We start from the raw sequence: 57671 nt of genomic DNA, 5'->3' as shown, positions 1-57671 counted from the left end.
AGTGCAGGCAACAATATCTTTTTCTTGCGATCAGAAATTGACGGGGAAGGTTATTTAGACCTAGAAGAGAATATTGAAGAAAGTATCGAAATTGACTTTAAGCCTTTTGCTGACCTGCTTAGCAGTGTTAAAACACCCATTTATCACTACGATTTTAATGATGAAGAGGCCGAGGTGGGAACTCACTTAATAGAGCAGCGGCATTATTACAACCTTGTTTTGGTCAGCGAAGACTTAAAAGGTGAGGAGCCTATCAAGGTGCAGCGCTGGAAGCTGACCTTGACGGCTGATGGCATTGTTAATTGTATTGTTGGCCGAGTGATTGAGCCTTCTAAAACCTAGTCTTATAAAGCCTAATTTTTAAAATCTAAGCTTTGGATGGGTCTTTAAGTAGGTAGTGAGCAAAAGCAGGTAGCAGCCAAAGTGCGCCAATCATATTCCACAAGAACATGAAGGTAAGCAAAATGCCCATATCTGCTTGGAACTTAATGGGTGAGAAAACCCAAGTACCCACGCCTATTGCTAGGGTTAAACCAGTGAAGCTAACTGCCTTACCTGTAGAGCGCAGCGTATGATAATAGGCATCTTGTAAGCTTTTACCTTCACCTAGGTATTGGCGTAGGCGTGAGTAAATATAAATGCCGTAATCCACACCTATGCCCACACCTAAAGCAATAACCGGTAGCGTTGCCACCTTTACACCTATGCCCAGTTGCGCCATAAGTGCCTGACAAAGCACTGAGGTTAAGCCAAGTGGTGCCACAATACATACCACGGCACGCCAAGAGCGGAAGGTAATAAATACTAGCGAAGCCACAACGGCATAAACAAAAATCAGCATAAAGGTTTGTGCACGGGCAATTTCTTCGTTGGTAGCCGCTTCAATACCCGCACTACCCGCCGCTAGCATAAAGCGCGCGTGCTCAGAGTTGTTTTCAATAGCAAAGTTTTCTACCGCCTTGGTCACTTCAACCAAGGTATTTGCTTTATGGTCTTCTAAATAAAGAATGACGGGTAAAAGATCGCAGCGGTTATTTATCATGCCAGCAGGTAGATTACTCATGGCTTGGTTAAGCACAAACTGATTGCGAGCAAGGGTTTCCCACTTCAAATTACCTTCATTAAAGCCTGCAATTACTCGTTTGGTAATGTAAGCAGGTGACAAGGTGCCTTGCACGCCCGCTACATTTTGCATTTGCCATTCAAGCCTATCAACAGCTTCTAAGGCTTCATAACCTACACAACCCTGTTCAGGTGTTTCTACCATAACGACCAATACATCGGCACTGGTGGCGTAGTTGTCAGTAACATAGGCGTTATCTAGGTTGTAACGTGAATCGGGGCGTAACTCGGGTGCGCCTTTATCTAGGTCACCAATTTTTAAGTCGGCACTGGCTATAAAGCCAAAAATACCTAAGAGTAAAGCGGCAGCTAAAGACCAGGGTGCAACCTTGGCATGAGTAAAAAATGACAAGCGGTGCCAAACGGGTGAGTGTTCTAAGCGCTTATTTTTAGCACGCATAATGCTGGTTAGGCTGACACCTAAATAAGACATCAGTAAAGGTAAGAGAATTAAGTTAGTCAGAATAATAACCGCTACACCTAAGGAGGCAGCAACGGCAAGCTCTTGAATAACTTGAATATCTATAAATAGCAGGGTCATAAAACCTATGGCATCTGACACCAAAGCTAAAATACCGGCTATGTATAAACCACGGAAGGCTAGGCGAGCTGCAGTAATGCGATCGTGACCAAAAGAGGCTTCTATTGCCATGGCATTGATTACTTGAACACCATGCGAAACAGCGATAGCAAAAACTAAAAAGGGTACTAGCATGGAATAGGGGTCTAAGCCGTAGCCCAAAAGGTTAAGCAGACCTAACTGCCAAGTAACCGCAACGACGGAACACAATAAAGAGATTAAAGCACTTTTAATGCAACGCGAATAAAGGAAGAGCAAAACAAAGGTGATTAGTAGTGCAACTAAAAAGAAGAAACCAACTTGCGTTGCACCATCAATCAAGTCACCAATAAGCTTAGCAAAGCCAATAATGCGCACATCAAACTGTTCATCACTAAACTGGTTACGTACTTCTTCTAAAGCAGCAGAGAAGGCTTGGTAGTCGAGCGGTTTGCCATCAACCATTTCTAATAATGGCGCTACAACAATGGTTGAGCGAAAATCGTTGGCAATCATAATGCCAACCTGACCCGATTTAAGCAGGTTTTCACGCAGCTCTTCTAGGCTGGCTGGGCTACCGTCGTAGGTATCAGGAATAACCGTACCACCTTCAAAGCCTTCTTCTGTTACCTGAGTCCAGCGCACAGCTGGGTCCCATAAAGACCTAACAGCTGACTGGTCAACACCTTCTAAATAACGAATCTCTTCATAAACATCTTGTAAGCGCTGCATATATTCAGCACTAAAAATATCAGCGCCTTCTTGTTTGGCTGTTACCACAATACGAACGGCATTACCAAGACCGCGCAAGTCATCTTGGCGATCCATAAAGTTTTCTATGTAGGGGTGAGAAAGCGGAATAAGCTTTTCAAAGCTGGCTTCAGGTTTTACTTGAATTGCTTGGTAGCCTAAAAAAAAGGTTAATACTAAAAAGAAGACTAACCAGATAGGTCGAAAGTTAAAAAAGGTATTTTCGATTAGGGGAGCTTGTTTTTTATTCATAAAGATAGTCCTTATCGACCCAAGGTTTCAGGTAAGGGCAGGTTGTGTAGACCACCACGCCCTACAGCAATAATTTCTTTGCCTTGGCGTGCTGCTGCTAATAAAGAGTAGCGTCCTGGCAGAGTGTGTAAGTTAAGTGCTTGAGCAGGACCAGTTAAGTACTCACCATTTTGACCTAAAAGAACAAGCTGATTATCCTCTAACACTAGGCCAGTATTTAAGGTTTGTTCCCCTGGGTGTTGAATGGCTTGCCATGAGTCACCGGAATCTAAACTCATAAATAAATTACCTCGCAAACCGCTGGCAATGACTTGTCCGGCTGGGGTGGTAGTTATACCAAAAAATGACCCATCGTAATCTAACTGTAAAGCTTCCCACCTAGTACCACCATTGGTTGAGCGATAGACGCTGCCACGCTCACCGGCAATAAATAGGTTGCCTTTTATGTCTTGGGTAATGGCATTGTTGTGATAACCCTCGGGGTTAGGTAAATCATCCATTAAGCTCTGCCAAGTTTTGCCTGAATCCTTGGTTGTAAGCAGTAATCCATAACCCCCCACTACAAAACCTTTTTGTTCAGAAGTGAAATAAACATCTAAAAGCGGCGCTTCTTCAAGATCGTGATGAATTAATTGCCAGCTAGCACCCGCATCTTCGCTTCGTAAAATCATCGCTTCGTGCCCTACAGCAAAGCCCACTTGGGGTGTAGGAAAGTAAACACTGGTTAGCTGACTGGTCACTGGTACTTGAGCCTGCTGCCATGCTTTGTCTAAATCACGGTAAATGATGTGTCCTCGTTCACCTACAGCAACTAATCGATTTCCAGCAGTAGTAATATCAAGCAGTAGAGATTGAGTGACCAACTCAGATTTAAGTGCTGGCCTAACTAAGGCAGAGTCTGCAACAAGGAAGGGTGCGTAGAGGATTAACGCCAGTAAAAGGTAAGTCATTTGCAGTCGAGAAGACCAGTAACTCGAAGCCATAGCAATCTCCATTGTTTTTATTTGCTGATGAAAACTAACTTTAGCACCAAGTTGCACATCAGACAAACGATCGTTTTAAATGAGTAGGGTTTTGCTGAGTTATTTTTAGACCACAAAGTCTAACAATACATTACAATGCACAAATAAAAGGCAGAAGAGGTTGCATTAATGTTGGCTAGAGGATTGAATTTCCTTTTATTAGGCTGTTGGTGTTTGCTGGCTCTCGAGGCTAATGCAGAAGCTAAAGGTATAGTAAGTTTGCAAGTTGAAAATGATGCATTTGTAGGTTTCGACAGGCATTACACTAGCGGTATTTTACTGAGTTACTTTCCGTTAAAACCCGCTCCAGACTGGGCTATTTCAGTAATGAATGATTTAGGGTTAAAGGTTGTTCCAGATAAGGTTGCATTAGAATATTCAATTGGCAATACCATCTTTACACCAAAAGACTTTGAAGCTAACCAGCCCTTGCCCGACGAGCGCCCTTGGGCAGGGCATACCTTTGCTAGCTTTGCCATTATGCGTAAACCTAAGCGGCTAGATAGCTTTATAAAGGTAGGGGATAAGCTGAATATTACCTTGGGGCAGGTAGGTCCTGCATCCGGTGGTGAGTGGGGGCAGAAAAAACTCCACGAACTGATAGGTTCGCCAGAGCCTGGCGGGTGGCAGTACCAAATAGGTAATGAAACAACTTTTAATTTGCATTATTTTAGAAAATGGCAAGTTTATCAGCAGCTTTCAGATGCTTATGAGTTAGAGTGGTCACCTTTATTTAGTTTGGCATTAGGTTCACCTTACACCTATAGCAGCCTTGGCTTTACTCTACGTTTAGGCCCTGATTTAAGGCAGGATTATGGCCCGCCATCTATTCAGCCTAACTACCCAGGATCAAGTTACTTTTTACCTGGTCACCCATGGAATTGGTATCTAGTCGTGGGTATGGAGTACCGCTATATGCATTACAACCTTTTTTTAGATGGTCCAGTATTTCGTGATGGCCCAAGCATAGAAAAATATAAAAATGTTGATGATTTTTTTATTGGTGGGGCTGTTAGTTATGAAAAGGTAAGGCTAGCCTGGACAGCAGTTACTCGTTCTATTGAATTTAAAGGACAGGCTAAACGAGATGTATTTGGCTCGCTTAACCTATCTTATTATTACTAAAACTAGCCAAACTGCTTGCTACCAACAAAAGGGTTGCTGCGTTTTTCTTCACCAAAAGTTGAATTAGGTCCATGGCCAGGAATAAATTGCACTTGATCACCCAAAGGAAAAAGCTTTGTTTTAATTGAGCTAATCAAATCTTGGTGATTGCTTTTAGGAAAGTCAGTTCGGCCTATAGAACCAGCAAAAAGTACATCGCCCACCTGAGCCATGTTGCTTTTTTGGTCATAAAAAACTACATGCCCAGGTGTATGCCCTGGGCAGTGTAAAACTTGCAAAATAGACTTTCCTAACCCTATTTGATCACCGTCATTTAACCACTGGTCGGGTGTGATAGATTGCGCTTCTGGGAAGTTGAACATACGGCTTTGCTGTCCTAAGCCATCTAGCCAAAACTGATCATCTTTATGTGGACCAATAATTGGAATGCCACAACGTGCTTTTAAATCAGCGGCACCACCAGCATGATCTATGTGACCGTGAGTTAACAAAATTTTAACTAGCTTTAGTTGCTTGTTTTCTACATGTTTTAAAAGTCGGTCAATTTCACCGCCTGGATCAATAATGGCAGCCTCTAATGTTTCATCGCACCAAACTAAGGTGGCGTTTTGTGCAAAAGGTGTAACCGGAACTACTTCAAACTTCAACATCTTTTTACTCCATTAACCTTTAGCTTTACCAATGAATAAGATAATATGCGCGAATAATCTTACCAAAAAAGCTTTAATTCCTTATGGTCAATTTTTTAGCAAGACTAGCCGCTTGTTTAAAAGCAGAGCGTAAAATCTTTTGCTTTTGCTGCTTGTTCAGTCTTTTACCGTTAAGTGGTTGCAGTGGCGTACAGTTTGCCGAGTTTTTGAAGCCTGTCAATGTAGACAAGTTATCGGCCTACGAGCAAAAGCGGCTCGGCTGCTCAATACAAACAGGCTTACAGTCTGAAACAGACTATGCCTTAATCGGTTCAGGTATTGTTAGCCTAGGGTTTCGTTTACCTTCTTCTGCTGATAAAGATATGAACTATGATCGCCGTTTTGACGATTACCATGATTGTTTGCGTTTAGCTGGACTTTAATTAATGCCCTACCTTGAGTATCTCCTTCCTGAGCAAATCAGTTCTTTCAGTAGTTTACTTTTAATTATTTTTGCTGGCATTACCTCAGCTATCACTGCCAGTATTGGTGTGGGTGGCGGTGTGCTATTGCTTGCCATTATGGCGATAATTCTTCCCCCAGCAGCAATTATTCCAGTTCACGGCATGGTACAGCTAGGCTCTAACCTTAACCGTGCGGTAATGACAATTAAGGACATTGATTGGAAGCTACTAGCCGCTTTTACTCCCGGTGCTTTTTTAGGTGCTGGTTTAGCAAGCTTGTTTTTAGTTGAATTGCCGCTGCAGCTTTTACAACTAACCATTGCCGGTTTTATCCTCTTTTTAACTTGGGGACCTAAGGTGCCTGCTTTAGCCTTAGGACGTTTAGGTACTTTTTTTGCAGCACTTATTACCACTTTTATCAGTATGTTTGCTGGTGCTACAGGTCCCTTGGTTGCCGCTTTTGTTAAGCAACAGCATAAGGGTGATCGTTTTCGCACGGTAGCCAACTTTGCTGCGGCTATGAGTGTTCAGCACCTACCCAAAGCCTTGGTTTTTGGTGCTGCAGGTTTTGTTTTTGCAGACTGGTTAGGGTTAATGGTTTTAATGATAGCAAGTGGTGCACTAGGTACTTGGCTAGGCTTGAGGCTACTAAGTAAACTTAGTAATCAAAGGTTTGCCCTAGTTATTAATACGGTTCTTACCCTGCTAGCCCTGCGTTTAATTTGGTCTGCTTTTTTCGGCTAGCCAAGGTTTCAAGCTAGCTCACTCAAAGTACGTGGATCTTTTTTCCAAAGCACTAGACTGATACCTAGGGTAAGTAAAAACACTAAGAGTGAACCTAGAATAACGCCCTGCCAATGCCAAGCCCGCCAGAAAGGATCTAAGTAAAAACCACCGGTACTGGCTCCCATATAATAAAACACTAAGTAAAGTGCACTAGCGCTGGCACGTGCGTTTTGTGCTTGGCGACTAACCCAGCTAGTAATATTGGAATGACAAAAGAAAAAACCAAAGCTATTAATTAACAACCCTCCAATAATTGCCCACACACTGGGTATTAGCATAACTAAACTACCTAACATCAAGAATAGAATACCTAAAGCCATGCACAAGGGTTGTGCTAACACCAAGGCGACCTTACCTGAAATAGAAGCAGCCCAAGTACCAGTTAAATAAGTTAAAAATAACATGCCTAAAAAGCTACTGCTTAATAACCAAGGCTCACCCGCTAGCAAGTAGGTAACATAGCTATATTGGTTAATAAAAATAAAGAAATTAAGCCCGCCTAGTAAATAGACAGAAATTAACAGTGGGTTTTTTAAGTGGTTGAATAAGTCTTTTACCATCTTAGTTAACTTGGGCTGCTCAGGTTGAAAATGTTTAGATTTAGGCAAAGCCCACCAAACAATAAGCACACAAACCAGTGACAAACCAGCAGCAAAAAGAAAGCTAGCTCGCCAGTTAAACGCATCAGCAATGAAACCTGAGAAAAGCCTGCCGCTAATACCCCCTAGCGTATTCGCGCTAATGTAAATACCCACCGCCAAAGCCATGGCTTTTTTACTGAACTCATCCCCCATATAAGCAATTGCTACGGCAGGCAGTCCACCTAGTAAAAAGCCTTGAACTGCACGTAAAACCAGCAAGCTGGTGTAGTTAGGAACCCAAGCTAAAGCAAAGGTAATAACTAAAGTGCCTGTCATAGTGACTAGCATAATTGCTCGCCTACCTAAAGCATCTGAGAGGGGGCCATAGATTAACAGTGAGAAGCCCAGCATTAAGGTAGCAACCGCTAAGGAAGCATTGGCTTCTAAAGTAGAAATATTAAAAGCCAGTTGAAACTCAGGTAGTAACGGCTGGGTCACATAAAGATTACTGAAAATCATGAAGGAGCCACAGCAAAGTGCTAAAGTGGCACGCCAGAAGGCTGGTGATTTTGCTTCTATCATTGGTTAAGCCCGCAAAGAGAAAAAAACTACTTTACTTAGCCTTAGTGGATAAGCAAAATTCATATAATTAATCTTCAATATAAGGTCAGGTTATGGATATTCGTCCCCTACGTTATTTAGTTACTGTTGCTGACCTAGGTAGTTTTACCCTTGCCGCTGAAAGGTTAGGTGTTGCACAACCCGCAGTAAGTATGTCTATTAGAAACATGGAAAAGCAGATGGGTTTGTCGCTGCTTGACCGTGGCGAAAAACGTGTAAAACCTACCGCAGAAGGCGCTATCTTATTAGTTCATGCGCGTCGCATTTTAGATGAGGTAGAAGCAGCGGAGCTGGCGCTTAATGAAGCACGGGGTTTAACTAAAGGTGAAGTTCGCATTGGTATCCCTAGTATGCTTGGCTCCTATTATTTTCCACCCATTCTTATGGCATTCAAACATCGCCACCAAAGTTTGAACCTTGCTGTTTTTGAAGACGGCACACGCAGCATTCAGAAAAAAATTCGTGAAGGTGATTTAGACGTTGGGGTGATAGTTGCTGACCGAGTGCCTAAAGATTTGGAAGCAGCGCCTTTTTTACAGGAAGAAATGGTTGTTTGTGTTCCTCATGACCACCGTTTTGCAGAACAAAAGTCGGTTAGCTTTGCTGACTTTTTTGAAGAAGAGCTGGTACTTTTTAAAGAAGGCTATTTTCATCGAGAGTTTATTGATCGGGTATGTGAAAAATCAGGTTCTACACCTAAGGTTGCTTTTGAATCTAATCTAATCCCTCTAACTAAATCCATAGTACGCCAAGGTTTTGGTATTACTGTCTTTCTAAAAATGGTGTTAAAAGATGAGCCTGATTTAGTTGCCATTCCTTTTGAGGAGCGAGTGTTTCTTAATATGTCTATTGCCTGGAAAAAAGGCGCCTACCAGTCTATTGCTGATCGCGCCTTTGTCGATTTTTTATTAGAACATGCCGAAGTAGCGGCTAATTAATTCAAAGCAACGCCCTTAATTAGGGCGTAAATTAATTGCCTTTCTTCTAAAGCCAGTTTCTCTAGTGACCGTTTAGAAATTCTAGCTAAGAGTCGTTGGTTCCCCACTTCTAAACGTACTAAAGCTTGACTAGGGTTGGGGTCAGGCTGAATATCTAATACCCAAGCAGTTAAGCAATTTAATAAGCTGGTATCTTGAGGTGGGGTTAGTGCTAAAACCACATCACTGGCCATGACTCTAACCCTTGTTTCTTGCCCTTGCTCCAAACCAGCTTGGCTAATAAACATAGGTTGTTGGCCCAGTGTTAATTCGGTTAAACCATCAGAAGTTAGAGGTTGCTTAACCTTCGCTTTTAAAACCGTAGAAGCAGTTTCTGTTTGAATAAAAGGCAAGTTAGGGTCGGTCAATATATTTTGTATTTCCCCTTCTGCAACCACCTTTCCAGCGTCTAATAAAACTAGGTGGTCCGCTAGGCGAGTTACTTCTTCAATGGCATGGCTAACATAAATAATCGGAATTCGTAGTTGGTCACGCAGCTTTTCTAAAAAGGGTAGAATTTCTGCTTTACTGGTGGCATCTAAAGACGCCATAGGTTCATCCATCAACAATAGCTTGGGGCTAGTTAATAGGGCGCGTCCTATAGCTACTCGTTGCCTTTGACCACCTGAAAGTTCATCAGGGTAGTGTTGTAACAAGGCCTCTATTCCTAATAAATTGATTACCTCATCGGGCTGTAATTTTTTTTGTTCTTTGCTTAGGCGTTTAAACCCATAAAGAAGGTTAGCAGCTACTTTTAGATGGGGAAACAAACTAGCTTCTTGAAAAACATAGCCAAGCGGTCTTTGGTGAACTGCTAGAAAGGTATTGGTGTTTTGCCAGACTTCACCATTAAATTCCAAGTAACCTTTGGGCACTTTTTCTAAACCAGCTATACAACGTAAAAGCGTGGTTTTACCTGAACCAGAGCGACCAAAAAGGGCTGTCACTCCTTGGTTGGGTAGCTGTAATTTGGCTGCTAAAGCAAACTCACCACGATTCACTTCAAAGTCGAATTTAAGCAAGGTTAACCACCTTAAAGCGCCTGTTTAATGTAAATACCAGCATTAGCAGTACAAAAGATGAAGCAACTAAAATAAGTGAAAGTCCATGCGCTGCGCTGTAATCCATCGCCTCAACATGATTATAAATTGCAATGGAAGCAACCTGGGTACGCCCAGGAATATTACCGCCTATCATTAAAATCATGCCAAATTCACCCAAGGTGTGGGCAAAAGATAAAACACTGGCGGTTAAAAAACCCCGTTGAGCCAAAGGCAAAACTAAAGAAACAAAGCGATCGAAAGGCGAGGCGCGTAAAGTTGCAGCGACTTCTAATAAGCGGCCACCGGCTATAGAAAAAGCATTTTGTAATGGCTGAACTACAAAGGGTAAAGAAAACAGCATAGAGCCAATAACTAAACCACTAAAGGTAAAAGCTAAATGGCCTAGGCCGAGTGTTTCAAAAAAGCGCCCTACTGCACCTTGGGGGCCTAAGAGAACCAATAAATAAAAACCCATTACTGTGGGTGGCAAAACTAAAGGCAGAGCGACTAAGGCTTCTACCACTACCTTGTAAGGTGAACGCGTACGCGCTAACCACCAAGCTAGGGGTGTACAAAGCACCAAGAGCGCTAGTGTACTTACCACGGCAAGCTTTAAGGTTGTCCACAGGGCGATTAAATCTGCTTCACTTATCCCCATTATTGTTTCCAGTAATTAATTTGTAGGTAAACCATAACCAACAGACTTAATAATTTCACCCGCTTCAGCAGAGCGAATAAAAGCTAAAAACTCCTTGGCTAGCTGTTTATTAGTAGCAGATTCAAGAACCACCGCTTTTTGTAAAATAGGGCTATAACTATTAACGGGTGGAATCCAATAAGAACCCTTGCCTTTAACTTCTGGGTGCATAATTTGTGATAAGGCAACAAAGCCTAGCTCCACTGCGCCTGAAGCCGTTTGGCTGTAAGCTTGGCCTATGTTTTGTGCTCGAATAATTTTTTTATCTGCTTCTAACTTATCCCAAATGCCTAGTTGCGTTAATATTTCTTGGGCTGCCAAACCATAGGGGGCATTTTTAGGGTGAGCAATACCTAAATGGCGGTAGGCTTGCTGTTTAAGTACAGCGCCCTGCTCATCAACTAGGTTAGGATTAGTCGACCAAAGCACAGGAATACCCTGAGCATAAATAAACAGTGTGTCAGCTAGTGCCAACCCCTGCTCAGCTAATAACTCGGGTCTTTTACTATCTGCAGAAAAAAACACATCAAAAGGTGCGCCATTTTGTATTTGTGCGTAAAAAGCACCTGATGAACCGCTGCTTAATAACACCTTGTGCCCAGTTTGCTGTTCGTAAATTGGTATTAGCTGCTGCATAGTACCGTTAAAGTTAGCTGCAACCGCAAGACGCAATTCTGCTGCGCTAACAGAACCAACAGTAAAAACTAGTAGAGCTGCCAAGACTAACGATTTAAATGAGTGCATAGCCTATTCCTTGTATGAAGTGAGAATTAACTATACCTATTATCTGTGTAGTTGGGTATATAGCGAATAGTTATTGTTGGTTTTTTCTGTATATTTACTGTAAAGCTATTTGTATAACGATGCCTAGAGGTACTAATGAAACACCCGTATTCCGAACGTTTTTTTAGTCATTTATCCCTAGAAAATGATGCAGGGGCAGCCTTATCAAGTAAGCGTATTCGCTTATTAGAGATGATTGGCGAGCTGGGTTCTATTGCTCAAGCAGCTAAGGCAGTGCCGCTTTCTTATAAGGCTGCTTGGGATACGGTAGAGCTGCTTAATTCAACAGCTGCACAACCCCTTGTCGAGCGTACCTCTGGTGGACGCCAAGGTGGTGGTACACGCTTAACAGAGTACGGTCGGCGCATGACCGTAATGTACCGTGCTTTAGAGCAAGAGCATCAAGCAACCTTAGATAGGCTTTTGGCAAGCATGGATAGCTTACAAAAAGGGGATTTAAAAGACTTTCAGCAGCTAATGTATCGCACAGCAATTAAAACCAGTGCTCGTAATAACTTCTTCGGGGTTGTCACAGGGCTTAGAGACCAAGGCATTAACTACCTAGTGCACTTAGATATAACGCCAAATGTTAGTTTAGTGGTGCAAATTACTAAAACCAGTGCAGACAACTTGAGTTTAGTCATGGGGCAAGAAGTTTTTGCTTTATTCAAAGCTTTTAGTTTAGAGCTAAGCTGTGAAGCCGAACCAGCAAATGAATTAGTTAATCAGCTTTGGGGAAGGGTTAAAGAAATTAACCTAAGCCGTGAGCAGGTAGAGGTGGTTGTTGAACTGGCTGATAAACAAAAATTAGTTGCACTAATTAGTCAGCAAAAGTACGAAGAGCTAGCCCTTAAACTAGACACTAAGGTGTGCGCATCTTTTGCTGCAGAACAAATTATTTTGGCTAGCTATAATTGAACGTAAGACCCTGTTATTCTTGCCACGCCAAGCAACTAACCTCCTGAGTTAGGGCTAAGAGTTAAAGGTTTCACTAAGGGGTAATGAATGTTATTAGCAGGACTTGCGGTTTTACTAGGTTTAGCAGTACTTGTTTGGAGTGCCGACCGTTTTGTAGAAGGGGCTGCAGCTACTGCACAACACTTTAGCGTACCCCCTTTATTGATAGGTATGGTGGTGGTTGGTTTTGGAACTTCAGCACCTGAAATGGTTGTTTCTGCCATCTCAGCTGTAGAAGGAAACCCAGGGATTGCTTTAGGTAATGCCTATGGCTCTAATATCGCTAACATTGCCTTGGTACTAGGTGTAACAGCCTTGATTAGCCCAGTGTTAGTCCACTCCAGCATTCTTCGTAAAGAGTTACCCTTATTGTTAGGCGTAACGCTCTTAGCTGTTTACCAAGTATGGGATGGAGAAATAACCCGACTGGACGCACTAGTACTTTTGTTAGCTTTTTTCATTATTATGGGTTGGACTATTTGGAATGGCTTAAAAAAAGGAACAGATGGTCTGGCAGCTGATTTAGAAGAAGATTTAGCTGGTAAAAACCTAACCTTAAAACTTGCCCTTTTATGGTTAGTGGTTGGTTTGTTGCTACTGGTAGTTAGTTCCCGTTTATTAGTCTGGGGTTCGGTAGAAATAGCTCAAAGCTTGGGAGTGAGTGATTTAATTATTGGTCTGACTATAGTGGCTATAGGGACTTCTTTGCCAGAATTAGCCTCTTCTGTTGCCGCTGCTCGTAAAGGCGAACACGATATGGCTTTGGGTAATATTCTAGGTTCTAACTTGTTTAATACCCTGGCCGTAGTGGGTATTGCCGGTGCTATCCACCCGCTTAGTTTTGGGCCAGAAGTCTTCTCGCGAGACGCTATGCTTATGCTTTTACTAACCTTAGCTTTATTTGTGCTAGGTTATGGGTACAAAAAAAGACAGGGGAGCATTAATCGTTTAGCAGGCGTGGCTTTATTAGCCTGTTACGTGGCTTACACTCTTTATCTGCTGAGTAGTATTAACGGCTAGTGAGTTGAGAGGTGGGTATGAAAAAAATTGCAGTCTTAGGTGGTGGTATTACTGGCATTACTACGGCCTATGCACTTTTAAGGCGGGGTTTTCATGTCACAGTTTATGAAAGCCGCCGCTACGCAGCAATGGAAGCTTCTTATGCTAATGGTGCGCAAATTTCAGCTTCCAATACTGAAGTATGGAACTCCTTACCTACCGTAGCTAAAGGCTTGAAATGGATTTTCAGAAAAGATGCCCCTCTGCTGGTTAACCCCAAACCTTCTTGGCATAAGCTCAGTTGGTTTGGTGAGTTTTTAGCTGCTATTCCTAACTATGCAGACAACACCAGCAAAACCACGCGTATGGCTATAGCGGCGCGTGAACATTTATACAGCTGGGCCGAAGCAGAAAATATCGACTTTGATTTAAAGCACCAGGGCATTTTGCATGTGTACCGCACCAAAGCGGAATTTGATACTGCGGCTAAAGTGTCTAAGCTGTTAGCTGCGGGTGGCCTAGCGCGCCAAGCCGTAACACCAGAAGAAATGCACAGCTTAGAACCAGCATTAAAAGGCAAGTTTTATGGCGGCTATTACACGCCTAGTGATAGTACCGGCGATATTCACAAGTACACTCAAGGTTTAGCCCTAGCTTGTCAGCGCTTAGGTGGAAAAATTTATTATCAGCAAGAAGTTAAAACAATAAAAGCAAACACCCAGCAGGTGCAGGTGGTAACGGCAGATTGCACTGATGCAACGGAAGAACACCGTTATGATCAAATTGTTATTTGTGCAGGCACTGCCAGTAAACAGCTAGCAGCCAGTTTGGGTGACCGTTTAAATATTTACCCAGTGAAAGGTTACTCAATTACCTTGCCATTAAACGATGAAACCAATCGCCAAGCTGCGCCGAATGTTAGTTTGTTAGATGAAGCAACAAAACTGGTTGCCAGCCGTTTAGGTGACTCACGGCTTAGAATTGCCGGAACGGCCGAATACAATGGCTATAACCAAGATATACGAGCCGATCGCATTCAACCCTTAGTAAACTGGGTTGAAAGTTGCTTTCCAGAAGTGTCTACGGAAGAAATCATTCCTTGGGCGGGTTTAAGACCCATGATGCCCGATATGCTGCCTAGAGTGATGCAAGGAAAATGCCCCAGTGTTTTTTATAATACGGGGCATGGGCATTTAGGCTGGACTTTAGCAGCCGTTACCGCAGAAATGGTGAGCGACTTAATTGAACAAGCTTTAGCTTAAATGCTTTAAGGAAACCTCGGTACTGTCAACGACCTTACGCATAACAAAGCTAGAGTGCACACCAGTAACCCCAGGGATTTGTGTAATTGTGCCCAGTAAAAACTCTTGGAAAGCTTCCATGTCGGGCACTATCACCTTCATGGTGTAATCGGCAGATTGCCCTGTCACCAAGCAACACTCCACAATTTCTGGGCAACTATTTACGATTCGGTCAAATTCCAAAAAACGATCAGGCGTGTGCCTATCTAAAGCCACTTGAATATAAGCGGTTAACTTTAATCCCAGCTGAGATTGGTTAAGCCTGGCAACATAACCTTGAATATAACCTTCGTCTTCTAGCTGTTTCACCCTTCTTGAGCAAGGCGAAGGCGACAAACCCACCTGTTCGGCCAAGTCTTGGTTGCTAATACTGCTGTCTTTTTGCAGTGCTGCTAAAATACGTCGATCGGTTCTATCCAGTTTTACATTACTGACTTTTTTCATGGTCTAATCCCATCAATTATTTGTATTGAGCAATATTAAACCTTAATTGGTCAGTTTTACGCAATTTTAGTGCGATTATTTATTTTGTGAGGCCAAGTTTGCAATTATTTAGCGTAAAATCTGCGTTAAACTAGACCTAATTACTACTACCCAGCTTATTGCAGAGAGAAATAACCATGTCAGCTTTTGACCATACTAAATACCGCCCTTTTCCACAGGTGCAAATCAAAGACCGCCAGTGGCCAGATAAAACCATTACTCAAGCACCTATCTGGTGCAGTGTTGACCTGCGAGATGGTAACCAAGCACTAGTTGATCCTATGACGGTCGAGCAAAAAAAGCGCATGTTCTCATTGCTGGTTAAACTAGGCTTTAAGCAAATTGAAGTGGGTTTCCCTGCTGCATCTCAGCCAGATTTTGATTTTGTACGAGCCTTGATTGACGAAAATATGATTCCTGAAGATGTCACGGTTCAGGTATTAACTCAGGCTAGAGAGCATCTAATCGACCGTACTATCGAAGCACTTGCTGGCGTTAAAAAAGCCATAGTGCATATTTATAATTCCACTTCTAAAGTGCAGCGTGAACAAGTGTTCCGCATGAGCCGCCAAGAAATTATTGATATAGCCGTTTCAGGTGTACGCTTGGTTAAAGAGCGGGTTGCCAAACACCCAGAAACCCAGTGGCGCTTAGAGTATTCACCCGAAAGCTTTACCGGCACAGAATTAGATTTTGCTGTAGAAATTTGTGATGCCGTAGTTAAAGAGTGGCAGCCAACAGAAGAGAATAAAATTATTCTTAACTTGCCAGCCACAGTAGAAATGTCGACTCCTAATATTTTTGCCGACCAAATTGAGTGGTTCTGCCGTCATATTCAGCAGCGCAACTGCATTGAAGTAAGTCTGCACACCCATAATGACCGAGGTTGTGGTGTTGCCGCAGCAGAGCTGGGTTTAATGGCTGGCGCAGATAGAGTGGAAGGCACCTTAATGGGTAATGGTGAACGCACAGGTAATATGGATGTGATTACCCTAGCTATGAATCTTTACAGTCAAGGTGTTGATCCAGAACTTAACCTAGCCAATGTCGAAGAAATTATTCAAGTGGTTGAAGACTGCACCAAAATACCAGTTAACCCACGCCACCCTTATGTAGGCGAATTGGTTTACACGGCTTTTTCTGGCAGCCACCAAGACGCAATTAAAAAATCCCTTGCTTGCCAAACCCCAGAAGAGGGCTGGAATGTTGCCTACCTACCTATAGACCCTAAAGATTTAGGCTGTAGTTACGAAGCAGTTATTCGCATTAATAGCCAGTCGGGTAAAGGCGGTGTGGCTTATGTACTAGAAAACGATTACGGCCTACAGCTACCCCGCTGGTTACAAGTCGAGTTTGCCAAAAAAGTACAAGCCCGCACAGAAAGCCTAGCCAGAGAGCTACAACGTAAAGAAATTTGGGAAACCTTTGAAGAAGCCTACTTAAATAATGCTAACAAGGCAGAGTTAGTTAGCTATAAGCTAGAACGTAATGGAAGCGACCAGCTAAGGGCAGTTGTAAGCCAGCAGGGTGAAGAATGGCGGCTACAGGCTTCTGGCAAGGGTTCTTTACATGCTTTAAGTGAAGCATTAAAAGACCGTTTAGGTAGCCCAGTACAAATTACTGAATACAGCGAACATGCTCTCACTAGCGGTAGCGAAGCCAAGGCTTGTACCTACTTACAAGTACAAGTGGGTGAAGAAACCTTTACCGGTGTAGCTATCAGCGAAGATACAGTAAGCGCTAACTTAAATGCTTTACTAGCAGCGGTTAGCCCAGCGCTGTTAGCTAGTAAAAAGGCAGCAACAGCTTAAAGCTAGCCCTAGTAAGAAAGTAAAAAAAACGCCCAGCTCTAAACTGGGCGTTTTTGTATTGCTGTTACTTTACTCTAAAGTTAAACCTTAAAGCGTTCTACCAGGTCACGTAAATGACGTGATAGTTCTTGTGCTGCATCACCGGCTTGGCGTGTTTCTAAAGCAGACTCTGCACTGGTATCGGCTAGGGTATCTATCTCGACTAAACGTTGGCTAATATCTTCTGCTACTGAAGATTGTTCTTCCGCTGCACTGGCAATTTGAATACTCATTTGGTGAATTTGCTGTACTGCAATATTAATTTCACTTAAAGCAGCATCGGCTAAGCTGGCTTGCTCAATGGTTGCATCTGCCTTAATTTGACTGGCTTCCATGGCTTCAACTGCTTTCATAGACTGAGTTAGCCATTGGTCAATAATGGTTTGAATCTCTTGAGTGCTAGTACGTGTACGTTCCGCTAAAGAACGCACTTCATCCGCCACTACCGCAAAACCACGCCCATGTTCACCGGCACGGGCGGCTTCAATAGCTGCGTTCAAAGCTAAGAGGTTGGTTTGTTCGGCAACTGAGTTAATCACTTCTAAAACTTCAGTTACATGCTGGCTGTCTTCGTTTAGCTTGCGAACTGCTGCGGCACTTAAACCAATTTCTTCGGCTAACTGGTTAATGGTATGAACCGTGCGTGCCACAACTTCTTGGCCTTCTTGGGCAGCAGCATCGGCTCTGTGTCCTGCATCGGCTGCTTCACTTGCATGAGAGGCTACTTCGTGAACTGAAGCTGACATTTCTGTCATGGCTGTAGCTACTTGGTCTGTTTCAGCGCGTTGGTTGCTAATTTCATTGGAAGAGCGAGTTGAGGTTTCAGCCACAATACGCATTTGTTCACGTACTTCATGGCTAGTTTTACTAACATCAACGACTAGCTGTTGTAGGCGCTCCATAAAAGCATTAAAAGCTTGTGCTAGCTGACCCACTTCATCGTTACCTCTAACCGGTAAGCGGTAGTTAAGGTCTGAGTTTTCGCTATCTAACTGCTTCATGGCACGAACGGTGCTGCGTAAATTTATAACCATGCGGTGACTAAGCACTAGTAGAAGCACACCGCCAATTATCATGCTTGCTAGTGCTAAACCCAATGCCAAAGCTAAGTCGTTATTACCCTGGTTAATAATTTCTGTACGAGTATTAGTAAAGCGGTCACGTTGTATTTTGACTAAATCTTGCAGCTGGTTGCGTATGGCAAACCAACCTGGGTGTTCTACTTTAACCAAATGCACTTCAGCTTCTTCTAGTTGATTGCTTTCAATTAAGGTAAGTACATGCAGTTTGGCTTGTTGGTTTTGTTGCCAGCGTTGATCTAGCTCTTTTAATTGGTTTTGCCAAGCAGTGTCGTCAAGGTACACCTGCCTTAGTAAACCTATGTTAGTGTTCACACGCTTTATAGCGCCTTCTGTTACTGTACGTGGTTGCTTTAAGCTAGGGTTCATTAACTTGTTGCGAATAGCAATACCTGCCAAAAGACCGTCTGCTAACATAGAGTTTAGTTGTGTCATGGCGGATTCATCTCTATCCATAAACTCAACAAAACGTTGTTCAGCACGGTGCATTTGTAGCAGTGTTAGGCCTAGTACCAAAACTAATAGGAAGGTAGAAACAGAGGATGTGGCAATAAGTTTATTGCGTAGGCTGTTACGAAGCAGCATAAAAATAACCTTACAAAATGATTTAAAAAAGTATTTAGGTCTAAAAAAGCCTAGGGACTCTAACTCCATCCTAGATTAAGAGCAGTTTTCATTTTCTTAGTTTAGGTTAGTCAACCAAAAAAACCTACCAACATTACAGTAAGTTACTAATGCTAGCCAAGTTGCAATAAAATAAACTTTAAACCTTATAGATAAAATGTTTTGGCTAATAATTTTAAAGCTAAATGTCTGTTAAACTCTAAAAAATACTACTTACACAAAAGAGCTAGGGAGCAAAAATGCACATAGAATTCTGGGGTGCAGCACAGGAAGTAACCGGTTCTTGTCATCTGGTTAAAGTGGGTCGTTTTACCCTTTTATTAGATTGCGGTTTAATGCAAGGGGGTGGGAAAGTAAAAGAGGACGAAGCCAACCGCCAAGACTTTCCTTTTGATCCTGCTAGTATAGATGCCGTGGTGCTGAGCCACTCCCACCTAGACCACTGTGGCCGTATTCCTCTGCTGATTAAACAGGGTTTTAAAGGCAAAATTTATACCCAGCGTGCCTGCCAAGAAATGTGTCGTGTTATGTTTATGGATGCTGCGCATATTGCAGAAAGGGATGCCTACACTTTAAATCGCAAACGTGAGCGTAAAGGTTTGCCAGCCATAGATGCACTTTTTAACAGCCAAGATGCAGAAAAAGCCCTTAAACATTTTCGTGGTATGGACTATGCCCAAGCATTAAAAATTGCCGAAGGTGTTACTGTTACGCTGTTTGATGCTGGGCATATTCTAGGATCATCCATTATTCAACTCACCCTAGAAGAAAAAGGTGAAACCCGTAAGGTGGTTTTTTCTGGTGATTTAGGTCATGCCGGTGCTCCTATTCTGCGTAACCCTGCTTGTGTAAAAGAAGCTGATGTGGTGCTGATGGAAAGTACCTATGGTGGTCGTTGTCACCGTAGTTGGGAAGCTAGTTTTATAGAAATGCGCGAAGTTTTAAACCAAGCACGCCATTCTAACGGCAATATACTTATACCTTCCTTTGCTGTAGGGCGTACTCAAGAGCTGCTTTACCTCTTTACTAAGTATTATAAAGAATGGGGCATGGGTGATTGGCAAATCTTCTTAGATAGCCCTATGGCAATAGAAGCTACCGAAGTTTATTCTCATCATAGCCACCTTTATGATGCTGAAAGCCGAGAAATTTGGGCTAAACAAAAAATTCAAGAAAAACTACCCAACCTAAAAATGACCCGCTCACCAGAGGAGTCAATAGCCATAAATAATATTAAAAGTGGCGCCATTATTATTGCCGGTAGCGGCATGTGTGAAGGTGGGCGTATTCGCCACCACCTAAAGAATCAAGTGTGGCGTAAGGGTGCGCATCTAGTTTTTGTTGGCTTCCAAGCACGTAATACCCTAGGAAGAAGAATTGTTGAAGGTGCTAAAACCATTAAGCTATGGGGTGAGGAAATTAATGTAGAAGCACAAGTGCATACCATTAATGGTTTTTCAGCTCATGCAGACCAACAAGGCTTAATTGACTGGTATCGCTGTTTTAATGCCTCGCCTAAACTTTTCTTGGTGCATGGTGAAAGTGAAGCGCAAGAAGCTTTAATTGAAGCGATAAAGCCTTGGACTAACGCCCAAGCACCAACGAGCGGACAGTATTTGAATTTGTTAGACCCAGCTTACGCGCTACAAGATCTAGCAGAATAAAATGAAGTTAAAGCGTATTTTTAAGCTGCCCAGTTGGTTGCTACTGCTCCTAGTGCTAGGGGGTGGCTTTACCTATTGGCAAGAAGTACAAGAAAGGGAAAACCATGCTTATGCAGGTTTGCCCCTAGCCCAAGATTGGAAAGATTGGCAGCGTTGGCATCGTGTACTTCGTAACCCAGGGTTTATGGTGGGTTATTCAGAAATTCGTATGAATCCACTTTGGGTTACCTACCGAATAGAGGCAGTAAAGCCAGGCGGTAGCGGTCAACGCCCTTCAAGCTTTTCTTATGATTGGCGTAGCCTTGTGCGTGTTAACCCTAATGACTATACCGGCAGTGGTTATGACCGAGGCCACCTTGCACCCAATTATGCGATTGCTAAGGTGCATGGTAGAGAAGCGCAACTAAAAACCTTTTTAATGACTAACATTAGCCCACAAAAACCTAAGCTTAATCGGCGTGTTTGGCAAAGAATTGAGCAGGCAGCAATGGACCATTTTGCAGTGTTGAAAAATGAAGTTTGGGTCATTACTGGGCCTGTTTTTGATGATGCTATTGAAAGGTTGCCGGGTAAGTTTATAGAAATACCTGATGCTTTTTATAAGATTTTTATTGCTCCGCCTGAAGGTGAGCGCCCACTTGAAGTATTAGCTTTTGTTGTTCCACAAAATGTTAGGGGTTCTGAGCCTTTAGCTAAATTTGTTACCAGTGTGCGTGAAGTAGAAAGTTTAACAGGGTTGGACTTTATGCACCGTTTACCGCAATCCCTGCAAGATGAACTAGAAACCACGCTTAACCCACAAGCTTGGCAGTTGGAAAAAGTTAACCAGGTTATGGGTAGGTTTTAATGGAAACATTTAATATTTGGCTAGTGGCCGGTGTACTGGTTGGCTTGGTTGGTACTTTAATTTTTACGCGTTTAAAGCCTTTGTATGCTTTTGCAGGGGCGCTATTAATTCTATATTTCAGTGGTTTGCTGCCTAAAGAGCAGCTGTTGCTCAACTTTGTAAACGAGTCTGTTATTAGCTTGTTATTGCTTTTGCTGACATCGCTTGCTTTAGAGAAAACACGTTTTGTTCAACAGATGGCTAACCTGTTGTTAAAGGGAAAAGAGCGTTTTGTACTTTTCAAAATGATGACCAGCGCTGGCTTGTTGTCTTCTGTTACCAACAATACAGCGGTAGTAGCCACCCTTATTGATCCTATTCAGCGCAACCCCAAAATACCACCTAGCCGTTTATTAATTCCCTTGTCTTACGCAACCATTCTCGGTGGTGTTTTAACATTAGTGGGTACTTCTACCAACCTTATAATTGATGGTTTGGCCAGAAAAGAAGGGCTGCCCGGTTTAGGTTTTTTTGATTTTACTCTGGTTGGTTTGCCTATATTTTTTATAGGGGTGCTACTTCTAACGCTCACCTATAAACTATTACCTAACAACGGTGTTCAAGCACCCAAAGCTGCTTCCAACTATTTTACTGAACTTAAAGTCTTAGCTGATTCTCCTTTAGTAAGACAAACCGTTGAAGAAGCCGGTTTAAAAGCTATAGATGGGTTGTACCTAGTAGAGTTAATAAGGGGAGATGAATTAATTATTCCCGTTAAGCCTTCGCAACGCTTAAGAGAAGGTGATCGGTTAGTTTTTTCTGGTGATGTTAATCAGGTGTACAAGCTTGAAGCCATGCCAGGATTAGAGCTAGACGATGATTTATCGAATCTTTTAGAGCGTAACCTAGTCGAAGTGGTGCTAAGCCCTACCTCAACACTCATTAACAAAGGTGTGAGACACAGTAGTTTTCATAGTCAGTTTGATGCCACAGTAGTAGCGGTTAAGCGAGGTAATCAACACCTTTCAGGCGGCTGGGAAGCTTTTACTTTAAGGTCGGGTGATGTGTTAATACTGGCGGTAGGGCCAGAGTTTCAAAATCGCCCCAACCTTGGGCGCAACTTTGTGGTGGTTATTGGTTTGCCAACAGTTAATCAGTATGAGGGCTATAAGGCCGTGTTGGTTGCTGGTGGTTTTTTTGTTGCCCTAATGGCGGCGGCAACGGGTGTATTAAACCTGCTAGATTCACTCCTTATTTTGTTAATGCTTTACTTGGCAACGGGTGTTTTAACCGCCACAGAAATTCGCCGTCGTGCTCCCTTTGAATTAATTTTAATTATTGGTTGTGCGCTGGGTATAGCTCAAGTCATGCTTAGTTCTGGTTTGGCGACCACCCTAGCTAATCAAATAGTGACTGTCTTTGCCTATTGGGGTGTTTGGGGTGCGTTGGTGGGTATTTATTTAATCACTTGGCTTACGACTGAGTTGATTACCAATAATGCTTCAGCAGCCTTGTCTTTTCCTATTAGTCTTGCCATAGCTCAACAGTTTGGGGTAGACCCTAAACCTTTGCTAATTACCACGGCTTTTGCAGCCAGTGCATCTTTCTTATCGCCCTATGGTTATCAAACCAACCTTATGGTTTATAGCCCAGGTAAATACCGTTACCTAGACTATGTTCGCGCAGGGTTACCCTTGTCCATTGTTTATGGAATAGCTGTTTGTGCCTTAGTGCCTTGGTTTTTTCCTTTTTAATAAGGGCTTTTTCCTCTCTAAATTATTTACCTAGGTAAAGAACTGCTTGCCTTAGTGTAGCTATTGAGTCAGCATAGTAAGTAATAGATTACTTACTATGAGGCCTGATAATGAGTAGTGAATTACCTAAGCACCTACCCGCAGAGGAACGGCGTGCGGCAACGGTGAAAGCAGTGATTGATCTAGCCGCAAAACAAAACCCTAGCGAAATAACTACGACAGCCATAGCTGAGCGCATGGGGTTAACTCAAGGTGCTCTTTTTCGCCACTTCCCTAAAAAAGCCGATATTTTACAAGCGGTTATGTCTTGGGTAACAGAAAAGCTGCTGGCGCGAGTTGATAAAGCCGCGGCAAGTGCTGAGACGCCTCTTGCAGCCTTAGAGGCGGTTTTTATGGCACACATTAACTTTGTAGCCAAGCACCCAGGTGTACCCAGAATGCTTTTTGGTGAGTTGCAGCAGTCAGGAGAAACCCTACCTAAAAAAATGGTACAAACCCTAATGAAGCACTATGGCGAACGGTTAACTCGCCTATTAGAAGCGGGTCAGGCTCAGGGGGAAATAAGGCAGGACTTAGACCTAACAGCAGCTTCAGCTTTATTTATAGGCACTATTCAAGGTTTGGTAATCCAGTCTTTGTTAGTTGGCAAGGTTGCCAAAATTCGTACTGATGCCGCCAGTGTTTTTGCTATTTACCTTCGTGGTGTACGGAGTCAAGCATGAAAATCTTCGGTTTACAGCGCCGTACCCTTGCCTTGTTTGCAGTTATTTTAGCTTTATTGCTGCTATTTATTTATGTGGCTTTGCGAGCTGGGCCTTTAGCGCCCATTGCAGTCACCACCACTCAGGTAGAGTTGCGTAGCCTAGCACCCTCTTTATTTGGAATTGGTACAGTCGAAGCAGGCTACACCTACAAAATTGGGCCAACTCATACCAGCCGCTTAAAACAAATTAATGTTCAAGTAGGTGATTTGGTTACTGCTGGCCAAGTTTTGGGTGAAATGGATAATGTCGATTTAGCAGATAAACTGGTAGCACAACAAGCAGCTACTCGCCGTGCCGAAGCCCTAGTTGAACAAGCAGAAGCCACTCAAAAGTTTGCTCAAGCACAGGTAGAACGCTATGAGTCTTTATTGGCCTCTAAAAATACCAGTGCCGAAAGTGTTGCACTAAAGCGGCAGGAGTTGGCTCTGGCCAAGGCAACGCTTAAAGCAGCAACAGCAGATATTGATCGCTTGGCAGCAGAATTCAGTGCTTTGCTTAATCAAAAAGAAAACTTACAGTTAAAAGCACCTGCAGCTGGTTTAGTGGTAGCAAGAAATTCAGAGCTGGGAAGCACGGTGGTTGCAGGTCAAGCCGTGGTTGAGTTGATTGATCCAGCTAGCTTATGGGTTCATGTGCGTTTTGATCAGGTGAATGCTAGGGGGTTGGCAGCTAATTTACCGGCAAGTATCACTTTAAGATCACAGCAAGGTGTTAGCTTGTTAGGCAAGGTTTTAAGAGTTGAGCCCTTAGCAGATGCTGTTACAGAAGAAGTGCTAGCCAAGGTGATTTTTAATGAAGCACTCCAACCCTTGCCTCCCTTGGGTGAGTTAGCAGAAGTAACAGTTCAGCTATTAAGCTTGCCTGTAACAGCAGTAATTCCCAATGCAGCCATTAGAGTAAATAAAGGCCAGCGTGGGGTATGGAAACTAACGCAAGACCAGCTAGTTTTTATACCCCTTCTTTTAGGTAGAGCAGACCTAGATGGCTATGTGCAGGTAAAAGAAGGCTTAAACCTTGGTGATGAAATAGTTTTATACAGTGAGAAGGCACTTACTGCTAAAAGTCGCCTACAGATTACAAAAAGCCTAGTAGGCAAAGAGCAATGATTAGCCTTGCTGGGCGTGACATTTTACATGCATGGGGTAAGTTTATTTTTACCGGCGTGGGTTTGGGTTTGCTAATAGGCGTTACCCTTATTATGGCAGGTGTTTATCGCGGTATGGTTGATGATGGCAAGGTGCTATTAGATAACTCGGGCGCAGACCTTTGGGTAGTGCAGCAGGCAACCCTAGGTCCTTACGCAGAACCATCCAGTGTGCCAGATGATATTTGGCGTAGTTTGCTTACCCAACCAGGGGTGGCTGAAGCGGCAAATATTACTTATTTAACCATGCAGATCGAAAGGGGTGAAGACGATGTTCGTGCCATGGTTGTAGGTATTGCTCCTGGTGGAGCAGGAACCTTGGGCTGGCCTCGTTATTTAGTGGCAGGTCGGCAAATTACCCGAGGTCATTATGAAGCAGTAGCCGATTTAGCCAGTGGTTTTCAGCTGGGTGATTACTTAACTATACGGCGTAATCAATACAAGGTAGTGGGGTTAACGCGGCGCATGGTTTCTGCCAGTGGTGACCCAATGATTTTTATTCCACTTAAAGGTGCTCAAGAGGCACAGTTTTTAAAAGATAAGGATGCCATCTTAATGCAGCGGCGGCGTACTGAAGCTAACCCAGCGCTTAATCGCCCTAACCTACCTGGCTTGCTAGAGGCAGTGCTTGCCTCGCAAACAACTAACCCTTCTGTTAATGCTGTTTTAGTAAGAATTAAACCCGAGTATTTGCCTCAAGCAGTTGCCGAACCTATTGAGCGTTGGCAGCGTTTTACGGTTTATGATCGTGAGCAGATGGAAGGCATTTTAATTGGCAAACTAATTGCTACTTCCGCAAGGCAAATTAGCATGTTTTTAGTGATACTTGCGATTGTTTGTGCTGCCATTGTTGCTTTCATTATTTACACCCTAACCATGGACAAAATACGTGAAATTGCCGTATTAAAGCTGATAGGTACACGTAACCGCACCCTAGTTTGGATGATTCTACAACAGGCTTTAGTACTGGGCGCTATAGGTTTTGTTGTAGGGAAAATTACCGCAACTTTTGCCGCACCTATTTTTCCTAAATACGTGTTGTTGTTACCTATAGATTCAATTATTGGCTTTGTTGCAATTCAACTGATTTGTACGCTAGCCAGTGTGGTTGCTATACGCATGGCTTTAAAAGTCGATCCGGCTGAGGTAATAGGCTAAAAATGAGCATACAAGGTATTCAAATTGAAAATTTAAGTAAGCGCTTTGGTGAGGGTGACACCGCAGTTTTTGCTTTAAAAGATGTCAATATGCAAGTAGCACCGGGAGAGGTGGTTGGGTTGATTGGACCTTCTGGTTCAGGCAAAAGCACGCTGCTTAAGTGCTTGGGAGCAGTTATTGACCCAACAGCAGGGCGCATGGTGTTAGACCAGCAGGTTATTTATGATGAGGGTTGGAAGGTAGGTGATTTAAGTGCTTTACGTAGAGATAAGATAGGTTTTGTATTCCAGTCACCCTATTTAATTCCTTTTTTAGATGCGACCGATAACGTTGCTTTGTTGCCTATGTTAGCCGGAGTGCCCAATGAGGAAGCACGTCGCCGCGCCTTAGAACTACTAACCGCTTTGGATGTACAACACCGAGCCAAGGCCATGCCATCACAGTTATCTGGTGGCGAACAGCAACGCATTGCCATTGCTCGTGGTTTGGTAAACCAGCCACCGGTTATTCTTGCTGATGAACCCACCGCACCTTTAGATTCAGTTCGTGCCCTGGCAGTTGTTCGTATTCTTAATGATATGGCTAAACGCTTTAATACCGCCGTAATCGTAGTGACCCACGATGAAAAAATAATACCTACGTTTAAACGTATTTATCATATTAGAGATGGCGTCACTCACGAGGAAGTCGGTGAAGGGCGCTTACCTACCTAAGGTTTAATGTGTGACTCTTATCAGGTTAATTAAGCAGTCGTCTGCCAACGTGTTAAACTCAAGTAATACACGTTAGTGCAACAACTAAAAGAGAAGGATTACCTCTGATGAAAGCCACCTGGCCGCTAGATAAAGATCCCTACGCCGATCGCGAAGCAAGCACCTATGAACACCCAGTGCCCAGCCGTGAATACATTCTTGATTGCTTAAAAGAAGTGGGTCGTCCTATGACTCACGAACAGTTGTGCAAGGCTTATGGCATGACTGACGAAACTTCAATTGAAGCATTGAGACGGCGATTAATAGCCATGGAGCGCTCTAGTCAGTTATTAATTAATCGTCGTCGTGCCTATGTACTAATTGACAAGTTAGATTTAATTAAAGGCCGAGTACAAGCTCACCGCGATGGTTACGGTTTCTTAATTCCTGAAGGGGGCGGTGATGACCTTTACCTGCATAACCGCCAGTTAGCCAAGGTTTGGGATGGCGATATTATTCTGGTGCGTGAAATGGGTACAGATCAACGTGGCCGACGTGAAGGCGCAGTGGTAGAAGTTCTAGAGCGAGGCGTAACTCAGCTTATTGGTCGTTTGAAATTCCAGCCAGGTGGTTTTGCCGTCGTTGTTCCAGAGAACACCTCCTTGCACCACGATGTGCTTATTCCACCTGATGAATTAGGTGGTGCGCGTGAAGGTGAAATAGTTCAAGTTGAAATAACCGAGCACCCAGGCCATCGCCGTATGGTGGTAGGTAAGATTACTGAAGTATTAGGTGATTTTATGGCTGCAGGTATGGAAATTGAAGTAGCACTGCGTAGCTATAACCTACCCTTTGAATGGAATGCAGCAGTAACAGCGCAGGCTAACCAGTTTGGTAAAGAAGTAGCCGAAGTCGACAAGCTTTTACGGGTTGATTTGCGTGAATTACCGCTAGTCACCATTGATGGTGAAGATGCTAAAGACTTTGATGATGCCGTTTACTGTGAAAAAACTAGCTCAGGCGGTTGGAAACTATGGGTTGCTATTGCTGATGTTTCTCACTATGTCGGTGTAGATTCACCCTTAGATCGCGAAGCCATGACACGCGCAACCTCCGTTTACTTCCCTGGCCGTACTATCCCCATGTTGCCAGAAGCACTTTCCAATGGTCTTTGTTCGCTAAATCCGAATGTTGATCGCCTGTGCATGGTTTGTGAAATGAACATTAGTAAAACGGGAACGTTAAGTCGTTACAAGTTTTACGAAGGGGTAATGAATTCAAAGGCACGATTAACCTATACCCAAGTGGGTGCATTACTTGATGCGCCTGAAAGCGCACTGGCGCAAACGATGCGTGGGCAATACCCACACCTAGTTAAGCCTTTGCAGCACCTGTATGAGGCTTATAAAGCGTTACGCCAAGCACGTGAAGTAAGAGGTGCAATCGATTTTGAAACCCGTGAAACACGCATAGTGTTTGGTGATGATAAAAAGATTGAAAAAATTGTCCCTGTAGTACGTAACGATGCACATAAAATTATTGAAGAGTGTATGTTGTGCGCTAACGTAGCTACAGCACGTTTTTTAGCCAAGCATAAATTAGCTGGGCTGTACCGAGTACATGAAAGCCCTAAAACAGAACGCTTAGAAACCCTGCGTGCTTTCTTAGCAGAATTAGGCATTGTGCTAGAGGGTGGCGATAAACCAACACCCAAAGACTACCAAGAAGTTTTTAGTAAAATTCGTAACCGCCCAGATTCTGAAGTAATACAAACCATGATGCTGCGCTCTATGCGTCAAGCGGTTTATACGCCAGTAAACGAAGGCCACTTCGGTTTGGCTTATGCCGCCTATGCGCACTTTACTTCACCCATTCGCCGTTACCCAGATTTACTAGTACACCGAGCCATTCGTGGCTTAATTCGTAGTGGTGCTGAAAGCACCAATGTACAAAGGGTTAATGAAGCACAGGTTGAGAAAGCAGAGAAATGGTCACCTTATACAGATCAACAAATGGTTGAGCTGGGTGAGCATTGTTCCATGGCTGAACGTCGAGCCGATGAAGCTGTACGTGATGTAACTGATTGGCTGAAGTGCGAGTTTATGCTGTCACGCGTGGGTGAGGTGTTTACAGGACGCATTAGCTCAGTGGTTGGATTTGGCTTATTTATTGAGCTGCATGATTATTTTGTTGAAGGTTTGGTGCATATCAGTTCGTTACCGGGTGACTACTACCGTTTCGAGCCAGAAAAGCAGCGCCTCGTAGGTGAACGAAGTGGTCGGAGTTATCGCTTGGGTGATGATGTCGAGATTATCGTTTCAAGGGTTAATTTAGAAGATCGCAAAATAGACTTTGATTTAACTGATGTTATAGATAACCCAGACAAACCTGCAAAAAAAGTACGTAAAAGAAAAGTGTCGAGTAAAGCGGCTGCGGCAGCAGTTAAAGATGACCCCAAGGTAAAATTAGGTAAGTCATCTAAAAAAGACAAAACAAAAAAGAAGAAAAAAAAGAGTGCTAGCCGTCCCGGTAAAAAAGAACGTGCAAAGAATAAGGTTAAGTAAATAACTGTGAATAAAAGACCCCGTAGACCCAAAATAGAAGCCACACAAAGCCTAGCAGCAGTTTTTGGTTTTCATGCTGTTGCTAGTTTAATTAAGCACCGTGCTAAGCACATCGCTTACCTTTGGGTACAGCAAGGGCGTGATGATGCACGTATGCAAAGCTTGCTAGAAGATGCGCAAGCCGCTGGTGTAAAAATTGAAGTGCAGCCACGTGAAACCTTAGATAAAGAAGCGGGTGGTGTGCATCAAGGTATTATTGCTTGGGTGCAGCCACGCCAAGCAGGCAGTGAATCCGATTTAGAGCGCCTATTAGTAGAAGTAACCAAGCCACCTTTATTGCTAGTGCTAGATGGCGTAACCGACCCACACAATTTAGGTGCTTGTATGCGTAGTGCTGAAGCAGCTGGCGCTAATGCGGTTATTGTTCCTAAAGATAAATCGGCAGGCTTAAATGCCACGGTTAGAAAAGTTGCCTGCGGTGCAACCGAAACCCTACCGCTTATTCAAGTAACTAACCTAGCTAGAACACTGCGTAGCCTTGCTGATTATGGGGTTTGGGTAATAGGTACCGCAGGTGAGGCCGAGCAGCTAATCTACCAAGCTAATTTAACACAAGGCGTGGCGTTAGTTATGGGTGCAGAAGGTAAAGGAATGCGGCGCTTAACACGCGAAGTTTGTGATGAATTAGTTAAACTGCCCATGGCAGGCGAGGTTTCTAGCCTAAATGTTTCGGTTGCATCGGGCGTGGTTTTGTACGAAGCAGTAAGGCAAAGGCTTTAAAACTTGCACTTAGGTAGCAGTAAGGGTTAGAATTCCGCGCTTGTTTGAGTGGTCGGAAATTCACTCGAATGGCAGTAGTTTACTACTGGGTTGTGTAGTTTCCTCCTTGCTTTTTGTTATTTATAAGCAAAAGGCTATTAATCCGTAAGGAGCATTTAATGCGTCATTATGAAGTAATTTTCATGGTTCACCCAGACCAAAGCGAGCAGGTTCCCGCTATGGTTGAGCGTTACACTACTCTGGTCACTGAAGCCCAGGGCACCGTACACCGTATGGAAGATTGGGGCCGTCGCCACCTAGCTTACCCAATCAACAAAATCACTAAAGCACACTATGTTTTAATGAATATTGAGTGCCCAGATTCTGTTGTTAACGAGCTAGAAGAAGTCTTCCGTTACAACGATGCCGTTATTCGTAACCTGATTATTCGCACTAATGAAGCGGTAACTGAACCTTCGCCAATGAAGGCTTCTGAATCCCGCGAAGATCGCCGTCGTGATGATCGTGACGACCGTCAAGATCGTAATGATGATCAAGATGACTCGTCTGATGACGATTCAGAAGACGCCGAATAAACTAATTAATCAGGAGAATCACCATGGCTCGTTTTTTCCGTCGCCGTAAGTTTTGTCGTTTTACTGCTGAAGGTATTCAGCAGATCGACTATAAAGACCTAGACCTTCTAAAAGGCTATGTGACTGAAACTGGTAAAATTGTACCTAGCCGTATTACAGGTACTAAAGCTAAATATCAGCGTCAGTTGTCTTCTGCTATTAAGCGTGCTCGCTTCCTAGCGCTACTACCTTACTCAGATAGCCACGAATAAGCATTTAGGCTTTTAATAAGGCCTACGACTATGCGTGCTTTAGCTGAGTTTGTCATGAAAAGCCCCAGCCGTGCCCTAGGTGCGGCTGTGGTTGCTGCTTTAATCCCTGTCCTCTCTGTTTTCAGCGGTGCTATCGTTGCATTAGTTTGGTTACGGATGGGACCTGCGCAAGGCATAAAAATTCTGCTAGCTGCTGCTCTGCCCGGTTTGTATTTCTGGGTAACAGCTTCTAGCCCAGATGTGCTTTTGGGTGTGGTCGGTGCTGCAGCGCTTGCACAAGTGTTGCGCACTAATCAGGGTTGGAGCCGTGTACTAATTGTAGGTGCTCTAGCTGCTTCGTTTATTGCACTCACTGTTCAGTGGTTAGACGATGCGTTGCAATTGCAAATTATCGACCTACTACTTGATCAAGGTGGCTTAGCAGAAAGCTATGAACTAACAGCTTTAGATCAACAGCAGTTAGCAGCCACACTCGGCTGGTTATTTAATGGCGTTATAACCTCTGTGCAATTGCTTATGTTAATTGCTAGTTTAATTATAGCGCGTTGGTGGCAGTCAGTACTTTATAACCCAGGTGGTTTTCAGGCTGAGTTCCACGCATTAAGATTACCGCTTTGGTCAGCTGCCTTTTTGCCCTTAGTCTTAGCCTTAGTTGTTAGCGGACAAACTTGGCTTATGCCAGCTATTCCAGTGTTATTAGTGCCCCACCTTATCGCAGGTATTGCACTGGTACATGGAGTATTTGCAATTAAAAAATACAACAGCTTTTGGTTGGGTCTGTTGTATGTGTTGTTGATTTTTACTCAGCCTTACATGAGCTTATTGCTCGTTCTTATTGCCCTGGCGGACAGTGTGGTAAATATACGTTACCGACTGGCTCCTCCACCGCCACCTCCTTCACAGGATGGTGATGGCGAGGCCTAACGTCTTGAGGATATTAAAATGCAAGTTATTCTATTAGAAAAAGTAAACAAACTGGGTGGACTAGGCGAAGAAGTAACCGTTAAAAATGGTTATGGCCGTAACTTTCTAGTTCCTCAAGGTAAAGCCGTTCCTGCCACAGCTGCAAACCGTGAAGTTTTCCAAGAGCGCCGTGCAGAGCTAGAAGCTGCTGCTGCTGAGCGTTTAGCTGCAGCCCAAGCAGTTGCAGCCAAGCTAGAAGGCGTAGAGCGTGTTACTATCGCTTCTAAAGCGGGCGACGAAGGCAAACTGTTTGGTTCTATTGGTGCGCGTGATTTAGCCGAAGCTGCTACCGCTGCTGGTGTAGAGCTAAGCAAGAGCGAAATTCGTTTACCAGAAGGCCCACTTCGTAACGTGGGTGAGTATGAAATTGCTGTTCACCTACATGCAGAAGTTGAAAGCGTATTACGTGTAGCTGTTGTTGCAGAATAAGCTTTTCTGAGTAAACTAACCGAGCCAGTTATTTGACTGGCCCCGGTTTAAGAAAAAAGGCACGGGTTAAACCCTGTGCCTTTTTTATTTGAGGTGAGTTAAGAATGGTAAATACCCGTTTTAGCGATGACAAAGAAGCTTCTGATATAAAGTTGCCCCCCCACTCACTTGAAGCTGAACAATCAGTTTTGGGTGGTTTAATGATAGACAATGCTTCGGTAGATGCAGTAGCAGAGCTATTAGTAGAAGCTGATTTTTATCGCGGCGAACACCGTTACATTTATACCGCCATGCACGAGCTGGTAAAACGTAACTCACCTTTCGACCCACTGATACTTTCTGCAGAATTAAAAGCACGAGATCAGCTAGAACAAGCCGGTGGCGATGCCTATTTAATTGAACTTGCCCGCAATACGCCTTCAACCAGTAATATTTTGGCCTATGCCCAAATTGTGCGTGAGCGCTCGGTGCGTCGTAAGCTTATTCAAGCAGCAAGAAGAATAGCTGACTCGGCGTACAGTCCCGAAGGACGCACTTCTGATGAGTTATTGAATGAAGCGGAAAGGGAAGTTTTTACTATCGCAGAAGAACGGCCAAAATTTGGTGGGCCACAATTAATTACCGATGTAGCAGCTAAATTATTAGCAAAACTAGAATCTTTAGACCTAAGCGAAAGTGGTATTACTGGCTTAACGACTGGCTTTAAAGATTTAGATGCAATGACCTCTGGCTTGCAACCATCAGACTTGGTTATTGTTGCTGGTCGTCCTTCTATGGGTAAAACCACCTTTGCTATGAATTTAGTCGAAAATGCTGTTTTAAATTCTGATAAAACAGCCGTAGTGTTTTCTATGGAAATGCCTGCAGAACAGCTATTAATGAGGGTGTTTTCTTCTTTGGGTCAAATAGATCAGTCTAAAGTTCGTACTGGAGATCTTGGTGAGCGGGACTGGGATAGAATTTCTTCTACTTTGGCCATTTTAAAAGAAAAGAAGCTTTATATTGATGACACGCCAGGCTTGTCGCCCAACGATTTACGTACCAGAACACGCCGTATTGCGCGGGATGAAGGGGGTATTTCTATTATTATGGTCGACTATTTGCAGTTAATGAGAGTGCCAGGTAATAGCGAGAATCGTACTGCAGAAATTTCCGAGATTTCGCGTTCTTTAAAAGCTTTAGCTAAAGAGTTTGATTGCCCAGTAGTGGCGCTGTCGCAGCTTAATCGTGGGCTAGAGCAGCGGACTAACAAACGGCCTATTATGTCAGATTTGCGTGAGTCGGGTGCTATTGAGCAGGATGCTGACGTTATAGCCTTTGTTTACCGTGACGAAGTTTATAACCCAGATAAAGAAGGCAATAAAGGCTTGGCAGAAATTATAATTGGTAAGCAGCGTAACGGCCCCATAGGTAGTGTTCACCTCTTGTTTACTGGTCGTTACACCCGCTTTGATGATCTAGCGCCCGATAGCCTTGCACAATATAGGGAAGCTGGCCTTATTTATGAAGAATAACCCTTAACAAATAAGGCAGCGCTTGCGGCGGCGGTCGTAGTGCTGCTCTATTATAGCAAAAGCGTCAGGCTCACTAAACACACCCATCCACTCATGGCGCAAATCAGCAGCGTAAATCACCTCAACCTCTGTGTCATTTTCGATGATGGGCTTTACACCATAACCACTCCAATGACTGCCTAGCTGACCAGTAAAGCGAGGTGGTTTAGTTTGTTCAGGTGCTTTTAACCAAGCGTGAAACAAGTCTGAATCTAAAGTCATCACAACGGTTGTTTTGGGGTCTTCCAAAAAACGCAGCTGTTGAACAGCAAGACTACCAGGGTCTGCAAATGCACCTAGATGCAAAGCTTGATCTTCTTGTTCAGCATATAAGTACCAACCATTTGCTAGAGCAACCTTCCAAAAATTCCACTCGGTATCGGTTTTGCTCGGAAGCAGCTCAGGTAAATTGGTAGCTTGTTGCTGTAAAGTGTTCATTAGACTTCTCACTTATAAATATAAGAATATACTTATATTCTACACTTGTTTTTTGTTTTCAGCTATCCAGCCTACCAGCAAGAAAGCTGCAAGAACTAAAAGTCCAAGCCACTTGGTACTAACTAAGGAAAACCAACCCGCAAAAACAGGCGTGAGTAAAACGGTTAGTAACCCGTAACCAAAGGCACACATAATAACAAAACCCAGTATTCTTATAATGCGTGGGTAGGGTCTTAAAAAACGCTTAACAAAACTGTTGATTTGGTCACCATAGATAACTAGCAGGGTTGCAACCAGAGCCAGAGTAATGTTGTTCATCTGACTATGTGCCCAGTTACCTGAGCGGATTAAAATTTCGTTAATAATATCCATAAATTAAGTTTCACCAAAAAAAGATTAGTAGCAGCAAAAAATGTTACACCTAGATGCTTGGAGGAGTGACACGCACGAGTTAGAGTAGTAGTGTATTTTTTTCATTTTAATCAAGTTCAAGGCAATAGCAAAGATGACACCAACAACTAAAAAAACACAAAAATTACCCAGTGCTCACATGCTTCCTGATGCAGAAGGTTATTTCGGTCCTTATGGTGGTCAAGTGCTTCCACCTCATCTGAAAGCTATTATGGATGATATAGCAACGGCTTACCTTAAAGTTCGTGAAACAGCAGCCTATCAGAATGAGTTAAAAGAGCTATATCAACATTATGTTGGTCGTCCTAGCCCTATTTATTATGCCAGTAGACTCACAGAGGCTTGTGGTGGTGCTAAATTTTACTTTAAGCGTGAAGACTTAAACCACACAGGCGCTCATAAAATTAACCATGCGCTAGGAGAAGCTTTATTAGCCAAGCACATGGGTAAGACCAAAGTAATTGCAGAAACAGGTGCTGGACAGCACGGCGTTGCTATGGCTACTGCTTGTGCGCTGGTTGGCTTGCCCTGCGAGATTCACATGGGTGCAGTCGATATTGTTAAAGAACACCCTAATGTCACTAAAATGAAAATTTTAGGTGCTAAGCTAATTGCTGTTGAATCAGGCACTAAAACCCTAAAAGATGCTGTTGATAGTGCGTTTGAAGAATATGTTAAAGACCCTGAAAACTTCTTTTATGCTATAGGTTCTGTTGTTGGGCCGCATCCTTTCCCCATGATGGTAAGAGACTTTCAATCCATTGTTGGTAAAGAAGCAAGAGAACAGTTTCCTGCAATGACTGGCAAGCTACCCGACTATGTTGTTGCTTGTGTGGGTGGTGGCTCTAACGCTATGGGTATTTTCTCAGGATTCATGGATGATGAAAGCGTTAAACTAGTGGGTGTTGAACCCTGTGGACGCGGTTTGGGTAAAGGCGATCATGCCGCAACCCTAACCTATGGTAAGCCTGGCACTATGCATGGCTTCCATTCTTATATGTTGCAAGATGCTGCTGGTGAACCTGACCCAGTTTATTCTATTGCTTCTGGCTTAGACTATCCTTCGGTTGGCCCCCACCATAGCTATTTAAAAGACCTAGGCCGTGCTGAATACCATGGAATTGATGATACAGCCTGCCTAGATGCCTTTATGCAGCTGTCGCGCTTAGAAGGTATTATTCCTGCATTGGAATCGGCACATGCCATAGCTTGGGCTATGCGCGAAGCTAAAAATCTTGGCTCAGAAGTGAATATTTTAATTAACCTTTCTGGTCGTGGCGACAAGGACGCTGACTTTGTGGCAGAGAAGTTAGGGTTATAAGTAAACTTAGGTCAAGTTTGGTTACCGAGGCAAGCAAACTTGGCCTAGATCAAGGATTCTCTACCCATCATGACGGACTATGCAACCTTTATGTCTTATCTGGCGTAAGCCGAGATTGCTGGAGAGCCGAATGAATAAGTGGTTTGCTGATACGTCGATTCAAACCAAGGTGAATGCGGTATTACTGGCAGTGTTGTTGGTGGTGATGGTTGCTTCTATGTTATTTACCATACGTAGTGAGCGTGCCATGGTTGAAGATGCCATGTTGCAAAATGTTAAAGATGCAACTGACAGCTACCTAGACACTCTGAACATTATGATGCTAACGGGTACCTTGGCACAGTTTAGAGAAATTCATCGTGAAAAAGTGCTTAGCCAACCAGGTATTACCGAAGCAAAGGTTTTACGCTCGCAACCGGTTATAGACTTATTTGGTGCAGGTTCAAATTTAGATCAAGCGGCAGATGAACTAGACCAACGCGCTTTAAAAGGTGAGCTAATAGAAGTTATTAGAAACACCCCTGAAGGGCGGGTATTAACGGTGCTTCGTCCTGTTATTAGCGAAACCAACTACCGAGGCACAGACTGTACAACCTGTCATGTGGGTACAGAAGGGGAGCAGTTAGGTGCTATACGTCTAAGTTACTCGTTAGCAGCACTAGACAAACAAATTAATATGAATCTCTTAAAGTTGGGTGGTGTACAAGCCCTACTCTTTATTGGTGGTTTATTACTTATTTCCTTTGTTTTATACCGAATTATTTTACGTCCCTTAGGCTACTTAAGAAAAGCCATCCAACGTGCAGAAAGTGAATCTGATTTAACTATTCGTGTGCATACAGTACGCTCATCTGATGAAATTGGTGTTTTATCTAAAGCTTTCAATAAAATGCTAGAACGCTTTTCTGACAGCCTAAGCCAGGTTGCTTCTACAACCCGTAGCTTAAAATCTTCAGCAACCACCATTGCCACTGTTGCAGATGAAACAGTTAAAGCCGTTAATACTCAATATGCAGAAACTGAACAAATGGCAAGTTCTATGGAGCAAATGCAAGCCAGTGCGCAGGTTACGCGTGAACATGCACAGCGTACTTCGCAAGCATCGGTTGAAGCCGACAAAGAAGCTAACTCTAGCCGTGACCTAACCTCAGAAAGCATTTGCAGTATTCATGATTTAACCAAGCATCTAGATAAAGCCTCCAATGTTATTCAAGCCTTAGATCAATACAGTGATGATGTAGGCCAAGTGCTTGAAATAATAACCGCCATCGCTGAACAAACTAACCTCTTAGCACTTAACGCAGCAATAGAAGCTGCAAGAGCCGGTGAAAGTGGACGAGGGTTTGCTGTAGTTGCAGATGAAGTCCGTTCTTTAGCTAACCGTACCCATGATGCAACTCAAGAAGTCAGACGAACTATTGACCGTTTACAGGAAGAAGCCAAGGGCGCTGTAACCATGATGGAAACAGCACGCGAAGGCTCTAAAAAGAGTGTTGCTGATGTTGAGCGTGTAGGAGAGTCTTTAAGCCATATTGCCGATGCAGTAACCAATATTAGCCAACTGAATAGCCAGATGGCTAATGCTGCTGAAGAGCAGCAAGAGGTTGCCGGTCGCGTTAATGCTCAGGTAATTCATATAGGTGGTATTGCACAACAAACCTCTATTAATGCAACTAAATCTTCCGAAGTAAGTGATGATTTAGTTAAGTTAGCTGACCATTTAGAAAAGCTAGTTGATAGTTTTAAATTAAATTAAACGCCTTGTTATTATTTAGGCTACTCAGCTTCTGAAAACACTTAGAAGCTGAGTAACCTAGCAGGCTTTTTAATCTGTATTGGTGGTATGATGCACACAATTTACACTTTATAATCAACTAACAATTTTGCTCTTCGACTTGGATAAAGGTAATGCTAGAAAAAGATGTAGTTCTGGTTGTTGATGATTCCACAACGGCGCGATCGGCAATTATTAATGTGCTACGTGATCATCTTTACTGTAAAGATATTGTTGAGGCATCTGATGGGCAGGAAGCACTACGCCGTTTAAAACAACGCCCTGATATAGATTGGATTTTTTGTGATTGGGAAATGCCTGTGATGGCAGGTGACGAGCTACTTAAAGAAATTAGAAGCAACCCAGATACTGCCCACCTACCTTTTATTATGATTACTTCTAAAGGTGATCGTGATTCCTTAGTAACCGCAGTACAGCTAGGGGTAACCTCATTTATAGTTAAGCCCTTTACTGCTAAAAAACTAGTTGAAAAAGTTTTTTTGGCTCAGGGTCGTATGGAGCGCCGTAATGCCGAACTGACTCGAGTCGCTAGAGATCAAAAAGTAGTTATTAAGCTTGCTTCAGGCGCAGAGGTTAACGCAGACCTAGTTGATATTTCTTTGTCTGGTTTATTGATGATGGTGGAGCACGAGGCAATGCGAACAAGCACGGTATTTGATTCGTTTCAGGCTAAAATAGGGCATCCTCACGGCAAGGGTTCTGCTGTTTTACCTTGCCAAATAATTCGTCTAGAAGCTGATCCTATGCATCCCTCAAGAACGGATAATATACGGTTAGCTGCAAGATTTCAGCCAATGGAAGAAGACCCACGCAAACACCTAGTTAGCTATATTGAAGCCGCTGCTCGTCAGGCAAAGGCTTCAAAAAACCAAGATGAAGTAATAGAAAAACTTTAGCTAACAAAAGCCCGTTCAATTACATAATCTGCCGCTTCACCCATGCGTGGCGATACTTTAAAGCCACGCTCATCTAACATTTTGCTAATATCCTTTAGCATTTCAGGACTGCCGCAAATCATTGCCCTGTCAGTAGCTGGGTTTAACTCGGGCAAACCTAAATCTTTAGCCAACTGCCCACTAGCAGCCAATTCAGTAATACGACCTTGGTGAACAAATTCTTCACGCGTTACTGCTGGATAATAAATTAATTGATTTTTAATCTGCTCGCTAAGGTATTCATGCTGAGGTAGCTCTTGAGTAATAAACTCACTGTAGGCTAAGTCTTTTTCCCAGCGTACACCATGAAGAAGTATAACCTTCTCAAAGCGTTCATAAGTTTCTGGGTCTTGAATTACACTTAAAAAAGGTGCTAAGCCAGTGCCAGTGCTAAACAAATAAAGGTTTTTAGCAGGTAATAAGTCATCAAGCACTAGCGTACCAGTTGGCTTCTTGCTGACGATTAACTTGTCGCCTTCTTTTAAGTGCTGCAAGCGTGAAGTTAGCGGGCCGTCTTGAACTTTAATACTGAAAAATTCGAGCTGATCATCGTAATTAGGGCTAGCAATACTATAGGCTCGCATTAAAGGGCGACCATCCACTTCTAGTCCGATCATTACAAACTGACCATTTTTAAAACGTAGACCAGCATCACGGGTAGTCGTAAAGCTAAACAGGTGCTCTGTCCAATGGTGTACGCTCGTTACTTCTTCAGCATAAAACTTGCTCATGTTAGCCCTCGCAACCCTCTATTACCTAGTAAAATGATTGGTTATTCTAACCCAAATGATAGTGATTGCTAAATAGTTTGTTTTTATAACCTTATGGGTATTAGTGTTTAGAAGCTTATTCGCTAAAAGAATATGAGATTTATTTTTCAGCGATTAAAATAGCACGTAAGGGTGCAGGGTAGCCTTCACGGGTTAGCTGAGGGTTTTGTGGGTCTAAAAAGTCAGCCAAGGATTGAAAAGTCATCCACTCGGTTGCGCGTTGCTCCTTAGTGCTGGTTAGGTTTAAATCTACGCAGCGTATATTTTTAAAGCCACAGCGCCTTAACCAAAGTTCTAATTGAGCAACGGAAGGTAAAAACCACACATTGCTCATGGCGGCATAGCGATCTTCGGGCATTAAGCAGTTGGTTTCATCACCTTCAATCACCAGGGTTTCTAAAACCAGTTCACCACCGGAGCGCAAGCAGTCTTTTAGCTCGTACAAATGATCTATCGGTGAACGGCGATGATAAAGCACACCCATAGAAAGCACCGTATCAAATGCTTCTATTTTCTCTGGTACGGCTTCTATACCCAAGGGTAGGTGAAAAACAGCAGGGCGCTCTTTATTGCCCATTAGTTTGCGTACTGCTTCAAACTGGGCGAAATAACGGGGTGAGGGATCTATACAAAGGGTGAATTCTGCGCCTGCACCTGCTAAACGCCAAGCATGGTAGCCAGAACCACCACCGACATCTAATACCTTGCGGCCACGTAAATCACTTAAATGGGGTGCAAGTCGATCCCACTTGAAGTCTGAACGCCACTCGGTATTTATATAGGTGCCCTGTAGCTGGTAAGGCCCTTTCCGCCAAGGTTTTAAATCTTGCAATAAACCTGTAATCATTCGCTGTTGGCTAGTGCTGAGGGTTGCGTTTTCGCTTAAACGGGCTTTTTCAGCCGTTACTGCTGCACTAGTTAAGCTAATTTCAGCACTGAATACCTCTGGTAGTTTTTCTATGCGCTTCCACCAACCAACAAATTCAGGAAAGCGTTTAACGTCTAATGCTTCAGCTAACTGTTTTGGTAATTTAGCTAGCCAAGTATGCAGGCCGGGTCGCTCGCCTCCTAATAAGGCTAGTTGTTGGTAGATTTCAGAAAAATCAGGGCCTTGCATTAGCTATCCCCTTTAATAGCAAGAAAAGAAGCAAAGTTAAGGTATTGAAACCACTGGCTAACAAAGCTAAATCCCGTTTCTTTTAAGCGTTGTTCATGTTGTTCGGGTGTATCGGTAAGCAGAACATCTTCTAAAGCAGTACGCTTTTGACTGATTTCCATATCTGAGTAACCATTAGCACGTTTAAAATCGTGATGCAGCTCATAAAGTAACTGCGCTTGGCGAGGGTCTTCAAAATGAATTTTTTCACTAATAATTAAAGCGCCGCCTGGGCGAAGTGCTTGAAAAAGCTTAGTTAGTAACACTTGGCGATCGGCAGGTGGTAAAAACTGTAACGTAAAATTTAATAAGATTAAGTCACAGGGCTGATAATCAAAGCTGCGCACATCACTACAAAGTGTTGTGACTGAACGCTGCGGCAGATTTTTAGCAAGTAGTTTGGCACAGCGCTCTGTCATAGCGGGTGAAGTATCTAGCGTAATAAAATCAACCGTTTCTAAATGCTCTAATTGTTGTGCCACGCTTAAAGTGGTTGCACCTAAAGAAGCCCCTAAATCATAAATACGCCCACCCTCAGGTACATAACGCTTAGCTATAACGCCTGTCATTCCTAAAATTTGTGAATAACCAGGAATAGAACGTTTAATCATATCTGGAAAGACATTGGCTACCTGTTCATCAAAAGAAAAGCTGGCTAGCTCATCTAAGGGAGTAGCAAAAATAGCATCACGTGGAATATTAGACCTGCTCACCCTTTACCTCCTATTGCCTTGTAAACACGGAATTTACCGTTTTCAGCGGCAATTATAAAGTTACCAAAGGCTTGTTGCAGTAAGTCTGGGTAGGGTAAAAAACGGTTAGCGACAATCCACAATTCGCCACCTTTGCGTAGGTAGTTAGGTGCTTGGCTAATTAAGCGGCTTGCTAGCTCGTAGTCAGTAGCTTTACCCGTATGAAAAGGGGGATTGCTAATAATTAAGTCGTAGCCCTCAGGTGGGGCGCATTCATCCAAACCTGTAAAAATATCTGCTGCAACCACTTTACCTTTAAGTTGGTTTGCTTGCAGAGTTGCACGCGTTGCATTCAAAGCAAAGCCACTTACATCAGCAGCAGTAAGCTGTAATTTAGGGTGCTGCTTAAGTAGCCAAGCACCTAATAAACCGCAACCACAGCCTAGGTCTAATGCCTTGCCTGCTGAAATAGTTAGCTGCTTGGTAAGCGTTGCAATTAACAGGGCTGAGCCTTCATCAACCCGACCATGACTGAATACCCCAGGCTGGCTAACCAGTGTTAACTCACCTAGTCCAAACCCTTGTTGATCTAGGGTGTTTTCGGCAATCAATGCTTTAGCTGGCTGCAAAGAATCAAGGGTATAAAGTGCACAACGCCTAGCCGAATCAGTTTTATTCACCAGTACACCAGCGCCTTGCAGCTGCTTAGCCAGTGCTTTAACTCCACCGTTAGTTTCACCGGCAAGTAAAACCTGTTCATGCGGTATTTTAGCTAGCTGCCCTAACCACCAATAACCCTCTTCTTTAGCTTTAGGCCAAAAAACTAAACTGCGTCCAGCTAGGTTGTTGGGTGCTTGTTCGGCAGTAAAGAAGCTCTGAATACCGGCAGCTTGAGCAAGTTGCAAGCTGCGCCAATCGTTTGTCCATACTCGAAGGGGGTGCTGGGTGTTAGCAAAGGCAGCGGCTAGCTGTTGCCAATTAAGGCCTGCGGGCGCAGCAACCAAGTTTAAAGGTTGATCTAGCCAAGCATCTAGCTGGCGAAATAAAAATTGATTTAAAGCAGAAGAAGCTGAAAGATTAGACATGGTTTAGGTAACTGTTCTATATGAAATAGAAAAGGCGCTCCTAAGAGCGCCTAGTAAACTAGCTTAGTGAATTACTTGGCTCGGTAAATAATGCCTGGTCTGCACTGCACCATCTCATAAAGTTCAGGCATGTTAGATAAGGCTTCAGAAGCACCCAAAAACAAGTAACCACCAGGTTTTAATGTAGCGTGAATACGTTTAAGTATGTCTTTTTTAAGCTCCGCAGAAAAGTAAATTAATACGTTGCGGCAAAAGACAATATCAAACTGACCTAGCATGGTGTAGCTATGCAAGAGGTTCATCATACGAAATTCAGTACGGCGCTGTATGTTGGGGTTTACCTTCCAGCGCCCTTCACCGGTTTGGGTAAAGTGCTTGGTTAAACGCTCTTTAGATAAGCCACGACCAATTGCCAGCATTTCATAGGTACCTGACTTGGCTGTGGCTAAGGCAGAAGCTGAAATGTCTGTACCAATAATTTTTTCGCCGCCTCGCAACAAAGAAGGGTTCTTTTTACGGAACTCTTCTATCACCATAGAAATAGAGTAGGCTTCTTGCCCTGTTGAGCTAGCAGAAGACCAAATTTTTAACTGCTGCGCACCCAACTTAGGCGCTATTTCAGGCAAAACCTTGTTTTCTAGAATATTAAACGGGTGAACATCACGAAACCATAAGGTTTCGTTAGTTGTCATCGCATCAACAACGGCTTCCTTTAAGCCAGAGCGTGGATTGCGCTGCATCTCACGCATTAAGTCAGTTAAACTCTCTAACTTTTGCTGAGCCATAATCTTGCTCAAACGACTAGTGACTAGGTACTGTTTATTGTCACCCAGCAAAATACCACAGGCATCCTGTAGAAAATTACGGAAAGCCTCAAACTCTTGGGGGCCCAACGTCTTGCTAATTGACATCCATCACCACCATCTACCAGGTAATATTATAAAGAGCTTTATATGATAATAACTTAACTGGACTAAAGCTATAGACTAGATCACCTTTTGGCTGTTGCAGCTTTTTTAATTTCACCAATAACGACTCTAGCAAGTTCATCTGCATCATATTTAGCTAAGAAAAAGTTTGCGCCTACCTTTTTAACCATTGCCTCATTAAAAATGCCACTTAATGACGAATGTAAGAGTACAGTTAAATTACTAAGGCGCGGGTCTTGTTTAATGCGGTTGGTTAAAGTGTAACCATCCATTTCAGGCATTTCGATATCTGAAATAATCATTAAAAACTCATCGCTGATATTCTTACCTTCATCAGCAAGGTTATTTAAATAATCGAGTGCCTCTTTACCATTCGTTAGGCTGGTGAATTGAACACCCGTTTCTGTCAGGTTGCGCTCTACCTGGTTACGTGCAACGCTTGAGTCATCTACCAGTAAAATGTGGTAGTTACCTGCAATTGCTTTTATTTCATCGGTTAATAGGTTGCTAGAAACCCCCTGAGCTAAAGGATCAACACTAGCAATAATTTTTTCAACATCAATGATTTCGATCAGTTGATTGTCCATCTGGGTAACAGCCGTTAAAAAGCTGTTTTTACCACTACCCTTAGGGGGTGGGTGAACCTCTTCCCAATCTATGTTTACTATACGGTCTACCTCACGCACTAAAAAGCCTTGTGTGCGTCGGTTATATTCCGTCACTATGACAAAGTTTTCACGCGGGTTTTCCATGGGGGGTTGGCGAATAGCCATGCCTAAGTCTAGGATGGAGATGGCCCCTTCACGTACATGCGCAACACCTCGAACTTCTGCTGTATGATGTGGCAAGCTAGTAAGGCGTGGGCAGGGAATGATTTCCTTCACTTTAAAAACATTAATACCGTAGAGCTGCCTTCCCCTTAAACGGAAAAGCAAAAGTTCCATACGGTTGCCGCCAGCAATTTTGTTGCGTGCGGCTAACTTGCCTGCAGAGTTTGTCATAAAATATTCTTCTTGTTGCACCGGTCGAAATATTTACTTTAATGCCTGAGTATAAACTGCTAAGCAAAAGATTTCTAAAATTCCTTGTAGAGTTCTGTGTTATGTCTGTTAAGTGTCGATCTAAGTTAGCTTTATTCTTTTTATTATTTGTGGCTAGTGGCCTAGTTTACGCTCAGGCGTTTCAAAATATCGCAGAGCTACAGGTTGCAGCTAATCGTTGGCTAGATCAACAGCTAAGTCAAGAAGAAGGCCGCTACGAAGTAAGCTTCTCTAATCTAGACCCACGTTTACGCCTAGCGGCCTGTGAAAGCCCTCTAATGGTTGAAGTGCATGGCAATGATGATTTGCGTGGACGTGTTAATTTAAAAGTCACTTGCTTAGATCAAGACTGGTTTGTTTATCTAGGCGCAAACATAGCTCGATTTGTAACCGTTGTTGTGGCAAAAAATGACTTACCCCGTAAAGCAAAACTTCATGCCTCCATGTTGAATTTAACTGAAATGGATGTTTCTAGGGTTAGGGGTGACTACTTCACTGGCTTTAACGAAGTTGAAGGTTATCAGCTAAGAAATCGTTTAAGGGCAGGTGATGTTCTAAGTAGCAAAAACCTTTTAGCAACAGATGCTGTAAACCGTGGTGAACAAATTACTATAGTGGCAACCAATGGTGTGCTAAGTGTTCGCATGGGTGGTGAAGCGTTAGATAGCGGAAAACTAGGCGATCAAATAAGAGTACGCAATCTGCAATCAGGTAGAGTCATTCGTGCTTTGGTTGTTGGGCGTGGTAAAGTAGAGGTTCGTTACTAACTTGTTCGATTATTTTTAAAAATAACACTAAAGTTTTCACCTAACAGGCCGAAAACCCTTGTAAGAGCAATAAAGAGTCATTTGATCTAACAAAACGGGTATCCAGTTATGGCTATTGATATTAATGGTGTTGGCAGCAACCTTACCCCTAGGGTTAGAGGTTCCGACCAGTCTGCAGCCAAGGGTTCCAGTGTAAAAACTGAAGTCGCAGTTAATACCTCAGCAGCTGATCGAGTTGAATTAAGTGCCCAAGCACAACAACTCTATAAAAATGCTGATCAAGGTTCTTTTGACTCCGAGCGGGTTGAAGCACTGAAAATGCAGATTGCTGATGGAAGCTATCAGGTAGATTACACTAAGCTAGCTGGCAAGCTAATGGGTATTGAATCCAAGCTTTAAAGTTGCTAAGTGCCCAATGCAGCTAGACCCATACAAAACAAAGAGCCTGCCGTGTTACAACTCGGTGGGCTCTTTTGTATTGTTGAGCGATTCGTTAAACTGCTAAAAGTTAAACAGCTGCGGAGTTACATGTGTCCCAATCAAGTATTCAGACCTTTAAAGAACTACTTATACAAGCCATAGGTAACTTTCAGTTGCTAGGTAAACTGCTAGAAGAAGAAATGACGCTTCTTCAGCAACCTGGCCCTACACCTGAAGCTTTAGAAGCTATAACGCAGCGTAAAAATGAGCAGCTTGAAAAAATTCAAGCCGATGTCGATCAGCGAAAAGCATTTTTAGAAGCACAGGGCTTAACGGCAGATATGGAAGGCATTGAAGCTTTTCTAACTGGATTGCCAGACACTACAGAAAAAGCAATGCGTCAAGGCTGGAATCAGCTAGTCACCAAACTAGAACAGGTGCAGCAAGCAAATAAAGTTAATGGCCAGCTAATTAACCGCGCTACACAACACTTTGATACCCTATTAAATGCTTTTAAAGCCTCCCAAAACAAGGTTAAAGTTTATAACCCTGCAGGTGGCCCCGGCAATATCAGTATTCCTAGAACCTTAGGCAAGGCTTAATTATGACAAATGATGCAGAACATATTATTACCCGTCCTGCAGAAATAGCGAGTGTTCTTAGTTCATTACAAAGGCAAAGATCACCAGTAAGTATTAGCTTTAGAGGGGTTGATCAAAAATTTCTAAGCCTAATTCTAGCAGTAGACAGAGACGCCCAAGTTTTCTACTTAGATGAGCTTAATCCGCCGAGTGGACACAAACGTGTTCTAGCTAACGAGTTTTTTTCAGTTCGTGGTAGTGAACAAGGCATCACCGTTTTTTTTACCAAATGCCAAGCTATTAAAGTATTAGATGAAGAAGACGGTGCTGTTTACCGTGTACCTTTTCCAACACAGTTAATTCATAACCAAAAACGTGATGCCTTCAGAGCTCACGTAATGTTAAGCAACAAAGTACCGGTTAGCCTTCTGTCTTTAACGCGAACAGAACCAATGCAGCCGCTAAAAGCTACTTTAAAAGATATTTCCAGTACCGGGTGCAAGCTAGAGTTCGATAGCCTTATTGAACCGCCTTTTAAAGAGTTAGAAATTTTTGAAGAAATGACAATCAACCTAAAAGCGTTTGAAAAAAAGCTAACCCTAAAGGTTGAAGCGCGTCATGCTGTTTATGATGAACACAGAAAACGCACCACCTGTGGCTTTCGTTTCTACGACCCCAAACCCAGCGTACAAGCAGAAATAGACCGCTTTGTTATTTTCTTGCAGAGGGAAGCTAGGCGAGTTGATTTAAGATAAACAATTAGGCAGTTTTTTTCTGGAGAAAAGCGCTTAAATTATTGTATAATTTTGCTCGGTTTTTATTCACCGCCCTTAGCTCATCTGGATAGAGCGCGCCCCTCCTAAGGGCGAGGTAGCAAGTTCGAGTCTTGCAGGGCGGGCCACAAAACCCTTACCTATTATGGGTTTAAAAGTATTTCTGCTTATAATTACTCCGTGTTCACTTCATTCCAATTAAACGCAATAACCGAGTGCTAAACACTAGAAGTGAGGAAGGTCAGATGAATAAAAAACCGACCCAAATTCTTGGGCAGCTAAGTAACCTTGCCAGTATTTTTTTGCTTAGTATCACTTTGGCATCTTGTAGCAGTATTAGTAATCTAGTAAGCCTACACAATAACCTAGTTGAAATGGAGCAAACCTTAAGTGTTGTTGCTGGTCGTGTAATTGACCCTACAGATAAAACACTTCAAAGCAATATTATTGTAGTGCTTCTAAAGGGTGAAGCGAGTTTAACCAGTGAAGAAAACCTACTAAGTTACAAGGTTCTTCGTAATGAAGATGAGCCCTTTGTCTTTGTGAGAGAAGAGTCAGATACAGGGCTGATCGCATTCAAAGATGTGAATGGCGACTTTCGTTACCAACCAGATGAACCTATTCATGTAATGGAAACGCCCCCCATTCTTAGCCCTAATAGCCTTGATGAAAGTCAGTGGCGTATGAACACCTTGATCCTTTCTAATAACAGTGCTGCTGCTTCAAAAGTATCCATAGATGTAACAAGTGAAACAGTTAAATCTAAACTTAAATACTTACAAAATGTTGGCAGAGTTACAGATTTTTCTAACCCTAACTTTTCAACTAGCACTGTTGAAATGGGGCTTTGGTCGCCTTTAGCCTTTGCCAAGCAGGTTGGTTATGGTTTTTACCTGCTAGAGCCGTGGCAGGAAGATAAGGACGTACTATTATTAATTCATGGTATCAATGATTCCCCACGAAGTTTTCGTGACCTCCTTCCACAATTAAATCTGTCTCAGTACCAGCCCGTACTTTTTCATTACCCTTCAGGGTTAGATTTAGAAACCTCTGCCACGGTGCTGTCCGAGATAATGTCAGAGTTTCATTTGCGTATGCCTAATAAAAAAGTAAAGGTCGTTGCGCATAGTATGGGTGGGTTGATTGCCAGACGTTATGTGCAGCTACAGCAAGATCTAGGTGTAGAAAGTGAAACCCTAGAGCACCTACTTACCATTTCTACGCCTTGGGGTGGACACAAGGCAGCAAAAATGGGGGTGAAAAGATCGCCAGTGGTTGCTCCTGTATGGCGAGATATGGTTCCTAGTAGTGATTTTATAAGTGGGCTTCATAATCGCCCCTTACCAGCAGGTTTACAGTTCAGCCTGCTTTTTAGTTACAGTGGCCATAAAGTGCTACAGGCGGATGCCGGAGATGGAACGGTAACGCTTGAAAGCCAACTAGATTATCGTGCCCAAGATGTAGCAGATCATCTACATGGGCTGAATGAAGGGCATGTGTCTATTCTTTCAAGTGAACGTACTGCTGCCTATATTAATCAGTACCTCTTGAGTAAAGGTGTTTCACCTTACTCTCGCTACATTTGTTGTACGCTAGATTAACTATTATTAAATGGTTTTGGGTGGCTCAACTAGCTTTCTATTTAACAAGGGATGCAGCTGTTTTTAGTAGGAACAGCTGCATCTATACTACTAGTTGTTAAAAATTCAAGTTGCTAGCTCTTTCCGAATAATTTCAGCGCCAGCACTTAAGGCTTTTAGCTTACCCTTGGCAACGTCACGCGCTAAAGGTGCCATGCCACAGTTGGTTGAAGGGTAGAGTTTATCAGCATCAACAAATTGCAGTGCTTTGCGTAGTGTGTCGGCAACTTCTTCTGGCGTTTCAATAGTATTGGTTGCTACATCTATAGCACCAATCATGACTTTTTTACCACGAATTAATTCAATTAAATCAATGGGTACATGGGAGTTTTGGCATTCTAGCGAGATAATATCTAGGCTAGATTTTTGTAGTTTAGGAAAAACTTCTTCGTACTGGCGCCATTCAGAACCCAAGGTTTTCTTCCAGTCAGTATTGGCTTTAATGCCGTAGCCATAGCAAATATGCACGGCGGTTTCACACTTCAAGCCTTCTACGGCTCTTTCTAATGCGGCAATGCCCCAATCATTCACTTCATCAAAAAACACGTTAAATGAAGGCTCATCAAACTGAATAATGTCCACGCCTGCGGCTTCTAGCTCTTTGGCTTCTTGGTTAAGTATCGTGGCAAATTCCCAAGCTAGTTTTTCACGGCTTTTATAATGCGCATCGTAAAGCGTATCAACCATAGTCATAGGGCCAGGCAGCGCCCATTTTATGGGCTGCTTGGTGTGCTGGCGTAAAAACTTAGCATCTTCAACAAATACCGCTTTAGGCCGACTGACCGCACCCACTACCGTTGGCACACTGGCATCGTAACGGTCACGAATTTTAACCGTTTCGCGTTTTTCAAAATCAACGCCATCTAGGTGTTCTATAAAGGTGGTTACAAAATGCTGACGGGTTTGCTCACCATCACTAACTATATTGATGCCTGCTTGCTGCTGCTCTTGCAACCACACTAATAAAGCATCTTGTTTGCCTTCAATTAATGCTTTGCCCTCTAATCGCCAAGCCGACCAAATAGTTTCAGGCTCTGCCAACCAAGAAGGTTTAGGTAAGCTGCCTGCTGTAGAAGTCGGTAGTAAAATGCTCATGGTTATTTCCTTAGTAAATGGTTGTAAGTTATAAAGTTAAATTTAGGCAGCGTAGTTAGCAGACCATTGCTCAAGTAGCGTTTGGTAGGGCTTAATAAAATGCTCTTCAGTAAATTTGCCCTGCTCAATCGCTAGCTTGCTACGTTCTTCTCGGTCATAAATTATGTGGGTTGATGAATAGTCTAAGTTGGTTAAATTGGGCTGATAGCTTTTACCTGCTGTAGCATTAGCGTTATAAATTTCTGGGCGATAAATCTTTTGAAAAGATTCCATAGTGCTAATGGTGCTGATGAGTTCAAGGTTAGTGTAGTCATTCAGCAGGTCACCAAAAAAGTAGAAGGCCAGGGGTGCTGTGCTGTTAGGCGGCATAAAATAGCGCACATCTAAACCCATTTTTTTGAAATAGGCTTCAGTTAAAGAAGTTTCATTAGGCAGGTACTCCACACCCAATACTGGATGCAAATTATTCGTTCTATGGTAAGTTTTATTATCTGAAACGCTAAGGCAAATGACTGGCAGCTTAGTAAAATTTTCTTGGTAAGCACTTGAATTTATGAAGCTTTTGAAAAGCTTACCATGTAAATCACCAAAATCATTTGGCACACTGAACTGTGGCTTACCTTTATTATGGTCTAGCAATAAAACGCTAAAATCATAATCACGTACATAAGAAGAAAAGTTATTGCCAACTAAGCCTTCTGTACGTTGGTTGGTTAGGTGGTCAACTATGGTGGTTTTGAGTACCTCAATGGCTGGAAAACTATTTTCCTTACCTTGATTGGCAATTTTCATCTCAACAGTAATAATTTCTAACTCAACAGAATAACGATCAGCTGTAGGGTTATCCCAATGGGCTAGGGCATTAAAGCGGTTGTTAATCATGGCTAGCGTATTACGCAAGTTTTGTTGGCGACTCTCACCTCTGGCTAGGTTAGCGAAGTTGGTTGTTGCACGTGTAGTGTTTGCTGGCTGATAGTTTTCATCAAAATCAATGCTATTAACAGTAAATACAAAATTGTTAGTCATGGTCTTCTGGTATCCAATAAGTGTTAATTGCTGGGAGCTAAGAATGGATACATTTATACGTGGATATTAACATGAATAAAAGTGATGTTATTTCAGCGATTCATTGAAAACTATTCATGCTTTGGTTTGCTGTTCTATCAAACAGCTAGTCTTTTGGTTGTTTCACTTAGGTTGGTTACCTATTTAGCTGTTAGTATTACTGCAGTGCAGTAAATGCTATTTAAAGGCTATAATGCAGGCTGTTAACTAGTTTTGTGGTTGGAATTTACTCTTAATGTTGATGGAAGAAGAATAACAAGATGAAAAATCATTCACCTGCATTTTTTCGGCATTTTGTGTCCGAGTGGATGGTTTTTTCTACCATCTCGGTTTTTATTGCTTTGTTGTTAGCTTATCACCAATATTCAACACACCAAGCAACCCTTCTTCAAGAAAAAGGGCAGCTAATTCGCTCTGCTGCGGCATCGGAATATGTTATTGGTCAACAATTAGAAAGAATCAGTACGACCCTCGATAAAATTCGTTCAATGCTGGCACCTGACTGGGAAGAAAAAGCTGGAAGCAACAAACTGCTTGGTGAAAGGTTAGAGTTACTTAGCTCCGCTATGCCGAGCATTCAAGTTATTTCCATAGCAAATAAAAAAGGCAAGACTGTAGCCTCAAGCAAGCCTCAAGTGGTTGGTAAATCTTTTACCTACCGTAATTATTTTCATGTGCCTAAAAGCACACCGCAAGAAGAACTACTTTTTGTTAGCCCTCCTTTTGAGGGCATCTACGGTGATTGGTTGATTGCTTTTTCTAAGGCCATTTTAGACGAACAAGGCAATTTTTCTGGTGTGGTTTATATTCTTCTTAATGCTGAAGAGTATAAGGAATCTCTCAGTAGTTTAAGACCTACCGAAGAGACTTGGGCGGCATTAGTGCATGGTGATGGGCTAGTCTTTGCGTGGGAACCAGAGGTGGTAGCTACACAGGGTCAAAACTTAGCTAGGCCGGGCAGTCTTTTTACGCAACACCGTGAAAGCGGTCGAGAAGCATCATTCTTTTCAGAGACTGTTCTTGCCAATAATGAGCAATCCTTTATTGCTGTTCGTACTATTTCCCCTCCAAATCTATACATGAACAAACCTTTGATACTAGGTGTTGCACGTAATACAGCAAAGCTTAACCAAGCCTTGTACCTTAATATAATTTATATTGCGGTTATTTATTTGTTTCTTAACCTTGCTACAGGCTTAGCGCTTTATCTATCTCAACGCGCCCGCCAAAAATCTGCACTTAAAGTAGAAAGTATAGAGGCTAGGGCAAAAAACCTAAGTGAACAGCTAACCCACTTTTTTGAGCTGACACCCAGCCTTATGGCTATAACGGATAAAGAAGGTGTTTGCCAAAGACTTAACCCAGCTTGGGAAAAAGAGTTAGGTTACACCTTAGAAGACTTTGAAGGGGTTAGCCTAGTTGAGTATGCTCACCCTGAAGACAAAGAACGCTTTATATCCTCCATACGAAGCTTGCAAGATGGCAGCTATGATCAAACACTTATGCTCAGGTTTCGTAATAAGAGTGGCGACTACCAGTATTTAGAAGTATTTTTGGCTATACAAGATGAGTCTTACTTCTTTGCAGCGCTTGACGTTACTTTGCGTGAAACAGAAAAAGAACGCCTTGAAGTCTTAGCCTATTACGACCGCCTTACAGGTTTGCCTAACAGATCCTTATTCTTTGATCGGTTACAGCAGGTAGTTGCTCGTAGTCTGCGTGAAAAAACTAAAGCGGCACTGCTTTTTATAGACTTAGATGGTTTTAAAGCAGTCAACGATACCCTAGGGCATGATGCGGGTGATACGGTTCTAAAGGTTGTATCTGCTAGGTTAAAAGGTTTAGTGCGTAAAACAGACACGGTTGCTCGGTTGGGTGGTGATGAATTTGTCATTATTTTATCTCAAGTAAATACAGAGCAAGATGCCTTGAGTGTGGCTCAAAAAATTCTAGAAGTTGTTGGGCAGACAATACCGCTTGAATCTGGAAAAAGCGGTCAAGTTGGTGCGAGTATCGGTATTAGTTTCTGCCCAACTGATGGCGTTACTATTGATGACTTGCTCATGGCTTCAGATAGAGCCATGTATCAGAGTAAGAAAAAAGGAAAAAATACCTTTACTCTTGCAAGTGAAAACCATCTCAGGTAGCTGATAAGCAATTCTGATATTGTTGTTCCACATCTAGACGACTGGTCTAGTAGTCTGTATATTAGCACCTATGGAAGATCAAAAAGCTACTCGCACACACATTCTGACCGTTGGTCGTCGCTTAACTGCTCAAAAAGGTTACACAGGCGTTGGCCTTAGTGAACTATTAAAAGTAGCTAGTGTACCCAAAGGGTCTTTTTATCATTACTTCGCCTCTAAAGAAGCCTACGGCTGCGCCTTATTAGAAGACTTTATTACAGAATATAAAGGTCGGCTAGCTAACTCGCTTCAGCATCTAAAAATGAATGCTAGGTCAAGATTTCTCGCTTATTTTACAGATTGGCATAGAAAACAAGTAAGCCCTAACCCTGAAGATCGCTGCCTAGTAGTGCGTTTATCAGCAGAGGTTGCTGACTTGTCGCCAGCGATGAGCAGTATTTTGCATCAAGGGGTAGAGAGCATTCTTGCTTACTTGGCTAACACTTTAAAAGAAGGTGTTGCAGAAGGCACGATTGCCCAGCTAGATGACCCAGTTGCCTTGGCTGAAACAATTTATCACCTCTGGCTTGGCGCAAGTCTTGTTGCTAGCCTTTCACATAATGATGCATCCCTAAACGCAGCCATGCGTGCTACCGAAGCACTGGTTCCACGGCCGTAATTTTTTTGCCCAAAAACTAGACGACCGGTCTAGTAATATCTAGTTTAACGAAAGGAAACAGATTTATGAATAATTTTAACTTTCAAAACCCTACCCGCATTATATTTGGTAAAGGCACTATAGCTGACTTAAAACAACAGGTAGCTGCAGATGCTAAGGTTTTAATTCTTTATGGTGGTGGTAGTGCAGAGCGCACAGGTGTGTTGGGTCAGGTTCGTGATGCCTTGGCTGATTATAGTCTTGTTGAGTTTGGTGGTATTGAACCCAACCCTCGCTATGCCACAGCAATGAAAGCAGTGGAAGTAATTAAAGAAAACAACATTGATTTTCTTTTAGCTGTAGGTGGTGGGTCAGTGATAGATGCCACAAAATTTATAGCAGCGGCAGCAAAATACGAAGGTGATGCTTGGGATATTCTAACCAGCGGTGGAAAAGTTATTAGCCAAGCGCTTCCCTTCGGTTCGGTACTAACCTTGCCTGCCACTGGTTCAGAAATGAATGCGGGTGGTGTTATTACGAATGCTGAAAAAGGGGCCAAACTTCCCTTTGGTAGTCCGCTTTGTTACCCACTTTTTTCCGTGTTAGACCCAGAAGTAACCTACACCCTGCCGCCTCGCCAGCTAGCCAATGGTGTTGCTGATGCATTTGTTCATATTATTGAGCAATACCTTACCTACCCATCGGCTGCTTATGTTCAAGATGGTTTTGCTGAAAGCCTGCTTCGCACATTAATTGAACTGGGTCCTAAAGCGCTTGAAACACCTAAAGATTACGATATTCGTGCCAACTTAATGTGGACAGCAACCTTGGCGCTGAATGGTCTTATTGGTGCGGGTGTACCTCATGATTGGGCAAGCCATATGATTGGACATGAAATAACTGCATTAAATGATACCGATCATGCGCGTACTTTAGCAGTGGTTTTGCCTGCTTTAATGAATGACCAACGTGAACCTAAGCGTGAAAAATTGCTGCAATATGCCAGCAATGTTTGGGGTATTACCGAAGGTACTGAAGAAGCACGTATTGATGCTGTGATAGAAGCAACGCGTAACTTCTTTGAGCAACTGGGCATCAAAACACGTTTAGGAGACTATGGTATTGCTGCGGCGGAAATTGAAATTATTGTTGCAGCATTAGAAGCGCATGGCATGACTGCTCTGGGCGAACATCAAGCCATTACACCTACCGATGCCCGCCGTATTCTTGAAGCCGCTTTATAGGAGAAGCAACATGACACAAAATACCTTAGTTAATCGCAGACTTGTTTTAGCAGAACGCCCACAGGGTGAACCAACCCAAGAAACGTTGCAACTAAATGAAACGGCTATTCCTTCTGCGGGCGATCAACAAATGTTGCTGCGTACTGAATACCTATCACTTGATCCTTACATGCGGGGTCGAATGAGTGATGCGCCTTCTTATGCTGAACCAGTACAACTTGGTGAAGTAATGATTGGTGCTACGGTTGCGCAGGTGGTTAGTTCTAACCTTAAAAACTTTGCTGTGGGCGATTGGATGCTTAGCTTTAACGGCTGGCAAGATTATGCGCTGTCCGATGGTAGCGGTGTGACTAATTTAGGTAGCAAACCTGCACATCCATCTTGGGCGTTAGGCATTTTAGGTATGCCAGGGTTTACTGCTTGGGCTGGGCTTACTCAAATTGGTAAACCTAAAGCGGGTGAAACACTGGTTGTTGCAGCTGCTACAGGCCCAGTTGGTGCTACGGTTGGTCAAATTGGCAAGCTTTTGGGTTGCCGTGTCGTGGGTGTTGCCGGTGGCGAAGAAAAGTGCCGTTATGCTGTTGAAGAGCTAGGCTTTGATGCTTGCCTAGACCATAAAGCGGCTGATTTTGCAGAACAACTTGCCCAAGCAACGCCAGCGGGAATCGATATTTATTACGAAAATGTGGGCGGTAAAGTGCTGGATGCTGTTTTGCCACTACTTAATGCCAATGCGCGTGTTCCTGTTTGTGGTTTGGTATCCCAGTACAATGCCACCCAGTTACCAGAAGGCCCCGACAGAATGAACTGGTTGATGGGGCTAATTCTGTGTAAAAAAATTACTATGCAGGGTTTTATTATTTTTGATGATTTTGGCCACCTCTATCCAGAATTTGCTAAAGAAATGACCCAGTGGATTGAAAAAGGCGAAATTAAGTACCGTGAAGAAATAATCTCTGGCTTAGAAAAAGCACCAGAAGCCTTTATTGGCCTTCTTAAAGGTGAAAACTTTGGCAAACGCGTGATTCATGTGGCAGCAGGTTAAATACTCAAGTTTTTGATACGCCTTAGTTGATAACAAAAAGGTACAGAGCTAACAAGCCCTGTACCTTTTTTTAACTAATGGCATTTTTATAGCAATGTCTAACAAGCTGCTTTAATTGGAATATGTGATAAAATACTTAGCAATTAAACTCATTATTTGAATGCTGAAACCATGAAAGTCAAAACAAAAAGTCAAACAATTGATCGTGCCTTCTTAATACTAGATGAGCTAGTCGAAGGCGAAAAAGATATAACAACGCTAGCTAAAAACTGTGATCTAACCTACAGCACTGCTTATCGTATAATTAACTTCCTTTATGAAAAAAACTATTTAAAGAAAAGCGATGATAAAAAGTTTAAGTTAGGTTCTAAACTTATTCAATTAGGTTTTAGTGCCTATGAAAGCACTAATTTAGTTAAATCTGCACGAGCTTACCTAGAAGCCTTATGTGAAAAAACACAAGACACAGTTCATTTGGCAGTTAAAGAGTCACGTGAGGTGGTTTATTTAGATAAAATTACTGGTAAAAGGTCTGTTAATATTAGTTCAATTATTGGAGGTAGGAAAAAATTACACAATACAGGTGTTGGTAAAGCTTTATTGTTATTAAAAAATCAACAGGAGTTAGTTGAAATCTTTAGGTCAGAAGGTGGTGACCTTAAGCTTGAGAAAACCTTTATAGATGGAATGAGAGAATATGCTAAACAAGGTTATGCTTTAGACTTGGGTGAAGATAGCTCTAATATTCGTTGTGTAGCAGCGCCAATATTTTCTAAAAAAGATTATATTATTGCTGCAATCAGTGTTTCTAGTGCTGTTGAATATATGAGTGACAAGCGTTTACTTGAACTTGTTGAAACTGTAAAGCAAACGGCAAAAGATATAAGTTTTGAGGTTTATGGCTACAGCCAAAACTAATTAGGGCTTACTAATTTAATCTAACACCTTTCCTGGGTTCATTATTTTATTTGGATCCATCGCTGCTTTCAGGGTTTGCATAAGGCTCACTTCAATTTCTGATCGTGAGTGCCTTAACCATTTCTTTTTGTGCAAGCCAATACCATGTTCTGCGGATACAGAACCAAAAAATGCTTTAGTGATTCGGTAAACTTCAGTTTCAATAGCATGTTCAGTCGTTAGTCCACCTACAACAGGACCAGCGACTAGGTGCAAATTACCATCACCTATATGGCCAAAAAACAAGGTAATTAAGTCCGGAAATTTTTGCGACAAGGTTGCTTTCAATTCTGCCGCTAGCTCACCAATTTTATCTAAGCCTACCGATACATCAAAATTAATGGTTGGTGCATTAATTTTTAATATTTCTGAAACGCAATCTCTTAATTCCCAAAGCTCTTGAGTTTCTCTGTCTGAATTGGCTAGAACGGCATTTTTTATTACCTCTTCTTCAAAAGCTTCTTCCATTAGCTTTTCAAACTGGGGGTAATCCTGTTTGGGGTCGTTACTTTGAATATCAAAAAGAAGGTAGTAGTTGTGCTTTTGGTCAAACTGATCAGCTTTACCTAGCGTATTAAGTGCCGTCTGGTAATAATCAGACCACATAACTTCAAAAGCACTAACAAGACCTGAAAAAGAAGACTGAGCTTTTTTCAAAAAGTGCAGCACATCTTGGTAATCATCAAAAGCGATTAATGCAGTATTTGCACCTGTTACGCCAGGGTGAAGTTTAACGATGGCTCGGGTAATAATACCAAGCGTGCCTTCGGTACCAATAAATAGCTGGCGTAAATCTAAGCCAGTATTATTTTTCTTCATGCTTTGTAGCAGGTTAAGGATTTTACCATCAGGTAAAACCACTTCTAGGCCTAGTACTAGGTCACGCATTACACCATAACGAATAACT

General features: G+C 42.8%; 56 protein-coding genes and 1 tRNA gene (2 of these 57 running past the window's edge). 37 read left to right on the top strand and 20 right to left on the bottom strand.

The window, feature by feature from the left end; translation table 11 throughout:
- Positions 1-342, top strand: partial view of a hypothetical protein gene (locus tag H571_RS0108355; protein WP_027848900.1) — the end only. It extends 1017 nt beyond the left edge of the window; only the last 342 of its 1359 coding nucleotides appear in the window; its start codon lies off the left edge, out of view; its stop codon occupies positions 340-342.
- Positions 343-367: 25 nt separating this feature from the next.
- On the opposite strand, the gene H571_RS0108350 is transcribed toward H571_RS0108355, so the two are convergent.
- Entirely contained in the window at positions 368-2683 is a 2316-nt protein-coding gene (locus tag H571_RS0108350) for an efflux RND transporter permease subunit (RefSeq protein ID WP_051168246.1), read from the bottom strand.
- Positions 2684-2694: 11 nt separating this feature from the next.
- Positions 2695-3666, bottom strand: coding sequence for a WD40/YVTN/BNR-like repeat-containing protein (locus H571_RS14740; RefSeq protein ID WP_051168245.1), 972 nt, complete (start codon positions 3664-3666; stop codon positions 2695-2697).
- A 213-nt stretch (positions 3667-3879) separates the two neighbouring features.
- On the opposite strand from H571_RS14740, the gene H571_RS14735 reads away from it, so the two are divergent.
- Entirely contained in the window at positions 3880-4830 is a 951-nt protein-coding gene (locus tag H571_RS14735) for a lipid A deacylase LpxR family protein (protein WP_169445770.1), read from the top strand.
- A 2-nt stretch (positions 4831-4832) separates the two neighbouring features.
- Here H571_RS14735 and H571_RS0108335 read toward each other — a convergent pair whose 3' ends face one another.
- The gene (locus H571_RS0108335; RefSeq protein ID WP_036217953.1) at positions 4833-5480 is read right to left on the bottom strand and encodes an MBL fold metallo-hydrolase; all 648 of its coding nucleotides are present in this window, start codon (positions 5478-5480) and stop codon (positions 4833-4835) included.
- Positions 5481-5563: 83 nt separating this feature from the next.
- Here H571_RS0108335 and H571_RS0108330 point away from each other — a divergent pair, with 83 nt between their 5' ends.
- Complete coding sequence (locus H571_RS0108330; protein WP_027848897.1) at positions 5564-5902, top strand: hypothetical protein; 339 nt, start codon at positions 5564-5566, stop codon at positions 5900-5902.
- 3 nt (positions 5903-5905) lie between these two features.
- Complete coding sequence (locus H571_RS0108325; RefSeq protein ID WP_027848896.1) at positions 5906-6667, top strand: sulfite exporter TauE/SafE family protein; 762 nt, start codon at positions 5906-5908, stop codon at positions 6665-6667.
- A gap of 8 nt (positions 6668-6675) precedes the next feature.
- Here H571_RS0108325 and H571_RS0108320 read toward each other — a convergent pair whose 3' ends face one another.
- Positions 6676-7872 (bottom strand): MFS transporter, encoded by a 1197-nt coding sequence (locus tag H571_RS0108320; RefSeq protein WP_027848895.1) that lies wholly within the window; start codon positions 7870-7872, stop codon positions 6676-6678.
- A 92-nt stretch (positions 7873-7964) separates the two neighbouring features.
- Here H571_RS0108320 and H571_RS0108315 point away from each other — a divergent pair, with 92 nt between their 5' ends.
- Positions 7965-8849 carry a LysR family transcriptional regulator gene (locus H571_RS0108315; RefSeq protein WP_027848894.1) on the top strand — a complete coding sequence of 295 codons (885 nt, stop codon included), beginning with the start codon at positions 7965-7967 and terminating at the stop codon, positions 8847-8849.
- On the opposite strand, the gene modC is transcribed toward H571_RS0108315, so the two are convergent.
- The 3 genes from modC to modA are packed head-to-tail and all read right to left on the bottom strand — an operon-like array spanning position 8846 to position 11372.
- Positions 8846-9910: a molybdenum ABC transporter ATP-binding protein gene (gene modC, locus H571_RS0108310; RefSeq protein ID WP_027848893.1), complete on the bottom strand. Its 1065-nt coding sequence runs from the start codon at positions 9908-9910 to the stop codon at positions 8846-8848. The two genes, H571_RS0108315 and modC, sit on opposite strands and share 4 nt — an antisense overlap.
- Positions 9903-10589: a molybdate ABC transporter permease subunit gene (gene modB / locus H571_RS0108305; RefSeq protein WP_211219783.1), complete on the bottom strand. Its 687-nt coding sequence runs from the start codon at positions 10587-10589 to the stop codon at positions 9903-9905. Before modB ends, modC begins: the two co-directional genes overlap by 8 nt.
- 15 nt (positions 10590-10604) lie before the next feature.
- Positions 10605-11372, bottom strand: coding sequence for a molybdate ABC transporter substrate-binding protein (gene modA, locus H571_RS0108300; protein WP_027848891.1), 768 nt, complete (start codon positions 11370-11372; stop codon positions 10605-10607).
- 135 nt (positions 11373-11507) lie between these two features.
- Between modA and H571_RS0108295 the strand changes: the two genes are divergently transcribed.
- The 3 genes from H571_RS0108295 to H571_RS0108285 all read left to right on the top strand — a co-directional run bounded on the left by H571_RS0108295 (position 11508) and on the right by H571_RS0108285 (position 14629).
- Positions 11508-12329, top strand: coding sequence for a TOBE domain-containing protein (locus H571_RS0108295; protein ID WP_027848890.1), 822 nt, complete (start codon positions 11508-11510; stop codon positions 12327-12329).
- Between the two features lie 87 nt (positions 12330-12416).
- A complete protein-coding gene (locus H571_RS0108290; protein WP_027848889.1) occupies positions 12417-13388 on the top strand; it encodes a calcium/sodium antiporter in 972 nt (323 codons plus the stop codon).
- Between the two features lie 17 nt (positions 13389-13405).
- A complete protein-coding gene (locus tag H571_RS0108285) occupies positions 13406-14629 on the top strand; it encodes a D-amino acid dehydrogenase (protein WP_027848888.1) in 1224 nt (407 codons plus the stop codon).
- Here the strand turns inward: H571_RS0108285 and H571_RS0108280 are convergent.
- Positions 14621-15112, bottom strand: coding sequence for an Lrp/AsnC family transcriptional regulator (locus H571_RS0108280; RefSeq protein WP_027848887.1), 492 nt, complete (start codon positions 15110-15112; stop codon positions 14621-14623). The two genes, H571_RS0108285 and H571_RS0108280, sit on opposite strands and share 9 nt — an antisense overlap.
- A 176-nt stretch (positions 15113-15288) precedes the next feature.
- On the opposite strand from H571_RS0108280, the gene leuA reads away from it, so the two are divergent.
- Complete coding sequence (leuA, locus tag H571_RS0108275) at positions 15289-16962, top strand: 2-isopropylmalate synthase (protein ID WP_027848886.1); 1674 nt, start codon at positions 15289-15291, stop codon at positions 16960-16962.
- Positions 16963-17042: 80 nt separating this feature from the next.
- Here the strand turns inward: leuA and H571_RS14730 are convergent, their stop codons facing one another.
- Complete coding sequence (locus tag H571_RS14730; protein WP_051168243.1) at positions 17043-18665, bottom strand: methyl-accepting chemotaxis protein; 1623 nt, start codon at positions 18663-18665, stop codon at positions 17043-17045.
- Positions 18666-18943: 278 nt separating this feature from the next.
- On the opposite strand from H571_RS14730, the gene H571_RS14725 reads away from it, so the two are divergent.
- The 14 genes from H571_RS14725 to dnaB all read left to right on the top strand — a co-directional run bounded on the left by H571_RS14725 (position 18944) and on the right by dnaB (position 33782).
- Positions 18944-20368 (top strand): MBL fold metallo-hydrolase RNA specificity domain-containing protein, encoded by a 1425-nt coding sequence (locus H571_RS14725; RefSeq protein ID WP_051168242.1) that lies wholly within the window; start codon positions 18944-18946, stop codon positions 20366-20368.
- A gap of 1 nt (position 20369) precedes the next feature.
- Entirely contained in the window at positions 20370-21215 is an 846-nt protein-coding gene (locus tag H571_RS0108260) for a DNA/RNA non-specific endonuclease (RefSeq protein ID WP_036217951.1), read from the top strand.
- Positions 21215-22948: an SLC13 family permease gene (locus tag H571_RS0108255; protein ID WP_027848884.1), complete on the top strand. Its 1734-nt coding sequence runs from the start codon at positions 21215-21217 to the stop codon at positions 22946-22948. The genes H571_RS0108260 and H571_RS0108255 overlap by 1 nt, the downstream gene beginning before the upstream one ends.
- A 110-nt stretch (positions 22949-23058) precedes the next feature.
- The gene (locus H571_RS0108250) at positions 23059-23670 is read left to right on the top strand and encodes a TetR/AcrR family transcriptional regulator (RefSeq protein ID WP_027848883.1); all 612 of its coding nucleotides are present in this window, start codon (positions 23059-23061) and stop codon (positions 23668-23670) included.
- On the top strand, positions 23667-24818 hold the full coding sequence (locus tag H571_RS0108245) for an efflux RND transporter periplasmic adaptor subunit (RefSeq protein ID WP_027848882.1): 1152 nt from the start codon (positions 23667-23669) through the stop codon (positions 24816-24818). Before H571_RS0108250 ends, H571_RS0108245 begins: the two co-directional genes overlap by 4 nt.
- Positions 24815-26014, top strand: coding sequence for an ABC transporter permease (locus tag H571_RS0108240; protein ID WP_027848881.1), 1200 nt, complete (start codon positions 24815-24817; stop codon positions 26012-26014). Before H571_RS0108245 ends, H571_RS0108240 begins: the two co-directional genes overlap by 4 nt.
- A 2-nt stretch (positions 26015-26016) precedes the next feature.
- Complete coding sequence (locus H571_RS0108235; protein ID WP_027848880.1) at positions 26017-26727, top strand: ABC transporter ATP-binding protein; 711 nt, start codon at positions 26017-26019, stop codon at positions 26725-26727.
- Between the two features lie 107 nt (positions 26728-26834).
- Complete coding sequence (gene rnr, locus H571_RS14720; RefSeq protein ID WP_036217949.1) at positions 26835-29270, top strand: ribonuclease R; 2436 nt, start codon at positions 26835-26837, stop codon at positions 29268-29270.
- Positions 29271-29276: 6 nt separating this feature from the next.
- Complete coding sequence (rlmB, locus tag H571_RS0108225; protein WP_211219782.1) at positions 29277-30050, top strand: 23S rRNA (guanosine(2251)-2'-O)-methyltransferase RlmB; 774 nt, start codon at positions 29277-29279, stop codon at positions 30048-30050.
- A 158-nt stretch (positions 30051-30208) separates the two neighbouring features.
- Positions 30209-30625: a 30S ribosomal protein S6 gene (gene rpsF / locus H571_RS0108220; RefSeq protein ID WP_027848878.1), complete on the top strand. Its 417-nt coding sequence runs from the start codon at positions 30209-30211 to the stop codon at positions 30623-30625.
- 23 nt (positions 30626-30648) lie between these two features.
- Entirely contained in the window at positions 30649-30876 is a 228-nt protein-coding gene (gene rpsR, locus H571_RS0108215) for a 30S ribosomal protein S18 (protein ID WP_027848877.1), read from the top strand.
- A 54-nt stretch (positions 30877-30930) separates the two neighbouring features.
- Positions 30931-31800 (top strand): hypothetical protein, encoded by an 870-nt coding sequence (locus tag H571_RS0108210; protein ID WP_169445769.1) that lies wholly within the window; start codon positions 30931-30933, stop codon positions 31798-31800.
- 18 nt (positions 31801-31818) lie between these two features.
- Positions 31819-32268, top strand: a complete 450-nt coding sequence (gene rplI, locus H571_RS0108205) for a 50S ribosomal protein L9 (protein WP_027848875.1) — start codon at positions 31819-31821, stop codon at positions 32266-32268.
- A 104-nt stretch (positions 32269-32372) separates the two neighbouring features.
- Entirely contained in the window at positions 32373-33782 is a 1410-nt protein-coding gene (gene dnaB / locus H571_RS0108200; protein WP_027848874.1) for a replicative DNA helicase, read from the top strand.
- Between the two features lie 3 nt (positions 33783-33785).
- Here the strand turns inward: dnaB and H571_RS0108195 are convergent, their stop codons facing one another.
- Positions 33786-34259, bottom strand: a complete 474-nt coding sequence (locus tag H571_RS0108195) for a hypothetical protein (protein WP_027848873.1) — start codon at positions 34257-34259, stop codon at positions 33786-33788.
- 39 nt (positions 34260-34298) lie between these two features.
- Positions 34299-34631 (bottom strand): DUF3392 family protein, encoded by a 333-nt coding sequence (locus H571_RS0108190; RefSeq protein ID WP_036217947.1) that lies wholly within the window; start codon positions 34629-34631, stop codon positions 34299-34301.
- A gap of 133 nt (positions 34632-34764) precedes the next feature.
- Here H571_RS0108190 and trpB point away from each other — a divergent pair, with 133 nt between their 5' ends.
- The 3 genes from trpB (at position 34765) to H571_RS15550 (ending at position 38682) form a co-directional block, all read left to right on the top strand.
- The gene (trpB, locus tag H571_RS0108185) at positions 34765-35991 is read left to right on the top strand and encodes a tryptophan synthase subunit beta (protein WP_051168241.1); all 1227 of its coding nucleotides are present in this window, start codon (positions 34765-34767) and stop codon (positions 35989-35991) included.
- A 130-nt stretch (positions 35992-36121) separates the two neighbouring features.
- Positions 36122-37747 carry a methyl-accepting chemotaxis protein gene (locus H571_RS0108180; RefSeq protein ID WP_027848870.1) on the top strand — a complete coding sequence of 542 codons (1626 nt, stop codon included), beginning with the start codon at positions 36122-36124 and terminating at the stop codon, positions 37745-37747.
- Positions 37748-37899: 152 nt separating this feature from the next.
- The gene (locus H571_RS15550) at positions 37900-38682 is read left to right on the top strand and encodes a response regulator (protein WP_051168240.1); all 783 of its coding nucleotides are present in this window, start codon (positions 37900-37902) and stop codon (positions 38680-38682) included.
- Here H571_RS15550 and H571_RS0108170 read toward each other — a convergent pair.
- From H571_RS0108170 to H571_RS0108145, 6 genes are all read right to left on the bottom strand, one after another.
- Entirely contained in the window at positions 38679-39452 is a 774-nt protein-coding gene (locus H571_RS0108170) for a ferredoxin--NADP reductase (protein ID WP_027848869.1), read from the bottom strand. The two genes, H571_RS15550 and H571_RS0108170, sit on opposite strands and share 4 nt — an antisense overlap.
- A gap of 139 nt (positions 39453-39591) precedes the next feature.
- The gene (cmoB, locus tag H571_RS14710; RefSeq protein WP_084482761.1) at positions 39592-40608 is read right to left on the bottom strand and encodes a tRNA 5-methoxyuridine(34)/uridine 5-oxyacetic acid(34) synthase CmoB; all 1017 of its coding nucleotides are present in this window, start codon (positions 40606-40608) and stop codon (positions 39592-39594) included.
- Positions 40608-41360 (bottom strand): carboxy-S-adenosyl-L-methionine synthase CmoA, encoded by a 753-nt coding sequence (cmoA, locus tag H571_RS0108160; RefSeq protein WP_027848868.1) that lies wholly within the window; start codon positions 41358-41360, stop codon positions 40608-40610. The genes cmoB and cmoA overlap by 1 nt, the downstream gene beginning before the upstream one ends.
- On the bottom strand, positions 41357-42424 hold the full coding sequence (locus H571_RS14705; RefSeq protein WP_051168239.1) for a methyltransferase: 1068 nt from the start codon (positions 42422-42424) through the stop codon (positions 41357-41359). Before H571_RS14705 ends, cmoA begins: the two co-directional genes overlap by 4 nt.
- A gap of 71 nt (positions 42425-42495) precedes the next feature.
- Positions 42496-43335, bottom strand: coding sequence for a CheR family methyltransferase (locus tag H571_RS0108150; protein WP_027848867.1), 840 nt, complete (start codon positions 43333-43335; stop codon positions 42496-42498).
- 80 nt (positions 43336-43415) lie between these two features.
- Complete coding sequence (locus H571_RS0108145) at positions 43416-44354, bottom strand: chemotaxis protein CheV (RefSeq protein WP_027848866.1); 939 nt, start codon at positions 44352-44354, stop codon at positions 43416-43418.
- A 101-nt stretch (positions 44355-44455) separates the two neighbouring features.
- Between H571_RS0108145 and flgA the strand changes: the two genes are divergently transcribed.
- The 6 genes from flgA to H571_RS15545 all read left to right on the top strand — a co-directional run bounded on the left by flgA (position 44456) and on the right by H571_RS15545 (position 48535).
- Complete coding sequence (flgA, locus tag H571_RS0108140; RefSeq protein WP_027848865.1) at positions 44456-45160, top strand: flagellar basal body P-ring formation chaperone FlgA; 705 nt, start codon at positions 44456-44458, stop codon at positions 45158-45160.
- A gap of 108 nt (positions 45161-45268) precedes the next feature.
- The gene (gene flgM / locus H571_RS14700) at positions 45269-45559 is read left to right on the top strand and encodes a flagellar biosynthesis anti-sigma factor FlgM (protein ID WP_036217945.1); all 291 of its coding nucleotides are present in this window, start codon (positions 45269-45271) and stop codon (positions 45557-45559) included.
- 131 nt (positions 45560-45690) lie between these two features.
- Positions 45691-46182: a flagella synthesis protein FlgN gene (locus H571_RS0108130; RefSeq protein WP_027848864.1), complete on the top strand. Its 492-nt coding sequence runs from the start codon at positions 45691-45693 to the stop codon at positions 46180-46182.
- Between the two features lie 2 nt (positions 46183-46184).
- Entirely contained in the window at positions 46185-46916 is a 732-nt protein-coding gene (locus tag H571_RS0108125) for a flagellar brake protein (RefSeq protein WP_027848863.1), read from the top strand.
- A 69-nt stretch (positions 46917-46985) separates the two neighbouring features.
- A tRNA-Arg gene (locus H571_RS0108120) sits at positions 46986-47062 on the top strand.
- A gap of 117 nt (positions 47063-47179) precedes the next feature.
- On the top strand, positions 47180-48535 hold the full coding sequence (locus H571_RS15545) for a lipase family alpha/beta hydrolase (protein ID WP_027848862.1): 1356 nt from the start codon (positions 47180-47182) through the stop codon (positions 48533-48535).
- 105 nt (positions 48536-48640) lie between these two features.
- Here H571_RS15545 and H571_RS0108110 read toward each other — a convergent pair whose 3' ends face one another.
- Positions 48641-49669, bottom strand: a complete 1029-nt coding sequence (locus H571_RS0108110) for a methionine synthase (protein ID WP_027848861.1) — start codon at positions 49667-49669, stop codon at positions 48641-48643.
- 42 nt (positions 49670-49711) lie between these two features.
- The gene (locus H571_RS0108105; RefSeq protein WP_027848860.1) at positions 49712-50695 is read right to left on the bottom strand and encodes a DUF1852 domain-containing protein; all 984 of its coding nucleotides are present in this window, start codon (positions 50693-50695) and stop codon (positions 49712-49714) included.
- A 299-nt stretch (positions 50696-50994) separates the two neighbouring features.
- On the opposite strand from H571_RS0108105, the gene H571_RS15540 reads away from it, so the two are divergent.
- The 5 genes from H571_RS15540 (at position 50995) to H571_RS0108080 (ending at position 56725) form a co-directional block, all read left to right on the top strand.
- Entirely contained in the window at positions 50995-52881 is a 1887-nt protein-coding gene (locus H571_RS15540; RefSeq protein ID WP_051168238.1) for a sensor domain-containing diguanylate cyclase, read from the top strand.
- Positions 52882-52951: 70 nt separating this feature from the next.
- The gene (locus tag H571_RS0108095; protein WP_027848859.1) at positions 52952-53539 is read left to right on the top strand and encodes a TetR/AcrR family transcriptional regulator; all 588 of its coding nucleotides are present in this window, start codon (positions 52952-52954) and stop codon (positions 53537-53539) included.
- Between the two features lie 65 nt (positions 53540-53604).
- Entirely contained in the window at positions 53605-54762 is a 1158-nt protein-coding gene (locus tag H571_RS0108090) for an iron-containing alcohol dehydrogenase (protein ID WP_027848858.1), read from the top strand.
- A 10-nt stretch (positions 54763-54772) separates the two neighbouring features.
- Positions 54773-55807, top strand: a complete 1035-nt coding sequence (locus H571_RS0108085) for an NADP-dependent oxidoreductase (RefSeq protein WP_027848857.1) — start codon at positions 54773-54775, stop codon at positions 55805-55807.
- Positions 55808-55978: 171 nt separating this feature from the next.
- Complete coding sequence (locus H571_RS0108080) at positions 55979-56725, top strand: IclR family transcriptional regulator (protein WP_036217943.1); 747 nt, start codon at positions 55979-55981, stop codon at positions 56723-56725.
- A gap of 15 nt (positions 56726-56740) precedes the next feature.
- Here H571_RS0108080 and H571_RS0108075 read toward each other — a convergent pair whose 3' ends face one another.
- Positions 56741-57671, bottom strand: partial view of an FAD-binding oxidoreductase gene (locus H571_RS0108075; RefSeq protein ID WP_027848855.1) — the 3' portion only. Its footprint extends 464 nt past the window's final position; 931 of the gene's 1395 nt are visible here — the last part of the coding sequence; the start codon falls outside the window, past its right edge — the gene reads right to left on this strand; the stop codon is at positions 56741-56743.

Origin of the sequence: Marinospirillum minutulum DSM 6287 (assembly GCF_000422325.1) — a bacterium.
GTDB lineage: Bacteria > Pseudomonadota > Gammaproteobacteria > Pseudomonadales > Halomonadaceae > Marinospirillum > Marinospirillum minutulum.
The sequence above is the reverse complement of the archived record's forward strand: the minus strand, read 5'-3'. Positions and strand labels throughout refer to the sequence as shown.

What these genes read in the sequence shown, in the direction of transcription:
- H571_RS0108350 (WP_051168246.1), bottom strand. Translation starts at nt 2,683, where the DNA reads ATGAATAAAAAACAAGCTCCCCTAATCGAAAATACCTTTTTTAACTTT.
- H571_RS14740 (WP_051168245.1), bottom strand. Translation starts at nt 3,666, where the DNA reads ATGGCTTCGAGTTACTGGTCTTCTCGACTGCAAATGACTTACCTTTTA.
- H571_RS0108335 (WP_036217953.1), bottom strand. Translation starts at nt 5,480, where the DNA reads ATGTTGAAGTTTGAAGTAGTTCCGGTTACACCTTTTGCACAAAACGCC.
- H571_RS0108330 (WP_027848897.1), top strand. Translation starts at nt 5,564, where the DNA reads ATGGTCAATTTTTTAGCAAGACTAGCCGCTTGTTTAAAAGCAGAGCGT.
- H571_RS0108325 (WP_027848896.1), top strand. Translation starts at nt 5,906, where the DNA reads ATGCCCTACCTTGAGTATCTCCTTCCTGAGCAAATCAGTTCTTTCAGT.
- H571_RS0108320 (WP_027848895.1), bottom strand. Translation starts at nt 7,872, where the DNA reads ATGATAGAAGCAAAATCACCAGCCTTCTGGCGTGCCACTTTAGCACTT.
- H571_RS0108315 (WP_027848894.1), top strand. Translation starts at nt 7,965, where the DNA reads ATGGATATTCGTCCCCTACGTTATTTAGTTACTGTTGCTGACCTAGGT.
- modB (WP_211219783.1), bottom strand. Translation starts at nt 10,589, where the DNA reads ATGGGGATAAGTGAAGCAGATTTAATCGCCCTGTGGACAACCTTAAAG.
- modA (WP_027848891.1), bottom strand. Translation starts at nt 11,372, where the DNA reads ATGCACTCATTTAAATCGTTAGTCTTGGCAGCTCTACTAGTTTTTACT.
- H571_RS0108295 (WP_027848890.1), top strand. Translation starts at nt 11,508, where the DNA reads ATGAAACACCCGTATTCCGAACGTTTTTTTAGTCATTTATCCCTAGAA.
- H571_RS0108290 (WP_027848889.1), top strand. Translation starts at nt 12,417, where the DNA reads ATGTTATTAGCAGGACTTGCGGTTTTACTAGGTTTAGCAGTACTTGTT.
- H571_RS0108285 (WP_027848888.1), top strand. Translation starts at nt 13,406, where the DNA reads ATGAAAAAAATTGCAGTCTTAGGTGGTGGTATTACTGGCATTACTACG.
- H571_RS0108280 (WP_027848887.1), bottom strand. Translation starts at nt 15,112, where the DNA reads ATGAAAAAAGTCAGTAATGTAAAACTGGATAGAACCGATCGACGTATT.
- leuA (WP_027848886.1), top strand. Translation starts at nt 15,289, where the DNA reads ATGTCAGCTTTTGACCATACTAAATACCGCCCTTTTCCACAGGTGCAA.
- H571_RS14730 (WP_051168243.1), bottom strand. Translation starts at nt 18,665, where the DNA reads ATGCTGCTTCGTAACAGCCTACGCAATAAACTTATTGCCACATCCTCT.
- H571_RS14725 (WP_051168242.1), top strand. Translation starts at nt 18,944, where the DNA reads ATGCACATAGAATTCTGGGGTGCAGCACAGGAAGTAACCGGTTCTTGT.
- H571_RS0108260 (WP_036217951.1), top strand. Translation starts at nt 20,370, where the DNA reads ATGAAGTTAAAGCGTATTTTTAAGCTGCCCAGTTGGTTGCTACTGCTC.
- H571_RS0108255 (WP_027848884.1), top strand. Translation starts at nt 21,215, where the DNA reads ATGGAAACATTTAATATTTGGCTAGTGGCCGGTGTACTGGTTGGCTTG.
- H571_RS0108250 (WP_027848883.1), top strand. Translation starts at nt 23,059, where the DNA reads ATGAGTAGTGAATTACCTAAGCACCTACCCGCAGAGGAACGGCGTGCG.
- H571_RS0108245 (WP_027848882.1), top strand. Translation starts at nt 23,667, where the DNA reads ATGAAAATCTTCGGTTTACAGCGCCGTACCCTTGCCTTGTTTGCAGTT.
- H571_RS0108240 (WP_027848881.1), top strand. Translation starts at nt 24,815, where the DNA reads ATGATTAGCCTTGCTGGGCGTGACATTTTACATGCATGGGGTAAGTTT.
- H571_RS0108235 (WP_027848880.1), top strand. Translation starts at nt 26,017, where the DNA reads ATGAGCATACAAGGTATTCAAATTGAAAATTTAAGTAAGCGCTTTGGT.
- rnr (WP_036217949.1), top strand. Translation starts at nt 26,835, where the DNA reads ATGAAAGCCACCTGGCCGCTAGATAAAGATCCCTACGCCGATCGCGAA.
- rpsF (WP_027848878.1), top strand. Translation starts at nt 30,209, where the DNA reads ATGCGTCATTATGAAGTAATTTTCATGGTTCACCCAGACCAAAGCGAG.
- rpsR (WP_027848877.1), top strand. Translation starts at nt 30,649, where the DNA reads ATGGCTCGTTTTTTCCGTCGCCGTAAGTTTTGTCGTTTTACTGCTGAA.
- H571_RS0108210 (WP_169445769.1), top strand. Translation starts at nt 30,931, where the DNA reads ATGAAAAGCCCCAGCCGTGCCCTAGGTGCGGCTGTGGTTGCTGCTTTA.
- rplI (WP_027848875.1), top strand. Translation starts at nt 31,819, where the DNA reads ATGCAAGTTATTCTATTAGAAAAAGTAAACAAACTGGGTGGACTAGGC.
- dnaB (WP_027848874.1), top strand. Translation starts at nt 32,373, where the DNA reads ATGGTAAATACCCGTTTTAGCGATGACAAAGAAGCTTCTGATATAAAG.
- H571_RS0108195 (WP_027848873.1), bottom strand. Translation starts at nt 34,259, where the DNA reads ATGAACACTTTACAGCAACAAGCTACCAATTTACCTGAGCTGCTTCCG.
- H571_RS0108190 (WP_036217947.1), bottom strand. Translation starts at nt 34,631, where the DNA reads ATGGATATTATTAACGAAATTTTAATCCGCTCAGGTAACTGGGCACAT.
- trpB (WP_051168241.1), top strand. Translation starts at nt 34,765, where the DNA reads ATGACACCAACAACTAAAAAAACACAAAAATTACCCAGTGCTCACATG.
- H571_RS0108180 (WP_027848870.1), top strand. Translation starts at nt 36,122, where the DNA reads ATGAATAAGTGGTTTGCTGATACGTCGATTCAAACCAAGGTGAATGCG.
- H571_RS15550 (WP_051168240.1), top strand. Translation starts at nt 37,900, where the DNA reads ATGCTAGAAAAAGATGTAGTTCTGGTTGTTGATGATTCCACAACGGCG.
- H571_RS0108170 (WP_027848869.1), bottom strand. Translation starts at nt 39,452, where the DNA reads ATGAGCAAGTTTTATGCTGAAGAAGTAACGAGCGTACACCATTGGACA.
- cmoB (WP_084482761.1), bottom strand. Translation starts at nt 40,608, where the DNA reads ATGCAAGGCCCTGATTTTTCTGAAATCTACCAACAACTAGCCTTATTA.
- H571_RS14705 (WP_051168239.1), bottom strand. Translation starts at nt 42,424, where the DNA reads ATGTCTAATCTTTCAGCTTCTTCTGCTTTAAATCAATTTTTATTTCGC.
- H571_RS0108150 (WP_027848867.1), bottom strand. Translation starts at nt 43,335, where the DNA reads ATGTCAATTAGCAAGACGTTGGGCCCCCAAGAGTTTGAGGCTTTCCGT.
- H571_RS0108145 (WP_027848866.1), bottom strand. Translation starts at nt 44,354, where the DNA reads ATGACAAACTCTGCAGGCAAGTTAGCCGCACGCAACAAAATTGCTGGC.
- flgA (WP_027848865.1), top strand. Translation starts at nt 44,456, where the DNA reads ATGTCTGTTAAGTGTCGATCTAAGTTAGCTTTATTCTTTTTATTATTT.
- flgM (WP_036217945.1), top strand. Translation starts at nt 45,269, where the DNA reads ATGGCTATTGATATTAATGGTGTTGGCAGCAACCTTACCCCTAGGGTT.
- H571_RS0108125 (WP_027848863.1), top strand. Translation starts at nt 46,185, where the DNA reads ATGACAAATGATGCAGAACATATTATTACCCGTCCTGCAGAAATAGCG.
- H571_RS15545 (WP_027848862.1), top strand. Translation starts at nt 47,180, where the DNA reads ATGAATAAAAAACCGACCCAAATTCTTGGGCAGCTAAGTAACCTTGCC.
- H571_RS0108110 (WP_027848861.1), bottom strand. Translation starts at nt 49,669, where the DNA reads ATGAGCATTTTACTACCGACTTCTACAGCAGGCAGCTTACCTAAACCT.
- H571_RS0108105 (WP_027848860.1), bottom strand. Translation starts at nt 50,695, where the DNA reads ATGACTAACAATTTTGTATTTACTGTTAATAGCATTGATTTTGATGAA.
- H571_RS15540 (WP_051168238.1), top strand. Translation starts at nt 50,995, where the DNA reads ATGAAAAATCATTCACCTGCATTTTTTCGGCATTTTGTGTCCGAGTGG.
- H571_RS0108095 (WP_027848859.1), top strand. Translation starts at nt 52,952, where the DNA reads ATGGAAGATCAAAAAGCTACTCGCACACACATTCTGACCGTTGGTCGT.
- H571_RS0108090 (WP_027848858.1), top strand. Translation starts at nt 53,605, where the DNA reads ATGAATAATTTTAACTTTCAAAACCCTACCCGCATTATATTTGGTAAA.
- H571_RS0108085 (WP_027848857.1), top strand. Translation starts at nt 54,773, where the DNA reads ATGACACAAAATACCTTAGTTAATCGCAGACTTGTTTTAGCAGAACGC.
- H571_RS0108080 (WP_036217943.1), top strand. Translation starts at nt 55,979, where the DNA reads ATGAAAGTCAAAACAAAAAGTCAAACAATTGATCGTGCCTTCTTAATA.